This window comes from Phenylobacterium sp., assembly GCF_035539035.1.
GTDB lineage: Bacteria > Pseudomonadota > Alphaproteobacteria > Caulobacterales > Caulobacteraceae > Phenylobacterium.
This window is the reverse complement of the sequence record NZ_DATLJI010000016.1, coordinates 841,082-897,692: the sequence shown is the minus strand read 5'-3', so window position 1 is coordinate 897,692 and position 56,611 is coordinate 841,082. Positions and strand designations below refer to the sequence as shown.

47 protein-coding genes (2 of these 47 cut by a window edge) are annotated in these 56,611 nt (G+C 72.2%); 21 read left to right on the top strand and 26 right to left on the bottom strand.

Annotated features, from left to right (window positions below):
* From VM685_RS18255 to VM685_RS18235, 5 genes are all read right to left on the bottom strand, one after another.
* A protein-coding gene (locus VM685_RS18255; RefSeq protein ID WP_325462043.1) for a coniferyl aldehyde dehydrogenase crosses the window boundary here: on the bottom strand, positions 1-932 show its 5' portion. The gene continues 481 nt to the left of window position 1, outside the view; only the first 932 of its 1,413 coding nucleotides appear in the window; the start codon lies at positions 930-932; its stop codon lies off the left edge, out of view.
* A gap of 40 nt (positions 933-972) precedes the next feature.
* Entirely contained in the window at positions 973-1,317 is a 345-nt protein-coding gene (locus VM685_RS18250) for an MmcQ/YjbR family DNA-binding protein (RefSeq protein WP_325461602.1), read from the bottom strand.
* Positions 1,318-1,327: 10 nt separating this feature from the next.
* Positions 1,328-3,301 (bottom strand): PAS domain-containing sensor histidine kinase, encoded by a 1,974-nt coding sequence (locus tag VM685_RS18245; RefSeq protein ID WP_325461601.1) that lies wholly within the window; start codon positions 3,299-3,301, stop codon positions 1,328-1,330.
* 69 nt (positions 3,302-3,370) lie between these two features.
* A complete protein-coding gene (gene purB, locus VM685_RS18240; protein ID WP_325461600.1) occupies positions 3,371-4,675 on the bottom strand; it encodes an adenylosuccinate lyase in 1,305 nt (434 codons plus the stop codon).
* Positions 4,676-4,774: 99 nt separating this feature from the next.
* Complete coding sequence (locus VM685_RS18235) at positions 4,775-7,615, bottom strand: TonB-dependent receptor domain-containing protein (protein WP_325461599.1); 2,841 nt, start codon at positions 7,613-7,615, stop codon at positions 4,775-4,777.
* Between the two features lie 517 nt (positions 7,616-8,132).
* Here VM685_RS18235 and VM685_RS18230 point away from each other — a divergent pair.
* Positions 8,133-10,082 (top strand): TonB-dependent receptor plug domain-containing protein, encoded by a 1,950-nt coding sequence (locus VM685_RS18230; RefSeq protein WP_325461598.1) that lies wholly within the window; start codon positions 8,133-8,135, stop codon positions 10,080-10,082.
* 36 nt (positions 10,083-10,118) lie between these two features.
* Here the strand turns inward: VM685_RS18230 and VM685_RS18225 are convergent, their stop codons facing one another.
* On the bottom strand, positions 10,119-11,684 hold the full coding sequence (locus VM685_RS18225; RefSeq protein WP_325461597.1) for an MFS transporter: 1,566 nt from the start codon (positions 11,682-11,684) through the stop codon (positions 10,119-10,121).
* Positions 11,685-12,057: 373 nt separating this feature from the next.
* Here VM685_RS18225 and VM685_RS18220 point away from each other — a divergent pair, with 373 nt between their 5' ends.
* Positions 12,058-12,240, top strand: a complete 183-nt coding sequence (locus tag VM685_RS18220) for a hypothetical protein (RefSeq protein WP_325461596.1) — start codon at positions 12,058-12,060, stop codon at positions 12,238-12,240.
* Between the two features lie 41 nt (positions 12,241-12,281).
* On the opposite strand, the gene VM685_RS18215 is transcribed toward VM685_RS18220, so the two are convergent.
* Positions 12,282-13,751 carry an MFS transporter gene (locus VM685_RS18215; RefSeq protein WP_325461595.1) on the bottom strand — a complete coding sequence of 490 codons (1,470 nt, stop codon included), beginning with the start codon at positions 13,749-13,751 and terminating at the stop codon, positions 12,282-12,284.
* Positions 13,752-14,209: 458 nt separating this feature from the next.
* Here VM685_RS18215 and VM685_RS18210 point away from each other — a divergent pair, with 458 nt between their 5' ends.
* From VM685_RS18210 to VM685_RS18200, 3 genes are all read left to right on the top strand, one after another.
* Positions 14,210-14,836 carry a glutathione S-transferase family protein gene (locus VM685_RS18210; protein WP_325461594.1) on the top strand — a complete coding sequence of 209 codons (627 nt, stop codon included), beginning with the start codon at positions 14,210-14,212 and terminating at the stop codon, positions 14,834-14,836.
* Positions 14,833-15,357: a DUF1697 domain-containing protein gene (locus tag VM685_RS18205; protein WP_325461593.1), complete on the top strand. Its 525-nt coding sequence runs from the start codon at positions 14,833-14,835 to the stop codon at positions 15,355-15,357. Before VM685_RS18210 ends, VM685_RS18205 begins: the two co-directional genes overlap by 4 nt.
* 68 nt (positions 15,358-15,425) lie before the next feature.
* On the top strand, positions 15,426-15,716 hold the full coding sequence (locus VM685_RS18200) for a hypothetical protein (RefSeq protein ID WP_325461592.1): 291 nt from the start codon (positions 15,426-15,428) through the stop codon (positions 15,714-15,716).
* A gap of 1 nt (position 15,717) precedes the next feature.
* Here the strand turns inward: VM685_RS18200 and VM685_RS18195 are convergent, their stop codons facing one another.
* From VM685_RS18195 to VM685_RS18185, 3 genes are read right to left on the bottom strand one after another with little or no spacing between them, the layout of a single operon-like run.
* On the bottom strand, positions 15,718-15,996 hold the full coding sequence (locus VM685_RS18195; protein WP_325461591.1) for a hypothetical protein: 279 nt from the start codon (positions 15,994-15,996) through the stop codon (positions 15,718-15,720).
* Positions 15,997-15,999: 3 nt separating this feature from the next.
* Complete coding sequence (locus VM685_RS18190) at positions 16,000-16,224, bottom strand: hypothetical protein (RefSeq protein ID WP_325461590.1); 225 nt, start codon at positions 16,222-16,224, stop codon at positions 16,000-16,002.
* 25 nt (positions 16,225-16,249) lie between these two features.
* Complete coding sequence (locus tag VM685_RS18185; protein ID WP_325461589.1) at positions 16,250-17,491, bottom strand: hypothetical protein; 1,242 nt, start codon at positions 17,489-17,491, stop codon at positions 16,250-16,252.
* Between the two features lie 178 nt (positions 17,492-17,669).
* Between VM685_RS18185 and VM685_RS18180 the strand changes: the two genes are divergently transcribed.
* The 3 genes from VM685_RS18180 to VM685_RS18170 are packed head-to-tail and all read left to right on the top strand — an operon-like array spanning position 17,670 to position 21,583.
* Positions 17,670-19,256 (top strand): toll/interleukin-1 receptor domain-containing protein, encoded by a 1,587-nt coding sequence (locus VM685_RS18180; RefSeq protein WP_325461588.1) that lies wholly within the window; start codon positions 17,670-17,672, stop codon positions 19,254-19,256.
* A 1-nt stretch (position 19,257) separates the two neighbouring features.
* Complete coding sequence (locus tag VM685_RS18175) at positions 19,258-19,962, top strand: nucleotide synthetase (RefSeq protein WP_325461587.1); 705 nt, start codon at positions 19,258-19,260, stop codon at positions 19,960-19,962.
* A 49-nt stretch (positions 19,963-20,011) separates the two neighbouring features.
* Positions 20,012-21,583 (top strand): tetratricopeptide repeat-containing protein, encoded by a 1,572-nt coding sequence (locus VM685_RS18170; RefSeq protein WP_325461586.1) that lies wholly within the window; start codon positions 20,012-20,014, stop codon positions 21,581-21,583.
* Positions 21,584-22,217: 634 nt separating this feature from the next.
* Here the strand turns inward: VM685_RS18170 and VM685_RS18165 are convergent.
* The 3 genes from VM685_RS18165 to VM685_RS18155 all read right to left on the bottom strand — a co-directional run bounded on the left by VM685_RS18165 (position 22,218) and on the right by VM685_RS18155 (position 25,058).
* The gene (locus tag VM685_RS18165; protein ID WP_325461585.1) at positions 22,218-22,883 is read right to left on the bottom strand and encodes a Crp/Fnr family transcriptional regulator; all 666 of its coding nucleotides are present in this window, start codon (positions 22,881-22,883) and stop codon (positions 22,218-22,220) included.
* An 89-nt stretch (positions 22,884-22,972) separates the two neighbouring features.
* Positions 22,973-23,512, bottom strand: coding sequence for a hypothetical protein (locus VM685_RS18160; RefSeq protein WP_325461584.1), 540 nt, complete (start codon positions 23,510-23,512; stop codon positions 22,973-22,975).
* A 97-nt stretch (positions 23,513-23,609) separates the two neighbouring features.
* Positions 23,610-25,058, bottom strand: coding sequence for a ShlB/FhaC/HecB family hemolysin secretion/activation protein (locus VM685_RS18155; protein ID WP_325461583.1), 1,449 nt, complete (start codon positions 25,056-25,058; stop codon positions 23,610-23,612).
* A 376-nt stretch (positions 25,059-25,434) separates the two neighbouring features.
* Here VM685_RS18155 and VM685_RS18150 point away from each other — a divergent pair, with 376 nt between their 5' ends.
* The 4 genes from VM685_RS18150 to VM685_RS18135 all read left to right on the top strand — a co-directional run bounded on the left by VM685_RS18150 (position 25,435) and on the right by VM685_RS18135 (position 31,042).
* A complete protein-coding gene (locus VM685_RS18150) occupies positions 25,435-26,994 on the top strand; it encodes a FecR domain-containing protein (RefSeq protein ID WP_325461582.1) in 1,560 nt (519 codons plus the stop codon).
* A gap of 92 nt (positions 26,995-27,086) precedes the next feature.
* Positions 27,087-29,402, top strand: a complete 2,316-nt coding sequence (locus tag VM685_RS18145; protein WP_325461581.1) for a putative bifunctional diguanylate cyclase/phosphodiesterase — start codon at positions 27,087-27,089, stop codon at positions 29,400-29,402.
* A gap of 42 nt (positions 29,403-29,444) precedes the next feature.
* Entirely contained in the window at positions 29,445-30,635 is a 1,191-nt protein-coding gene (locus VM685_RS18140) for a tetratricopeptide repeat-containing glycosyltransferase family protein (RefSeq protein WP_325461580.1), read from the top strand.
* A 65-nt stretch (positions 30,636-30,700) separates the two neighbouring features.
* Positions 30,701-31,042, top strand: coding sequence for a hypothetical protein (locus VM685_RS18135; RefSeq protein ID WP_325461579.1), 342 nt, complete (start codon positions 30,701-30,703; stop codon positions 31,040-31,042).
* A gap of 61 nt (positions 31,043-31,103) precedes the next feature.
* Here the strand turns inward: VM685_RS18135 and VM685_RS18130 are convergent, their stop codons facing one another.
* Positions 31,104-31,733 (bottom strand): DUF4142 domain-containing protein, encoded by a 630-nt coding sequence (locus VM685_RS18130; RefSeq protein ID WP_325461578.1) that lies wholly within the window; start codon positions 31,731-31,733, stop codon positions 31,104-31,106.
* 319 nt (positions 31,734-32,052) lie between these two features.
* Here VM685_RS18130 and cphA point away from each other — a divergent pair, with 319 nt between their 5' ends.
* Entirely contained in the window at positions 32,053-34,836 is a 2,784-nt protein-coding gene (gene cphA, locus VM685_RS18125; protein WP_325461577.1) for a cyanophycin synthetase, read from the top strand.
* A 36-nt stretch (positions 34,837-34,872) separates the two neighbouring features.
* A complete protein-coding gene (locus tag VM685_RS18120; protein ID WP_325461576.1) occupies positions 34,873-35,700 on the top strand; it encodes a cyanophycinase in 828 nt (275 codons plus the stop codon).
* Here VM685_RS18120 and VM685_RS18115 read toward each other — a convergent pair.
* The gene (locus tag VM685_RS18115; RefSeq protein WP_325461575.1) at positions 35,697-35,822 is read right to left on the bottom strand and encodes a hypothetical protein; all 126 of its coding nucleotides are present in this window, start codon (positions 35,820-35,822) and stop codon (positions 35,697-35,699) included. The two genes, VM685_RS18120 and VM685_RS18115, sit on opposite strands and share 4 nt — an antisense overlap.
* 265 nt (positions 35,823-36,087) lie before the next feature.
* On the opposite strand from VM685_RS18115, the gene VM685_RS18110 reads away from it, so the two are divergent.
* Positions 36,088-36,273, top strand: coding sequence for a hypothetical protein (locus VM685_RS18110; RefSeq protein WP_325461574.1), 186 nt, complete (start codon positions 36,088-36,090; stop codon positions 36,271-36,273).
* A gap of 42 nt (positions 36,274-36,315) precedes the next feature.
* Here the strand turns inward: VM685_RS18110 and VM685_RS18105 are convergent, their stop codons facing one another.
* Together VM685_RS18105 and VM685_RS18100 are read right to left on the bottom strand one after the other, a co-directional pair.
* The gene (locus tag VM685_RS18105) at positions 36,316-38,400 is read right to left on the bottom strand and encodes a hypothetical protein (protein ID WP_325461573.1); all 2,085 of its coding nucleotides are present in this window, start codon (positions 38,398-38,400) and stop codon (positions 36,316-36,318) included.
* Positions 38,401-38,487: 87 nt separating this feature from the next.
* A complete protein-coding gene (locus tag VM685_RS18100) occupies positions 38,488-39,552 on the bottom strand; it encodes a beta-N-acetylglucosaminidase domain-containing protein (protein WP_325461572.1) in 1,065 nt (354 codons plus the stop codon).
* A 47-nt stretch (positions 39,553-39,599) separates the two neighbouring features.
* Here VM685_RS18100 and VM685_RS18095 point away from each other — a divergent pair, with 47 nt between their 5' ends.
* Complete coding sequence (locus tag VM685_RS18095) at positions 39,600-40,511, top strand: sugar kinase (protein WP_325461571.1); 912 nt, start codon at positions 39,600-39,602, stop codon at positions 40,509-40,511.
* Positions 40,512-40,647: 136 nt separating this feature from the next.
* Here VM685_RS18095 and VM685_RS18090 read toward each other — a convergent pair whose 3' ends face one another.
* From VM685_RS18090 to radC, 3 genes are all read right to left on the bottom strand, one after another.
* Positions 40,648-42,513, bottom strand: a complete 1,866-nt coding sequence (locus tag VM685_RS18090) for a DUF885 domain-containing protein (RefSeq protein WP_325461570.1) — start codon at positions 42,511-42,513, stop codon at positions 40,648-40,650.
* A gap of 55 nt (positions 42,514-42,568) precedes the next feature.
* Positions 42,569-43,081, bottom strand: coding sequence for a DUF4402 domain-containing protein (locus VM685_RS18085; RefSeq protein WP_325461569.1), 513 nt, complete (start codon positions 43,079-43,081; stop codon positions 42,569-42,571).
* Positions 43,082-43,345: 264 nt separating this feature from the next.
* The gene (gene radC, locus VM685_RS18080) at positions 43,346-44,107 is read right to left on the bottom strand and encodes a RadC family protein (RefSeq protein ID WP_325461568.1); all 762 of its coding nucleotides are present in this window, start codon (positions 44,105-44,107) and stop codon (positions 43,346-43,348) included.
* A gap of 110 nt (positions 44,108-44,217) precedes the next feature.
* Here radC and VM685_RS18075 point away from each other — a divergent pair, with 110 nt between their 5' ends.
* Complete coding sequence (locus VM685_RS18075) at positions 44,218-45,612, top strand: acetylxylan esterase (RefSeq protein WP_325461567.1); 1,395 nt, start codon at positions 44,218-44,220, stop codon at positions 45,610-45,612.
* A gap of 108 nt (positions 45,613-45,720) precedes the next feature.
* On the opposite strand, the gene VM685_RS18070 is transcribed toward VM685_RS18075, so the two are convergent.
* The 3 genes from VM685_RS18070 to map form a co-directional block, all read right to left on the bottom strand.
* Positions 45,721-49,311: an ABC transporter permease/M1 family aminopeptidase gene (locus tag VM685_RS18070; RefSeq protein ID WP_325461566.1), complete on the bottom strand. Its 3,591-nt coding sequence runs from the start codon at positions 49,309-49,311 to the stop codon at positions 45,721-45,723.
* A gap of 18 nt (positions 49,312-49,329) precedes the next feature.
* Positions 49,330-50,208, bottom strand: coding sequence for an ABC transporter ATP-binding protein (locus VM685_RS18065; protein ID WP_325461565.1), 879 nt, complete (start codon positions 50,206-50,208; stop codon positions 49,330-49,332).
* 88 nt (positions 50,209-50,296) lie between these two features.
* The gene (gene map / locus VM685_RS18060) at positions 50,297-51,115 is read right to left on the bottom strand and encodes a type I methionyl aminopeptidase (RefSeq protein ID WP_325461564.1); all 819 of its coding nucleotides are present in this window, start codon (positions 51,113-51,115) and stop codon (positions 50,297-50,299) included.
* 157 nt (positions 51,116-51,272) lie between these two features.
* Here map and VM685_RS18055 point away from each other — a divergent pair, with 157 nt between their 5' ends.
* Complete coding sequence (locus VM685_RS18055; RefSeq protein ID WP_325461563.1) at positions 51,273-51,914, top strand: class I SAM-dependent methyltransferase; 642 nt, start codon at positions 51,273-51,275, stop codon at positions 51,912-51,914.
* Here VM685_RS18055 and VM685_RS18050 read toward each other — a convergent pair.
* Positions 51,911-52,303 (bottom strand): hypothetical protein, encoded by a 393-nt coding sequence (locus tag VM685_RS18050; protein WP_325461562.1) that lies wholly within the window; start codon positions 52,301-52,303, stop codon positions 51,911-51,913. The genes VM685_RS18055 and VM685_RS18050 overlap by 4 nt on opposite strands.
* A gap of 56 nt (positions 52,304-52,359) precedes the next feature.
* Positions 52,360-53,058 carry a DNA/RNA nuclease SfsA gene (gene sfsA, locus VM685_RS18045; protein ID WP_325461561.1) on the bottom strand — a complete coding sequence of 233 codons (699 nt, stop codon included), beginning with the start codon at positions 53,056-53,058 and terminating at the stop codon, positions 52,360-52,362.
* 226 nt (positions 53,059-53,284) lie between these two features.
* Here sfsA and VM685_RS18040 point away from each other — a divergent pair, with 226 nt between their 5' ends.
* The 3 genes from VM685_RS18040 (at position 53,285) to VM685_RS18030 (ending at position 55,263) form a co-directional block, all read left to right on the top strand.
* Positions 53,285-54,052, top strand: a complete 768-nt coding sequence (locus tag VM685_RS18040; RefSeq protein ID WP_325461560.1) for a competence/damage-inducible protein A — start codon at positions 53,285-53,287, stop codon at positions 54,050-54,052.
* Between the two features lie 93 nt (positions 54,053-54,145).
* Entirely contained in the window at positions 54,146-54,406 is a 261-nt protein-coding gene (locus VM685_RS18035) for a hypothetical protein (RefSeq protein WP_325461559.1), read from the top strand.
* Positions 54,407-54,531: 125 nt separating this feature from the next.
* Entirely contained in the window at positions 54,532-55,263 is a 732-nt protein-coding gene (locus VM685_RS18030; RefSeq protein WP_325461558.1) for an AAA family ATPase, read from the top strand.
* A 13-nt stretch (positions 55,264-55,276) separates the two neighbouring features.
* Here VM685_RS18030 and VM685_RS18025 read toward each other — a convergent pair whose 3' ends face one another.
* Positions 55,277-56,611, bottom strand: partial view of a GMC family oxidoreductase gene (locus VM685_RS18025; RefSeq protein ID WP_325461557.1) — the 3' portion only. It continues 291 nt past the right edge of the window; only the last 1,335 of its 1,626 coding nucleotides appear in the window; the start codon falls outside the window, past its right edge — the gene reads right to left on this strand; it ends in the stop codon at positions 55,277-55,279.

The window sequence follows — 56,611 nt, the reverse complement described above, 5'->3', positions numbered from 1 at the left end:
AGCTCGACGACCGTCGCGCCCTTGGTCCGGGCGTCGTCGACGTAGCCCATGATCCGGTCGTAGTGCCGCTGGGCGACGATGGCGGTGTAGTCGGGGTTGTCCCTGATGGTCGGGAACATCTTGGAGACGGAGGCGCGGGCGGCCTCGACGAAACCGTCGACCTTGTCGTGCGGGGCGAGGACGTAGTCGGGGGCCAGGCAGATCTGGCCGGCGTTCAGCGTCTTGCCGTTCATGATCCGGGCGGCGGCCACCGAGAGGTCGGCGGAGCGGCCGAGGATCACCGGGCTCTTGCCGCCCAGCTCCAGCGTGACCGGCACCAGGTTCTCGGCGGCGGCGCGCATCACGTGGCGGGCGATCCCCGTCGCGCCGGTGAAGATCAGGTGGTCGAAGGGCAGGTGGGCGAAGGCCTCGCCGACCTCGGGGCCGCCGGTGACCACGGCGATCTCCTCCTCGGAGAAGGCCCTGGCGAACATCGCCTTCATCAGGTCCGAGGTGGCGGGCGTGTATTCCGAGGGCTTGATCATCGCCCGGTTGCCCGCCGCCAGGATGCCGGCGAGCGGGGCGAAGGTGAGGTTCACCGGGAAGTTCCAGGGGCTGATCACGCCGACCACGCCCTTGGGCTGGAAGCGGACCTCGGCCTTGGCGCCGAACAGGCCGAGGATGGCCGGGGTGGGCTTGCGCTTCTCGGGCTTCATCCAGCGGCGCAGGTGCTCCTTGGCGTGCTTCAGGGGGCCGATAGAGCCGGCCACGTCGGTGAAGGCGGTGGCGTCCTTGGAGCGCGCGCCGAAGTCGGCGTCGAGCGCGTCCTCGATGGCCCGGCGGTTCTCCACCAGGAGCCGGATGCAGCGGTCGAGGCGGTCGATGCGCTGCTCGGCGCTCGGCGCGCCGTCGCGCAGGTGAGCCGCTTTCTGAGCGGCCAGGATCGCTTGCATGTCCACGTGACGTCCTCCCTTTCGGGAAGAGAGACCCGGGTTACGCGGGGGCCGTCAAGCTGGCCAGGTAGGGCCGGCTGACCTTCTTGGGCACGACCTGCGACCAGGCTTCCACGACCAGCCGCGCCAGTTCGTCGGTGTCGAGGTCCTCGAGCCGGACATAGCTCCACTTCACGGTGGCCACCGGGCAAGGCTGGAAGGTCTCCGGGCGGATCTCGAACAGCAACTCCTGGTGGCCGCGATCGAGCTTCAGGATGGCGCGCGGGCCGGACATCAGGGCGAAGGTCTTCTTGCCCACGTTGAACCAGGGCTCGCCGCGGTAGCTGATCTCCTCGGCCTGCGGCAGGCCCAGCGCGACCGCGCGGAGGTCGTCGAACGTCGCCATGGCGGCGAGCCTAGCCTGGGCGGGCGGCGTCGTCATCCGGCAGGGGCGCGGTGATCTCGCAGGCGACGCCGGCCGGCTCGAAGGCCAGCCGCACCTCGCCGCCCAGTTCGCGCGCCAGGCCGCGCTCGATCAGGCGGCTGCCGAAGCCCTGGCGGGTGGGTGGGGCGACCGGCGGGCCGCCCCGCTCGCGCCAGGTGAGGAGGAGCCCGCCGTCCCGGGCGACCCAGCGCACCTCGACGCGGCCCTCGGGGACCGAGAGGGCGCCGTACTTGGCGGCGTTGGTGCCGAGCTCGTGCAGGGCCATGGCGATGGAGAGCGCGGTCTGCGGCGGCAGGTGCAGGTTCGGCCCGTCCGCGTCCCAGAGGTCCTGGCCGTAAGGCTCGGCCGCCGCCGCGACGATCTCCGCCGCCGTCGCGCCCTCCCAGGTGCGGCGGGTGAGGATGTCGTGGGTCCGGGAGAGCGCGAGCAGCCGGTCCTCGAAGTCCCGCCGCGCCTGCTCCACCGACGCCGCGGACCGCAGGGTCTGGGAGGCGATCGACTGGATGGTGGCGAGCGTGTTCTTCACCCGGTGGTTCAGCTCGTTGATCAGCAGGCGCTGGCGGGCCTCGTCGCGCTTGCGCTGGGTGATGTCGGTCTGCACCGACAGGAGCCGCACCGGCCGGCCCGCGGCGTCGGCGTCGATCCGGCCGCGGTTGTGGATCCAGCGGGTCTCGCCGGTGTCGGGCCGCACGATCCGGTACTCGCGGTCGAACGGGCCGGTGCGGGCGCGGTCCTCCTCGAACGCCGCCAGCACCCGCGCCCGGTCCTCGGGATGGACGCGCGCCAGCCAGTCGTCGGTGTAGGTCCCGACCTCGGTGGCGTCGCCGGGCAGGCCCTGCAGGGCCAGGTACTCCGGCGAGCGGTGGATGCGGCCCGTGACCATGTCCCAGTCGAAGGAGCCGATGCCGCCGGCGGCCTGGACCAGCCGCAGCCGCTCCTCGTTCTCGCGCAGGTTGGCCTCGGTCCGGGCCCGCTGCACGGCGCTCCAGGTCCGCTCCCCCAGCTCCAGGAGCATCGCCTGCTCCTCGTCGGTCCAGACCCGCGGCTCGGCCACATGGCCGGTCAAGAGGGCCATGAGGCGGCCCTGCTTCACGACCGGCGCGGCGATCATCGCCCCGACCCCGATGCCGGCGTAGGCCTCGGCGAAGGCGGCGGTGGCGGGATGGGTGCGCACGTCGTCGATCCGCGAGACCCGGCCGACGCGCAGGTCGGCGGCCATCTCGGAGCCGAAGTCGTCCAGGCGGTAGCGGCCGGGGAAGGCGCCGAGGTCGCCGTGCGACCAGTCGTCCTCCACGGTGACCCAGCCGCCGGAGGGATCCACCTCCGCGAAGCCCGCGCGGCCGAGGCCCAGGCTCTCGCTGAGCAGGGCGGCGGCGGCGGCCTTGATCTGGCCCGCGTCGTGGAGGGGGCGCAGGCGCTCGGCGATGGCCAGCTGGAACTTCAGGCGCCGCTCGCCCAGGACCTTGGACGTGGTCTCGGTGCAGGCGCAGAACATGCCGCCCACGGCTCCGCTCTCCTCGCGCACCGGGCTGTAGGAGAAGGTCCACCAGGTGTCCTCCCAGAACCCGTGGCGGAACATCCTGAGCCGCAGGTCCTCGCTCCAGGTGGCCTCGCCGGAGAGCGCCGTCTCGATCAGCGGCCAGATGTCGGACCAGATGTCGCTCCAGACGTCCTCGAACCGGCGGCCGAGCGCGGCCGGGTGCTTGTCGCCGAGGATGAGGCTGTAGGCGTCGTTGTAGAGGAAGCCGAGCTCGGGGCCCCAGGCCACGAACATGGGGTGGCCCGAGTTGAGCATGATCGAGACAGCGGTGCGCAGCGACTGCGGCCAGCCCTCGGGCGGGCCAAGCGGCGAGGCGCTCCAGTCGTGGGCGCGCAGACGCTCGCCCATCTCGCCGCCGCCGAGCAGGAAATCATGGCGGGAGGTCCGCCGACCCGACCTGTCCAAAACGCTCCCCGCGCCGTCCTTCCAACGACGCCCACCCCGCGCCAGCTAAGCGGAATGCGTGACCGAAGGCTAGGGTTGCTCGCCGAACACCCGGGCGAAGACGCGGTCGACGTTCTTGAAATGGTAGCCCAGGTCGAAGAGCTCGGAGAGCTCGTCGCGGGTGAGGGTGATCTCCGGGTCGGCGTCCAGGAAGTCGAGGAAATTGCCCTCGCCACGCCACACCTTCATGGCGTTGCGCTGGACCGCGGCGTAGCTCGCCTCGCGGCTCATGCCCTTCTGGGTGAGCGCCAGGAGCACGCGCTGGGAGTGCACCAGGCCGCCCAGGCGGTCGAGGTTCTTGGCCATGTTCTCGGGGTAGACCACCAGCCGCTCGACGACGCCGGCCAGGCGGCGGAGCGCGAAGTCCAGGTGGACGGTGGCGTCGGGGCAGATGCCGCGCTCGACCGAGGAGTGGCTGATGTCGCGCTCGTGCCACAGCGCGACGTTCTCCATGGCCGGGACCACGGCCGAGCGGACCAGGCGGGCGAGGCCCGTCAGGTTCTCCGTGAGGATCGGATTGCGCTTGTGCGGCATGGCGCTCGAGCCCTTCTGGCCCGGATCGAACGGCTCCTCGGCCTCCAGCACCTCGGTGCGCTGCAGGTGGCGGATCTCGATGGCCAGGCGCTCGATGGACGAGGCGACTACGGCCAGCGCCGCGAAGTAGGCCGCGTGGCGGTCGCGCGGGATCACTTGGGTGGAGACCGGCTCCACCGCCAGGCCGAGCTTCTCGGCGACGTACTCCTCCACCTCGGGCGCGACGTTGGCGAAGGTGCCGACGGCGCCGGAGACCGCGCAGGTGGCGATCTCGAACTTCGCCATGGCCAGGCGTTCCTTGGCGCGCTGGAACTCGGCGTAGTGGCCGGCGAGCTTGAGGCCGAAGGTGGTGGGCTCGGCGTGGATGCCGTGGCTGCGGCCGACGGTGGGCGTCAGCCTGTGCTCGAAGGCCCGCTTCTTCAGGGCGGCCAGCACCATGTCCACGTCCTCGATCAGGAGGTCGGTGGCCCGCGAGAGCTGGACGGCGAGGGTGGTGTCGTTGACGTCGGAGGACGTCATCCCCTGGTGCAGGAAGCGGGCCTCGGGGCCGACGATCTCGGTGACGTGGGTGAGGAAGGCGATGACGTCGTGCTTCACCTCGCGCTCGATCTCGTCGATGCGCTCGGGGTTCCAGACCGCGTCGCGGCCCTTCTCCCAGATGACCCGGGCGGCCTCCTTCGGGATCACGCCCAGCTCGGCCATCTTGTCGGCGGCGTGGGCCTCGATCTCGAACATGATCTTGAAGCGGGTCTGGGGGTCCCAGATGCGGGCGGCCTCGGGGCGGGCGTAGCGGGGGATCATGGCGCCGGGTATCCCGGCGAGGCTTCCGAATGTCAAATTCCGCAGCGCAAAAAGTGAGGGCGGCGGCCGTGCCAACCGCCGCCCTCGGCCTCAGGTCGACTACTGGCGATACGTCAACCGAAGGTAGAAGAAACGGCCCGGCGCGTCATAGGCGTTCGGGTCGTAGTTGTTGAGTCCGCAGGTGACGCAGCCCGGCGGGTCCTTGTCGAACAGGTTGTTCACGCCGACGGCGACGCGGATGTCGTCCATGAACGCAGGCGACCAGCGGACCTGGGCGTCGACATAGGTGCGGGCCTCCAGCTTGTTGGGATCGCCCGCCTCGTCCACCGCGGAGATGTGGCGGAAGGTGGCGGTGGCGCCGAAGTCCTCGCGGTCCCAGTCGACCATCAGGGTGGACTTCAGCTCCGGATACGCCTGGTCCGGGCTGCCGCGCTCGGTGCCCTCGCGCTCGATCGGCGCAAGGCCGCCGGAGGTGGGCACGAACTCGGTGAAGTCGAGCAGCCAGCTGGTGTACCAGCGCAGGCCGAAGCGGCCGGCGTCCCAGTCCGGCGAGCGCCAGATCAGGTTGAGGTCGACGGAGCTGGTCTCGATGCCGCCGATGTTGATCAGCGGGTTGGCGATGCCGGCCACCTGGCCCGAGGCCGTGCGGGTGATGGTGGCGCAGGAGAGCGCGTCGCCGGTCTCGGCGCAGCGGTCCAGCAGGGTCTGGCCGTTCTGCGCCTGGATGGCGTTGTCGAGGGTGATGTCGGAGTAGGCGATCTCCACCGAACCGCCGCTGGCCCAGGACGCGGTCCGCAGCCAGGCGGGCTCCCACACCGCCGAGAGATGCCAGCTCTCGCTGGTCTCCGGCTGCAGGTCGCGGTTGCCGGAGGTGATGACGGAGATCTGCGGGTTGAGCTGGACGTAGCTGTTGTTGGCCGGCACGCCCGCGGCGATGCAGTTGGCGCGGATGTTGGCCGGGGTGGCGGCGGTCATGCCCGAGCAGGGGTCGTCCACCTCCTGGTCGAAGCGCGAGGCGGTGCCGAACAGCTCGCCGATCGACGGGGCCCGGAAGCCCTCGCCCCAGGAGCCGCGGATCAGCACGTCCTGCACCGGCCGCCAGGTGAGCCCGGCCTTGAAGGTCGAGTCGCTGCCGGAGGTGGAGTAGTCGAACCAGCGGCCGGCGAGCGAGGCGTCCAGCCGGTGGAAGAACGGCATGTCGGCCAGCAGCGGGACCTGCAGCTCGCCGTAGGCTTCCTTGACGGTGATCGAGCCGCGCGCCGGCTGGGCCGGGATGTCGGAGGACAGGCCCGCGGCGACGATGGCGTCGGGCTGGAAGTAGCCCTCGGTCTCGCGGTGCTCGACGCCGACGGCGAAGGCCAGCGGCCCGGCCGGCAGGTCGAACACGTCGCCGGTCAGGTTGGCCGAGACGTCGCGCAGCTCCTGCTGGGAGACGTCCTGCTGGGTGAAGCCGATGAAGGCCAGCATCTCCGGCGTGATCGTGCCGGCGCCGCCGAAGATATTGAGCGGCACGCAGGAGCCGGTGCAGGCGGCGGCGGGGCCGAGGGCCTGCTGCACCCGCTGGGCGTTGACGTTGCCGGTGAAGGTCTGTTCGGCGTGGTTGCGCGACCAGACGCCGTTGACGTCCCAGTGCCAGTTGCGCCCGCCCACGTCGAGGTCGCCCTCCAGCGTGCCGGTGACGTTCCAGGTGTCGACCCGCTGCTCGTAGTGGCGGGGGCCGGCCTCCACCAGGCGACGCCCGATGAAGGCGTAGGTGCCCTGGGTGAGGGTGAAGCCGAACGGGTTGTAGGGGTTGGTGGCGTCGACGCTGACGGTGTCCAAGAGGTTGCCGTTGCCGGCGTCGGGGCCGACGAACAGCGGCAGCGGCGCGGCCTGGTTGGCGGAGGACCGCTCGACGTAGCTGGCCCGCGCCCGGAAGCGGATCGAGCTGGTCAGGTCCTGGGTGAGCGAGCCGAACAGGCTGACCCGCTCAAGCGGCGTCAGGATGTAGTTGAACGGCTGGAAGTTGAACCGGTCGGCGGTGGTGAAGGGCTTGTAGCTGCCGGCGGCGCTGGTCGGGTCGCCGGGGATGTAGGTCGGCCGCTGGCCGGCGGCGAGCGCCTGGCGGAGCGTCACGTCGAAGTCCGTGCCGGTGTTCGGGTCGGAGATGATGAACCGGCCGAGCGGCGTGCCGGAGCTGCAGCCGCCGGCGGTGCAGGAGGTGGCGAAGGGCGAGGGGAAGAGGGAGATGTCGCGGTCGGCGGCGTAGACCGGATCCTGCTTGAAGTAGCCGCCGCCGACCACGACGCGGGTGGTCTCGTTGGAGACGCCCCAGGAGAGGTTGTAGTCCTGGCTGAAGCCGTCGCCTTCCTCGAGGTAGCCGCCGACCTGGGCGGAGGCCTGGAAGCCGTCCTGGCTCTGCTTGGTGATGATGTTGACGACGCCGGCGATGGCGTCGGAGCCGTAGATCGGCGAGGCGCCTTCCTGCAGCACCTCCATGCGGCCGATCATCGAGACCGGGATGGTGTTAAGGTCCACCGACCCCGGCACGCCGGAGGCGGCGGCGCCCGGCACCCAGCGCAGGCCGTCGACCAGCACCAGCACGCGCCGCGAGGAGAGGTAGCGCAGGTCGATCTCGGCCGAGCCCGCGCCGACGCCGCCGCCGTCCGGCGGATTGCCGAAGTTGCCGGAGTTGTTGAACTTGGCGTTGAGTCCCCCGCCGGCCGAGGGGATGCGCTGCAGGACGTCGACGGTGGACGTCAGGCCCTGTTTCTCCACGAACTCCTGGTCGATCTGGACGACCGGCTGGTCGCGCTCCAGCGGGCTGGTGCGGATGCGTGAGCCGGTGACCACCACCTCGGAGACCGAGGCGTCCTCCTGGGCGTGGGCCACACCGAACGAGCCGCCGGCGGCGAGCGCGCTGGCGGCGAGAAGGGCTGCGCCCCTCAGGTGACGATGCATGGGTTCCCCCTTGGGCGGCCCGCCGTCCCGGCCCCACGCCGGCGCGGACTCGCCGCTTTCGTGGAACGAGGATACGGCGGAGCTGCACTCGCGGGTCAAGCGAGCGTCATGGAACTGTCAATCGGGGGTTGATCTGTGTGGCGCCGGCGCCGCAGGGGGGCTGCTGCCCGGCCTTGCCGCGAGGTCGGCTTCCGACCCATTGCGGACACTCGCGACGTCCGCTTCCGGTCGCGGCCCGGCATTCCTTCGGGAATGCTGGAGGTCCTTGGGTCCACGGTCGGATGCGAGCCTGCCGGTCCAGCCTGGTCGGGCCGGAGACTGGCTGCCGTGATCCCAAGGGCCGGAGTGCGCGGGGCGGGCGAAGCGGGGGTTCCCGCGGCGCGTGGGCGCCTCGGCGGCGGCGGCGTTCTTAGCGCTTGATCCGGGCGCCGCCAGAGGGTGGAAACGGGCGCCGCCTTCCGGCCTGTCCTGGAGCTCTCCTTTCGTGCGCCGCCGTTGCCAAGTCCTCCGCTCGTCCGTGACCCCGCTGGTCGCCCTGCTGGCCCTGTCCGCCAGCGCCGGCGGCGCCCACGCCCAGCCGGCCGGGGAGGGGGAGGAAGCGGAGGAGGTCGAGGAGGTCATCGTCCAGGCGACGCGCTCCGGCCGGCGGGTGCAGGACGAGCCGATCCGCGTGGACGTCATCGGCCGCGAGGAGATCGAGGAAAAGATCGCCATGCGGCCCGGCAACGTCGCCATGCTGCTCAGCGAGACCGGCGGGCTGCGGGTGCAGGTCACCTCGCCCGGCCTCGGCGCCTCGAACGTCCGGGTGCAGGGGATGCGCGGCCGCTACACCCAGTTCCTGACCGACGGCCTGCCGCTGTACGGCGGCCAGGCCTCGTCGCTGGGGCTGCTGCAGATCCCGCCCACCGACCTCGGCCAGGTGGAGGTGATCAAGGGGGCGGCCTCGGCGCTGTACGGCCCGTCCGCCCTGGGCGGCGTCATCAACCTCGTGGCCCGTAGGCCGGGGCCTGAGCCGCTGGGCGAACTGCTGGCGAACGCCACGAGCCGCGGCGGGCAGGACCTGACGGCCTACGGCTCCTCGCCGCTGTCGGGGGGCTGGAGCCAGTCCGTCGTCGGGGGCCTGCACCACCAGGCGCGCAAGGACCTGGACGGCGACGGCTGGGCGGACATCCCGGGCTACGATCGCTGGACGGTTCGCCCGCGGCTCTTCTGGGAAGGCGAGGGCGGGGCGACGGCGTTCCTGACGGCAGGGGCGATGGGGGAGACCCGCGAGGGCGGCACGCTGGCCGGTCGCACGGTGGCGGACGGCGCCCCGTTCCCCCAGCGCCAGGACAGCCGCCGGTACGACCTGGGGCTGGTCGCCGACCGGTCCGTCGAAGGCGTCGGCAAGCTGCACCTGCGCGCCTCGGCGGTGACCCAGGACCACGAGCACCGGTTCGGCGAGGTGGTCGAGGACGACCGCCACGACACCTATTTCGCGGAGCTGTCGGTCTCGGGGGTCCAGGGGGGCACCGCCTGGCTGGGCGGGCTGGCCGTGCAGCGCGACGCCTACCGCTCCAAGACCTTCCCGGCCTTCGACTACACCCACACGACGCCGGCGGTGTTCGGGCAGGTGGAGCACGAGGTCAGCGAGGACCTCACCCTGGCGGGCAGCGCGCGCCTGGACGACCACAGCGAATACGGCCTGCGGTTCAGCCCGCGGCTGTCGGTGCTCTACCGGCCGGGACCCTGGACGATCCGGTCCTCCGTCGGCCGCGGGTTCTATGCGCCGACGCCCTTCGTCGAGGAGATCGAGGCGGCCGGCCTCTCGCGCCTCGAGCCCCTGAGCGGCCTGAAGGCGGAGGTCGCGGAGAGCGCCTCGCTGGAGGGCGGCTACGCGTCCGGTCCGCTGGAGGCGAACCTCACCCTCTTCGCCTCCAACATCCACGACGCCGTCCAGCTGGTGGAGGTCAGATCCGGCGGGCGGGTGCGGCTGGCGAACGCCGACGGGCTCACCCGCACGCGGGGGGCCGAGCTCCTGCTGCGCTACCGCTGGGAGGGCTTCACCGTCACCGGCAGCTACGTCCATGTCGACGCCACCGAGCCCGATCCGGACGCGCCCGGCCGCCGGACCGTGCCCCTGACGCCCCGGCATTCCGGCAGCGTCGTGGCCATGTGGGAGCGCGAGGACTGGGGCCGGGTGGGCCTCGAGGCCTACTACACCGGCCGGCAGGACCTGGAGGACAATCCCTACCGCACGCGGTCGCGCCCCTACGTGGAGCTCGGCTTCATGGCCGAGCGGCGGTTCGGGAACCTCAGCGTCTTCCTCAACCTCGAGAACCTGCTCGACGTGCGCCAGACGAAACACGACCCGCTGGTGCTGCCGCGCCGCGCGGCGGACGGGCGCTGGACCGTCGACGCCTGGGGCCCCACGGAGGGCTTCGTCGCCAACGGCGGCGTGCGGATCCGGTTCGGCGGCGGCGCCTGACCGGCCGGGCGGGGGCCCGGCCAGCGATCGCCGGCCTCAGGGGCGGGCGGCGGCGGCCGCGGCGTCGCCGGCGTCGGCGGCGGCGCGGGCGCGGGCCATGTCCCTGGGCAGGGTGATCGCCGCCAGCAGGTAGTGGACGCCGGCCCAGGCGTAGATCAGCAGGTTGGAGACGATGCCCGAGCGGGTGCCGTCCGCCATCGCCGTCTTGCAGGCCGCGTCCAGGGCCGCCGAGCCGCCCTCGGGCCCGATGCCGCCCGGGCAGGCGGCGTTGAAGTCGCCCACCCCGCCGGCGTTGGTCCAGGCCTGCTGGGCGAACAGGTCGATGCACCAGCCGGTGAACGGCGGGCCGAAGCCCAGGGCGATCAGGTTCAGCACGAAGAACAGCACGGCCACCGCGGTGGCGCGCATGCGCACGTCCATGGCGTTCTGCACCACGCCGAAGGTCGGGCCGAGGTAGGTGTAGTGCAGGATGCCGGGGATCAGCAGGATCGCCCAGGCGAGCTGATAGCTGTCCCGCGTATAGGCGTAGATGTAGATCGGGGTCGCCGCGATCAGGCCGATGGCCGGGACCAGCGCGTACCAGCGGGGGCTGCGCTTCGAGGCCCAGTCGGTCAGGAAGCCGCCGAGCAGGGTGCCGATGCCGTTGGAGATCCCGCCGATCAGGCCGATGGCGAGGCCGACGGTGGCCAGGCCCAGGCCGAACTCGCGGATGAAGTAGGGCGGGGCGTACTGGCCGGTGCCGTAACCCGCGAAGCTGGCCACGGTGATGCCGGCGGCCATGTGGAACATGCCCCAGGAGCCGAACAGGCGCTTGGCGACGACCAGCAGGCCGGGCGGCTTTTCCATGGTCGGACCGGGGGCGGCGGCGACGGCCGCCGGCGCGGCGTCGGGCGCGCCGGCCTCCGAGGCCTCGCGGCCCAGGGCGCCCGGCGTCTCCTCGACCGCCACGCCGGTCTCGGCGGCGGCGAGCTCGCTGTCGCTCCAGCCGCGCGGCGGCTCCTTGACGATCAGCTTGATGGCGATGGCGACCGCGATGCCGGGCAGGCCGACCAGCATGAAGGCCGCCTGCCACGAGACGTTCTCGGCGATCCAGCCGCCGGCGATGGCGCCGAACATCGCGCCCAGCGGGATCCCCAGCGAGTAGATGGACAGCGCCGAGGCCCGCTTCTTGGGCTCGAAGTAGTCGCTGATCAGGCTGTGGGCCGGCGGCGACAGGCCCGCCTCGCCGACGCCCACGCCCACCCGGCAGAGCAGCAGCATGACGTAGCTGTTGGCCAAGCCGCACAGCGCGGTGAAGGCCGACCAGACGACGATGGCGATGGAGATGATGTTGACCCGGCTCTTCCGCTCGGCGAGCCGGGCGATGGGGATGCCCAGCGCCGTGTAGAGCAGGGCGAAGGACAGGCCGCCCAGCCAGCCGAGCTGGGCGTCGGTGAGCTTGAGGTCCTCTTTGATCGCCTGGCCGATCGTCGAGATGATCGTCCGGTCGATGAAGTTGAAGGTGTAGGCGACCACCAGGAGCCCCAACACCGTGGTCTTGTAGCCGGGCGAGAACATCGGCGTGCGCGCGGGCGCGGACGCCCGTAGAGGCGTGTCGGTCATCGGCGTGTCCTCCCCCATGTGTCCCGGCGCCTCGTGGGCGACGGGCTGGTGTTGTTGGGGCGGAGCGTGGGGGAAAACCGCGGGCGGGGGAAGGGGGGGCTCGCGTCGGGTCAGGTCATGTACCGCCGAAGCCCTCCTCCTCGATGGAGGAGGGTTGGGTGGTGGTGTGGGCGATGAGCTGAAGCGGATGGCTCCAGTGGGCGCCAGCGCCCGGCGGCGCTCCTGCCTGCAACACCCTGCACTCACCACCATCCCTACCCTTCCTCCATCGAGGAGTAAGGGGCGCAAGGTCCGCCAAGCCCCGAACTGCGCCGCCGGATTTTGGGCGGAATCGTGCGGCAGGGACGGTGGAGCTTTGAGCGGAGGGTTTGCGATGGGTCGGATGGTGACGGGGCTGGCGCTGGGCGCGGCGGTGCTGGCGCTCGCGGGATGCGGGCACAATGTGGAGCAGCGCGCGGCGACCGGGGCGGCCGCGGGGCTGATCGTCGGCGGGCCGGTGGGCGCGGCGGTGGGGGCCGGCGTCGGCGTGGTGGTGGACAAGGCCTCGACGCGCTGAGGCGCGCGCGCCGTTTCCGGGCGCGCGCGGCCAACTCAGCCTCAGCTCACCGTGTCCTCGCGGATGGTGCGGCGCGCCAGCCAGAAGCAGACGAAGGCGGCGAGGCCGAAGGCGGTGGAGAGGATCAGGGCCCAGCGGACGCCTTCGCCGACGCCCACCGCGCAGGTGGCCTTGGCGGCGCCCACGGCGGTCTTGCAGGCGCCCACCGACAGGCCGTCGGCGCCGAGGAAGACGTTGGCCATGACGTCCGACATGATGCCGACCGCCAGCGGGCCGAGACCCAGGCCGACCAGGTTGATGATGAACAGCAGGAGCGCCGCGGCGGTGGCCCGCATGTGCGGCGGCACCACGGACTGGCCGGTGCCGTAGACCGGGCCGTACCAGAGCGTGCCCAGGAAGGCGTTGATGGCGAGCATCGGGAGCGCGATCGAGGCCGAGTCGATGGTCACGGCGATGATGTAGATCGGAATGGTGATCAGGCTGGCGATGGCCGGGGTGACCATGTAGGCGCGCAGGTCGTGCTTGCCGTACCTGTCGGCGATGACGCCGCCCATCCAGGCCCCGAAGGCGCCGGCGGTGCCGCTGATGACGCCCAGCGCCAGGCCGATGAAGCCGATGGGGCCGAGGTTGATGCCCAGGATGTTCCCCCAGAAGTCGGCGAGCTGGGCGATCTCGGCGGTGTGGTTGCGCAGGAAGAAGGAGGCGGTGAACGGCGCGTGACCGTAGCCGATGAAGGCCTTGATGGCCGCGGCGAAGGCGATGAACCAGAAGGTGTTGCGCTTGGCGAGGTAGCGGACGGTCTCGCTGAAACTGGCCATCTCGGCCGTCACCTGGGCCGCGTGCTGGCGCATGATCCGGCGCGGCTCCTTCAGGGTGAAGACGGCGAGCGCGGCGAACAGCAGGCCGGGCACGCCGGCGATCAGGAAGGCGGCGCGCCAGCCGTAGGCGTCGGCGACCATGCCGCCCATGACCAGGCCGATGAGACCGCCGATCGGCGTGCCCATGGAGTAGAAGGCCAGCGCCGAGGCGCGCTTCTCCTTGGGCACGTAGTCGACGATCAGGGAGTGGGCGGGCGGGGTGCAGCCGGCCTCGCCGACGCCGACGCCGATGCGGAAGAGGACGAGCTGCCAGAAGTTGCCGGCGGTGGCGCAAAGCGCGGTGAAGCCGCTCCAGACGGCCACCGAGGTTCCGATGATGACCGGCCGGTTCTTGCGCTCGGCGAGGCGGGCGATGGGGATGCCGAGGACCGTGTAGAAGACCGCGAAGGCCAGGCCGCTCATCAGGCCGAGCTGCCAGTCGGCGAGCTTCAGGTCCTGCTTGATGGGCTCGGCCAGGATGTTGATCACCTGGCGGTCCAGGAAGTTGATCACATAGATGCCGAGCAGCAGCCACATGGCGTAGCGGGTGTAGCCGCGGCTGAACGGCACGGCCGGCGCGGCGGCGCCGGGGGCGGCGGCCTTGGGCGGGCCGGGGGCGACCTGGGGCTTGGCGTCAGGCGTGGTCGAGGTCATGGCCTAATGGGCTCCGGGGCGATTGAAATGGGGGCGGGGAAAAGGCGGGAGGCTCGGCTGCGTCGCGCGGACGGAGGGGCCCTTAAGTCCATGGCGGCAATTCTGCTTCGGGCTTCGTCCGGCTCAAGGACGGCCCGCAGGGCCGCCGCCGCGCGGCCGCGCCGCAGGCGCGGTCCTTGACCCGGCCGAACCCCGAAGCTGCAGTCTGGCCATGGGTCTGAAGGGCTTCCAGCATTCTGAAGAATGCCGGGCGGCCAGCGGGCCGAACGACCTATCCCTAGTCCAGGCGCAGTCGTCGGCAGCCGCCGGGCCACGCCGCCTCGCCGGGGACCAGAGTCCTCGTCCGCCATACCCAAGCTTCCAACCCGTGAACGTTCTTCTCGTTGTCCGCCACTAGACGGGAGGCTCGCCGGTTCGGCAATAGGGGCGTTCCGAACGCTGGTCTCGAGGAGAACGCCGTGGAGCTGATCATCGGCACGAAGAAGTGGTCCACCTGGTCGCTGCGGCCGTGGCTGGCGGCGAAGCGGGCGAAGGCGCCGTTCACCGAGACCTTGATCGAGCTGCGCCAGGAGAACAACATGACCGGCGCGGCCATCCGGCCGCATTCGCCGAGCGGGCTGGTGCCGGCGCTGAAGACCGACGGGGTGGTGATCGTCGACTCCCTGGCGATCTGCGAGTTCCTGGCCGAGCGGTTCCCGCAGGCGAAGCTGTGGCCGCAGGATCCGATCGCCCGGGCGCTGGCCCGCTCGGCGGCCTGCGAGATGCACGCCGGCTTCTCCTCGCTGCGCGGGGAGTGCCCGATGGACCTGACGGCCGAGCCGCGGGCGGTCGAGCTGTCGGAGGCGACGCACAAGGACGTGCGCCGGATCGTGGCGCTGTGGAGCGACATGCTGGGCCGGTTCGGCGGGCCGTTCCTGGCCGGCGACTGGTCGATCGCCGACGCCTTCTACACCCCGGTGGCGACCCGCTTCCGGACCTATGGCGTGAAGCTGTCGGACTTCGGCGACGACGGGGCGGCGGGGGAATACGCCGCGCGGCTGCTGGAGACGCCGGAGTTCCTGGCCTGGGAGGCCGACGCCCGGTGAGGCGGGTGGCGGCCATGCTGCGGGCGGTGAACGTCGGCGGGACCGGAAAGCTGCCCATGGCCGACCTCAAGGCCCTGCTCGCGGGCCTGGGCTACGAGGCGCCGCAGACCCTGCTGGCCAGCGGCAATGCGGTGTTCGGGACCGACTCTGCGGGCGAGGCGGTGGAGCGGCGGCTGGAGGACGCGCTCAAGGCGCAGTTCGGGTTCGCCACCGACGTCTTCGTGCGCGACCGGGCCGAGCTCCTGGCCGTGATGGCGGCCAACCCCTTCACCGACTTCGCCCGCGAGCAGCCCAGCCGGATGATGGCGGTGTTCCTGAAGGGCGAGCCGCCGCAGGACCTGTCGCCCCTGGAGCGGTGGGCCACCGCCGGCGAGATGATCGCCCGCGGGCCGCGCTGCCTCTACATCGCCTATCCGGACGGCTCGGGCCGCTCGAAGCTCGCCAATGCGCGGACGCCGGCGGCGGCGGGCACCTCGCGCAACTGGAACACGGTGGGCAAGCTCGCCGAGCTGCTGGCCTGAAGGCCGGCGGGCACTTCGGTGGCGGTTCGGGCGTTGAGGGTCGCGAACACCAGGGAGAGACCCGACCCATGAAGATCATGCTCGCCGCCGCCGGCCTGGCCGCGCTTTCGCTCGCCGCCTGCGACCGGCCCACCGGCACCGCCCCGCAGGACTCCGCCGTGGGCGCGGCCATGCCCGACACCTCGGCGGCCAAGACCGACAACATGGCCCTGACCACGCCCGACGCCGGCGCCACCGGGACCGTGCCGGCCGACGGCTCGGCCCCGGCCGTGGCCCCGACGCCGCCCGTGGGCACCGCCGGCGCCTCGCCCGGCGTGGTCGGCGCGCCCTCGACCGAGAACCCGAGCCTGAAGCAGTAGGTCAGGACCGCGGCAGGCCCACCAGCCGGTCCACCAGCGACAGCACGGTGGAGACGCTGAGGGCGCCGAAGGCGATCAGACCGCCCCAGCCCTTCATCGTCGCCGCGTCGAGCAGGCCCTGGATGGACAGGGCCCAGACCAGGAAGGCGATGAAGGCGGCCACGGGCGGCCACCAGTGCGGCCGGAACGGCGCCGGCGGCCTGCCGGAGCCCGCCTCGTCCTCGCGCTGCTTGAGATAGGCGAGCGCGAGGAAGAGCAGGGGCGTGAGCCCGGCGAACACCCACTAGAAGGTCCAGCCGTTCAGCCAGTCCGGTGCGCCGTCCGGGCGCGTGGCCAGCGCCGCCATAGCGGCGACGAAGAGCGTGATGGTCTCCGTCGGCAGGTAGCGGACGAGCTGGTCGAACGGATCGGTCGATGGGGCCGGCGCCGGGGCGGCGGCCGCCGCCGCAGGACTGGCGCGCCGGCCGGCGCGGGCGGCCGATTCCTGGGCCAGGCGAACGAGGCTCATGGCAGGGGCTCCTAAAGCGCGGCGGCTATTCGTCCTTCGCGGCGCAGTCGAAGCCGCCCGCGGCGATGACGGCTTCGCAGGCCTTCAGCTCGTTGAGCGTCTTCTGGGTCTGCAGCGCGTCGATCTCGCTCTTCTGCGCCGCGACCTCGTCAGGGCCACGGACGGCGCCGTGCAGGGCGACGAGGTCCGGGGCCGCGCCGGCCAGGGCGCCGGCCACGGTCTCGGCGGTGGCCTCGGAGTTCCAGTCGAAGCTGGTCGTGCGGCCGAACTTGTCGAAGGTGAGCCCCACCGAACGGGTCTCCCCGAAGCCGGCGTCGAGGCAGACCTCGGCGGGCTCGGCCCATTGGGCGGCCGGGACGACGAGTTCCGCCTGCAGGCCGTTGGTGGCCGTACCGGGGACACCCAGGGCGCTGACCTTCACCGGCACGGGGGCGGGCGTCTTGATGCGCAGCCCACAGGGACGGAGCCGGCGGGCCGGCGCCGCGACGACCTGGGGCGAGGGCGGCGTCGCGACGGCGGTCCAGCCCAGGGGGAACAGGCCGTCCGCAGAGCTGGCGGTGTCGAACCACTTCTCGAAGGGCTTGGTCTTGAACGCCGCCACCGGGGTGACGCCGGGCTGGAGCTGCACCGGCGCGCTCGTCTGCGCGGTGAGATAGCCGGTGCGCAGACCCGCGAGCTCCCGCGTGAGGCGGCCGAGCGTGCGCACCGCCTCGGCCTCGGCGGCGGTCGGTTGGCCGCCGCCGGTCGCCAGCTTCTGGCGCAGGGTGAGGATCTGACGTTCGAGGGTCTTGCGCCGCGCCACCGCCGCCACGGCTTCGGCGCTGCAGGGCGTGCCGTCGGCGCGGGGCGTGATGCTGAGCGCGCCGAAGGCGGCCGGAGCCACGGTGGCCACGGTCTTCACCACCGAGGCGAGGATCTGGGCGCTGCGGTCGCTGGCGGCGCTGTTCACGCCCGCGATCACCCCGTTGTCGTCAACGGTGACCTTCAGGCCGCGCTTCACGCGGTTCGAGGCGAGCGCCTCGCCCGGGATGCGCCAGTGGCGGGTCTCGTCGGCGCCGGGGGCGGACGTCAGGTCCAGGCGGGACTCGATGGTGAGCGGCGCGCATTCGCGGAGCTCGGCGGTCAGGGTGGCGGCGGCGTCGGTGCGCGGCAGGTGGTAGGCGATGCCGGCCCCGCCCAGGGGCTCGGTCGTGGCGCAGCCGCCGAGCAGGCCGGCGGCGGCGACGGGCGCCAGGGCCCAGCGGGCCGGTGCGGTGACGGTAAGCATGTGCAGGCTCCTCAGCGCGAGCGGTGATCGTCACCGCCACGGTTATCGCGATCGCCTGTCCGCCACGCGTGACGGCCATCACGCCCGCGGGCCGCGAAGATTGTCCGTGCACACGAGCTCGTTGTGAGTCCCGGCGGCCTCTGGCACGGTGTTCGCCGACCTTTGGTCGGGGGATCGGATGGGGGGCGAGGGGGAGGCTGCGGGCGCGGGCTACCGCGCCTTCATCAGCTACAGCCACAGGGATGCGGCGATCGGCCGGCGGCTGCATCGCCGGCTGGAGACCTACCGGCTGCCCCGGCGGCTGGTGGGCCGGACGACGCCGCGCGGGACCGTGCCGGCGCGGCTGACGCCCGTGTTCCGCGACCGCGAGGAGCTGACCGCCGCCCACGACCTGACGGCGGAGGTGCGCGCCGCGCTCGCCCGGTCGGAGGCGCTGATCGTCGTCTGCTCGCCCCACGCGGCGGGCTCCCCCTGGGTGGCGCGCGAGGTGGCGCTGTTCCGTGAGCTGCACGGCGACCGGCGGCCGATCCTGGCGGCGCTGGTGGCGGGCGAGCCGGCCGAGGCCTTCCCCGCCCCGCTGCGGGAGGGCGCCGAGCCGCTGGCGGCGGACTTCCGGCGCGGGCGCGACGGGCCCAGGCTGGCGCTCCTGAAGCTGGTGGCCGGCGTGGCCGGCGTCGGCCTCGACGAGCTCGTGCAGCGCGACGCCCAGCGCCAGCTGCGACGCGTGATGGCCGTCACGGGGGCGGCGTTCGCCGCGGTGCTAGCCATGGGTCTCCTGACGATCTTCGCGCTGGACGCCCGGGCCGAAGCCCTGCGCCAGCGCGCCGAAGCCGAGGCGCTCGTGGAATTCATGCTGACCGACCTGCGCGACCGGCTGGAGGGGGTGGGCCGCCTTGACGTGCTCACCGCCGTCAACCGGCGGGCGCTGGACTACTACGAGGGCCAGGACCTGGCGCGGCTGCCGGCGGACTCGCTGGAGCGGCGCGCCCGCGTGCTCCACGCCATGGGCGAGGACGACGAGAAGCGCGGCGACCTCGACCGGGCGCTGGCCCAGTTCCAGGAGGCGCGGCGGACCACCGCGGCCCTGCTGGCGGCCAAGCCGGACGACCCGGAGCGGATCTACAACCACGCACAGAGCGAATACTGGGTGGGCTACATCGACTACCGCCGCGGCCGGCGCGAGCCGGCCAGGGCCGGGTGGGAGAGCTACCGGCGGCTCGCCGAACAGCTCACCCGGATCGACCCGCAGAACCCGAAGTGGCGGCGCGAGCTGGGCTACGCGGAGGGGAACCTGTGCACTCTTGACCTCGCTCCGCCGCAGGATGCTCGGATGGCAGTGCATCGCTGCAAGGCCGCGCTGTCGGCGATGCAGCAGGCCGCGGAGCGCCTGCCGAAAGATCGGAAGCTGACGGTCGATCTGGCCAACCGTCATGCCTGGCTGGCTGACGCGCACTACGCCATGGGCGATTTCTCAAGCGCGGCGGGCGAGCGCGCCCGGCAGGAGCAACTCCTGCGTCCGCTCGTGGAGGCGGATGAGAAGGACGTCGAGGTGAAGGAGAAATGGGCGACGCTGCAGTTCGGCCAGGCCGGACTGGCGCTCAAGAGGGGCGACCACACCGAAGCGGCGCACCGCCTCGATCTCGCGAGGACCACGGTGGTGGCGATGATCAACCTCGATCCCGAGAACAAGAGCTGGATTTCCATGCGCGAGGCGCTCGATGCGGCGATCGCGCACGTGAATAAGACTTCCAACAAGAGAGGCTGAGATGGACGACCGCAGCGAAGCGTTCCCCGGCAACGCGTTCAAGACACTGCCCACCGCACTGCCCACCGACTTCAGTCCCAAGAGCATCGTCCACCTGATCCTCACGACCAAGGAACGGGACGACGATGGGCCGGAGCCGGAGGAGCAGAAGACCCTGCGGGGTGACGAGTCGGAGCAACTCAAGCCCAAGTGGCTTCGATTCTATGTCGCCGAACCGCGTAGAGCCCCCCCGAGCGATCCCTCGAAGATCCACGACTACGCCCTGGAGGTCGCGGGCGAGTCGCTGGACCGCGGAAGGAAGGAGCCGCAGTCTCCATACGACGTCTTCGTCAAGGAGCAGTGCTGGGTGCTCCTGGAACTGGCACGTGACCTCAAGAACTGGCAATTCACTCGAGGTGAGCGGGCGATCACCACCAAGGAAGATTACTTGGACTCGAACTGCGCCCTGACGCACGTCTCAGGATCAGGCGCGGGCGCGCCGGGCGCGGTGAATGAGGATGACGGTTGCCGGGTCGCATATTTCGCGGTCGTGAGACGCGGCACGGTCGTGCCCGGGAGCGATCCACCGGCCGAAGTCCCCTTCCACCAGTATTTCAATCTCCACGTGGAGTTCATCCAGAAGCACAAGGACGAGGACGCTGTGCGGCGTCTGAAGGTGATCTTCGACCCGGATGTCGGCAACACGGGTCAGTTTCCCATCCCGTAGTGGCTGTGCGCCTTCGCCCCCAATTCCGAGCAAAAGAGTAAGTCCCCCCTTGCCGTCGTCCCTCGAACTCGCCCCGATCATCCATGCCGCGCGGGCCGGCGCCCTGCAGAGGGCGTGGCGGCTGTTCCGGGAGGCGGGGCTGGAGGGGGCGGACCAGCCGGCGGCGCTGGCGGTGCAGGGGCGGCTCCTGAAGGACGAGGCGCGGGCGGCGCCGGAGGACGACACGCGGCGGGCGCTCTATGTGCGCTCGGCGGCGGCCTACCTGCGCGCGCACGTGCTAAGCGGGGCGCTCTATCCGCTGATCAACGCCGCCAGCCTGTCGCTGCTGGCGGGGCAGGCCGACGCGGCGCGCGAGCTGGCCGAGAAGGCGCTGGCCGCGCCGCCCGACCCCGACGAGACCGCCTATTTCCAGGCCGCGACCCCGGCCGAGGCGCTGCTGGTGCTTGGCCGGACGGAGGACGCGCGCCGGGCGCTGGCCGAAGCGATCGCCCGGGCGCCAGAGGCCTGGCCGGACCACGCCTCGACCCTCCGGCAGTTCGAGCTGCTGCTGGCCGCCCTGGGCGAGGACGCGGGCTGGCTGGACGCGCTCCGGCCGCCAAGGCCGCTGTGCTTCGCCGGCCACATGGCCGTGGCCCCCGACGACCGGCGCCTCGCCGGGCAGGTGGCCGAGGCGCTGGCGCAGATGCGGATCGGCTTCGGCTACGGGGCGCTGGCGGCCGGGGCCGACATCGTCATCGCCGAGGCGCTGCTGGCCCGCGGCGCGGAGCTGCACCTCGTGCTGCCGGGATCGGCGGCCGCGTTCCGGGCGGCCTCGGTGGCGCAGTTCGGCGCGGCGTGGGCGGCGCGGTTCGATACGGTGATGGATGCGGCGGCGAGCGTGCGGGCGCTGGCCGGCGCGGCGGCCCCGGACCACCGGCTGGCCCTGCAGCTTGGCGGCGAGGTCGCCATGGGGCTGGCGGTGATGCAGGCCGAGACCCTGGCCTCGCGGGCGGCGCAGCTGGTGGTGCTGGAGGATGCGGCCGCCGCGGCCGGGGAGCCGGGAAGCAGCGCCTGGAGCCGGGCCGCCTGGATCGCGGCGGGGCGCGAGGCGCCGGTGGTCATCGAGGCGCCGCGGGATCCCGCCGCCGCCGCGCCGCCGGCCGCGGCCGAGCGAGAGGATGTCCGCCTGGCGGCCATGCTCACCGCCATCGTCGCGCCGATGGCGGCCGACACCCTGGCCGGCGAGGTGCTGCCGCGGCTGCGGGCGCTCGCCAGCGAGGGTGGGGACCCGGCGCTGGCCCAGTGGAGCGAGGACCGGCTGTTCCTGGCCTACGGGGCGCCAAGCGAGGCGGCGGCAGCGGCGCGGCGGCTGACCGCGGCGCTTGGCGAGACGGTGCGGGTGGGCGGCCACTATGGCGTGGCGCTGGAGGCCGGCGATCCGTTCGGCGGCGGACGGCTGCTGCTCGGCGAGGCCGCCGCGCTGTCCGGGCGGCTCGCCGGCGCGGCCCTGCCGGGCGGGGCGCAGGTCAGCGAGGCCTTCGCCGCGGCCCTGCACACCCACGGCCCGGCGCGGACGGAGCCGGTGGGCGAGCTGGAAGGCCAGCCCGCGGACCGGCCGCTGCCGGTGTTCGCGCTGCGGTAGGGCGGACGCGGGCGGACTCTAGCGCGTTGGCGCAGACCTCGCCCTGAAGGCCATGGCCAGCATTCTGCCTGCCGGGCCAGGCGTCTCAAGGACGAGCGCGCAGCGCTCGCCGCGGGGCGGCGCGCCGGGGGCGCGTCCTTGACACGCCTGACCCGGCAGGCTCGCGATCTACCATGGACTTAAGGGCGGGAGGGGCGAGGTCGCCGCCATGCCGGCGAGCGGATGTTCCACACGTCAGCTAAGGGTGGTTAGCGGACATTGGCACAGCTAGCGTGGCCGTCGATGCGTAGACCATGGATCTTAGTTGCAGCGCTCGCCGGGGCCGGGCTCCTGGCTCTGGTGACCTACATCCGGCTCTCGCCGGTAATGGCTCAAGATGCTTGCCTCGATGGAGGCGGAGCTTGGCGGGAAGGTCAGTGCGCCGGGAGGCGTCCCGGCGGCTAGCGCTAACGTCCGCAACGGGTCGGGAGCGGTCTTTGGGCTGGCCCCGCCAAGCGGACAGGGGATGCGCGCGCTTGGATCGCTGGGCGCGCCGGGACAATCCTGTGGAGCTCGCAGCGAACGGCGCGGAGATCATGGATGGCCGGGACAAGCCCGGCCATGACGGCCTGAGGGGAGAGGACCGCCCGCGCGCCTAAACCACCAGTTCCTCCAGGCGGCGGGGGCTGAGGATGACGAGGGCGGCGGGATCGCGGCGGATGACGCCGCGGCGCTCCAGGTCGCTGATGGCGCGCGAGGCGGTCTCGCGGGTGGTGTTCACCAGCTGGGCGATCTCGGTGATCACCGGCGGAGGGCTGATCCGGCGGCCATCGGCGGCCTGGCGCAGGAGCTCGGCGTAGACGCGGCCCACGGAGGTGAGGGTGGTGCGCTCCACCATCCGGGCGGTGGTCGCCTGCAGCTGGCGCAGCAGCATCCGCGAGACGGCCAGGCCGACCGAGCTGTGCAGCTCGACCAGGGCGAGGAAATCCAGGGCGAGGAAGACGGCGGCGCGCACCTCGTCGACGGCGCGGACCTCGGTGGGGCTGGGCGGGCTCTCGCGCTCGACCACGGCGCCGAAGACGTCGCCGGGGCGATAGGCCTGCAGCAGGACCCCCTGGCCCTCGGCCCCGTAGGCGTAGGCGTAGGCGAGACCCAGGACCAGCAGGAAGGTCTCGGCGCGCACGTCGCCCTGGCGGATGATCGGGGCCTGCGGCGGGTAGCTGCGCTCGGCGCAGCGGCGCACGATGCTCTGCGCCACCTCGGGCGAGCAGCCGAAGACGTCCTGGACGAAGGCCGGCAGGGCCGGCGTCTCTGACTGCAAGCGGTGGAGCCCCTCTCCCGCGACCGGCCGATGGTGCGGCGCCGCAGGCGCGGCGTCCACGGGGGATCGCGGGAGAGGGTCGAGGCGCGTCACCAGCCGAAGATGTCGCCGATGCTTTCGCCGAGATCCTCCAGCACCTGGCCGGGGTCGGTGAGGATCTGAACGCCCAGGCCGTTCGGCCCGAAGCAGCCCCCCGGAACGCCGATGCCGTTCTGGCACCGCTCCAGCTCGATGGGCGCCCAGGCGGCGGCCCAGCAGGCGGGGTCGGGCCCGCACTGGGAGCCGATCTGGCCCATCAGCACGCCGTCCTGGGGCACGCCGGCAGCGCGGGCGGCGTCCTGCCAGGTGGTCGGAATACCCGGCGGCGGGCCGCCCGCACCCGGGAAGCCGCCGGGCATGGGCGCGCCGACCCCAGGCGGCATCGGCATCGGCGGCATCGGCATGGGCATCGGCGGCGGCGGCGGGATGAAGACCGGCGCGCCGCACGGGACCGGGCCGAAGGGGCCGGGACACAGCATCGCCGGCGGCGGCGGCGGCGGGTAGGGGAAGAACTGGGCGGCGGCCGGGCCGGAGCCCGCCGAGCCGATGACGAGAGCGGCCGCAGCCGCCAGGCGGGTGGGGACATTCATCTCGCGTCCTCCGAGAGGCGCGCCGGATCGGCGCAAGCGCGAGGCTAGGTCCGCCGGGGGCCGCGACCGCGTGACGGCGATCACGGGGCCGAAGAGGTTAGAAGGCGGCGGTCAGGCTGGTGAAGAGGCGCCAGTCCTTGTCGTCGGTGACGTAAGGGGTTCGCGTCAGCGGGCGGGCGGCCTCGAGGCGCAGGGTGGCGCGGCGCTGGAAGGTGACGCGGACCCCGCCGCCCGCCGAGGCCAGGGCGGCGCTCTTGAAGCCGGGGAAGGCGTCCTTGCGCCAGACCTTGGCGGTGTCGGCGAACCCGTAGAGCTGCAGGAAGCTGACCGCCTGGGGCTTGGGATCCCAGCCGTAGCGGAGCTCCACCAGGGCGCCGGCGCCCTTCTCGCCGGCGATCTCGGCGTAGTTGTACGCGCGGCCGTAGGGCAGGGCGCCGGCGGCGAACTCCTCGGCGGCCAGCAGGGTGTCGGGGGACCACTGGGCGTCGGCCTGGACGTAGAGGCCGGCCCGGCGGCCGAGGTCGCGATAGTGCGAGCCGTGCAGGTTCACCTTCCAGAACTGGCCGTCGGCGTCCCAGCGGGAGCGGGTGCGGCCCGGCGCGTCGCTGGCGCCCAGGATATCGAGCCCGCGCGACAGCTGGGCGAAGCCGGTGAGCGAGCGGCCGTCGTCCTGGCGCGTGGCGAAGACCGAGGCGCGCAGGACGCGCAGGTTGTCCTCGTAGCCGCCGGCGGCGCCCCAGTCCTGCTGGATGCGCGAGGCGTCGAAGGCGAGCGCGCCCCAGACGGCGTGCTTGCGGCCGCGGGCCAGGGGGTGGGACCAGCGCAGGCTGGCGAACTGGTTCTCGTTGCCGACCACCTGGCCGAGGTTGGCGGAGGCGTCGCGGGCCCGGGCGGCCGAGGCGCGCACGCCCAGCGAGCCGCCGGTGGCCAGCGGATAGAGGTAGGCGACCTCGCCTTGGGTGAACTCCTCCGGATCCTCCGGGATGGTGAGCACCGAGACGGCCAGCTGGTCGCCGGCGACGAGGGCCGAGTTGGCGGCGAGGCGGCCGTAGAGCTGCCAGGGGCCGGCGGATTCCGTGCCGCGGTTGTCGGCGTAGAGGCTGGGGGCGAGGCGCTGGCGGTCGGCATAGACCACGAGGCGGTGCTGGGCCGGGTCGTCGATCACCGGCTCCAGGTGGGTCTTCAGCCTCAGGCCCGGCCGGTCGGTGGCCAGCGTCAGCCGGCGGTCGAGGTCGGCGAGCTTGAGCGGGCGGGCGTCCATGACGCCGGTGAGCAGGGCGTCCACGGCGCCGGCCGCGGGACCGTCCACCTGCACCTCGCCGATATAGCCTTCGTAGACGGAGAGGCGGACGACGCCGCGCGGGCCGGACTGCGGCGGCACCACGGCGCGGGCCAGGAAGTAGCCGTCGGCGCGATACTTGTCGGTGATCGCCTGGGCGATCCGCACGAGGTCGGCCATGGAGACCTCGCGCGTCAAGTAATCGGCGTAGAAAGGCGCGATCTCCTTCATCGGATAGGCGGTGACGCCGTCCACGGTCAGCGCCATGAGGACGAAGCAGTCGTCGCTGGCGGGAACGCAGTCGGCGGGGTCGCCGGGCGCCGGCTCCGCCGGGGCCGGATCGGGCGGCGCGGGCTCAAGCGCCTGCGCAGGCGGAGGCGCAAGGGCCAGACACAGGGCGATCGCCAGGCCCGTGCGCGTTGAAGCGCCCGTCCGATCGTCCGTCTGCAGCCCCCTCGGCGACACCAGCCTACGCACCATAGTGAATCTAATTTTAAGTAGGATTGTCGGACGTCCAAGCTTAATTTGCCGCTAACGAAGAATAAAAACCTTCTGCATTAGCGGCCTGTTATCCCTGAGCGTGCAAAAAGTGCCCGTGTATTCGTGAAAGACCGCGTAACTGGTCTCAGGAAGCAGGTCTACTATGAGCACTCTTCGCCTGGCTGTTTCGGCCGTCTTCACCTCCGCGCTCGTCTTCGGGGCCAACGCCGCGTGGGCCGCCGACTGGAAGCTCGTGGAGGTCAGCGGGACCGTGCGCGTCGCCGCGCCGGGGCGCACGGCGCAGCCCGCGGCGGTGAACCAGCTCGTGCCCGTGGGCGCGAACATCACCACGGCGGCCGGCGGGCGAGCCTCGCTCTCGAACGGCGCGCAGAAGATCGTGCTGGGCGCCAACAGCCGGATGACGGTGGCGCCCGAGCCCGGTGCAGGCATGACCCGCATCGTCCAGGACCTGGGCTCGATCCTGTTCCAGGTGGACAAGCAGCCGGCCAAGCACTTCCGTGTCGACACTCCCCTGCTCGCGGCCATCGTGAAGGGCACGACCTTCACCGTGAACGTCGGCCCGATGGCCGACACCGTGCACGTGGCGGAGGGCCTCGTCGAGGTGCGTCCGTCGAACGGCGGGGCGGGCTCCGACGTGGCGGCGGGGGCGACGGCGACCGTGTCGCGCGAGGCGCCCGGCCAGGTGAGCAAGACCACGCCCACGGCCCAGGCGGCCCCGGAGGCCGCCGGCAAGGTGGAGCCCCTGAACTACGCGGCGGTGTCCGACGGCCTGGTGCAGGCCGCGCCCACGGCCCAGATGGCGTCCGCGCCGCCGCAGGCCTCGGGGCCCGGCGGCGCGCCGGCCGAAACCGGCGCCGCCCCGGCGACGTCGGGCGGCGCCAGCACCCTGACCCGCCTGGCCGAGATCGAGCCGCCCGTCTCCGTGGCGCCGGCGATGACCGCGCCCGCCCCTGGGCCGATCGGCGCCGAGGCCCCGGCGCCCGCGCCGGCTCCCGCCCCGTCGGCCGAGCCGCCCGCCGCCGGTCCGCCGGCCAACAGCAATGCGGGCGGCAACGGCAACGGCAACGCCGATCCTGGCCCGCCGGCCAACAGCAACGCCGGCGGCAACGGCAACGCCGATCCCGGTCCCCCGCCCAACAGCAATGCGGGCGGCAACGGCAACGCCGATCCCGGTCCCCCGGCCAACAGCAACGCCGGCGGCAACGGCAACGGCAACGCCGATCCGGGCCCGCCGGCCAACAGCAACGCCGGCGGCAACGGCAACGGCAACGCCGATCCCGGTCCCCCGGCCAACAGCAATGCGGGCGGCAACGGCAACGGCAACGGCAACGCGGATCCGGGCCCGCCGGCCAGCAGCAATGCGGGCGGCAACGGCAACGGCGCTGCCGAGCCCGCTCCTCCTGCGAATGCTGGCGGCAACGGCAACGGCAACGCCGATCCCGCTCCGCCAACCAACGCGGGCGGCAACGGCAACGGCAATGCCGATCCGGGCCCGCCGGCCAACGCCGGCGGCAACGGCAACGGCAACGCCGAGCCCACGCCCCCCACCGGCAACGGCAACGGCAATGGCGGCGGCAACGGCGGCGGCCAGACCGCGCCGCCCGCGGGCAACGGCAACGCCGAGCCCACGCCCCCCGCGAACAACGGCGGCGGCAACGGCAACGGCAACGGCAACGGCAACGGCAACGGCAAGAACGGATAGTGTTGCGCTGGCCCTGGACAAGACGACCGGCTGAGCCCTCAGCCGGAGCCAGACAGGCGGCCGGCCCCGCAGCCCGCGGGGCCGGCTTCGTCGTGATCGCCGCCCTGGTCCTCGGCGCGCAGTTCAGCGGACTGCTGCGGCCGCTGGACGACGGGCTGGCGGACCTGCGCTTCCGGCTGCTCGAGCGGCCGGCGAGCGGGACGCTCACCACCGTCGAGATCGACAGCGCCAGCCTGCAGGCGGCGGGTCGCTGGCCGTGGGCGCGCGAACGCTACGCCACCGCCATCGAGAACCTGCAGAAGGCCGGCGCCAGGGTGGTGGCCTTCGACGTCGACTTCAGCGCGCCATCCTCTCCGGAGTCCGACGCCGCGCTGCAGGCGGCGGTGGAGGCCCATCCGGGCGCGGTGATCCTGCCGGTCTTCGTGCAGCGCAGCGCCCGGGGTCCGGACGGGACCCTGGTGGAGAACGCGCCGCTGCCGGCGCTCGCCGCCCAGGCGGTGCTGGCCAGCGTCAATGTGCCGGTGGACCCGGACGGCCGGGTGCGGCGCTACCCCTTCGCCCTGGAGACGCGCGGCGGACCGCGCCCGTCGATCGGCGCGCTGCTGGCGGACGCCCCGCCGGGACGGGCGGGGACCTTCCTGCTCGACTACGGGATCCGCGTGGAGGACACCCCGCACCTGAGCTTCGAGGCGGTCTACCAGGGCCGGTTCGACCCGGCGCTGGTGCGCGGCCGCTCGGTGCTGATCGGGGCCACCGCGCTCGAACTGGGCGACGAGTTCGCCACGCCCCGGGTCGGCACCATGGCCGGCGTCCACGTCCACGCGCTCGCCTACGAGAGCGTGCTGGCCGGCCGCACGCTGACCCGACTCAATCCCTACGTCACCCTGCTGATCGCCGGCCTGGTCGCCCTCCTGCTCAGGCCCCGGCGCGCGGCCATGTCGCTGAAGACCCTGCTGGCGCGCCATTTCGCGGCGGCGGCGGGGGCGCTCGTCCTGCCGCTGTGGCTGCAGGCCCTGTTCCCCGTCACGCTGGAGGTCGCCCCGATCCTCATGGCCCAGGCGCTGGTGCTGGTGTGGTCGGTGCGGAGCGAGCTGGAACGGCGCGCCGAGGCGATCGTCCGCGAGCGCGAGGCGGGCCTGCTGCACCTTGCGATGCACGAGCCGGAGACCGAGCTGCCCAACCGCCGCGCCCTGACCGCCGATGTCGCCGGGCGGATGGCGGAGGAGGGCGCGCTGGCGGTGGTGGCCGTGGGCATCGACCGCTATCCGGTGATGCGCGGGGCCGTGGGCTACGGCATGGCCAACCTGGTGGTGAAGGCGCTGGCCGAACGGCTGGCCGAGGCCACCGGGCAGGCGCAGGTCGCTCACCTCTCCACCTCGGTGCTGGGCCTGGCGCTGACCGCGCCGACGCGCGCGGAGCTGATGGAGCAGGTGCAGAAGCTGGAGCGGCTGTCGCCGGCCTTCCAGATCGGCGAGCACGCGGTGGACGCCTTCGTGCGCCTGGGCGTCGCCTATCGCGGCAAGGGCGGGGAGGGCGCCGAGCAGCTCCTGGAGAACGCCTCTCTGGCGCTCGACCGGGCCCGGCGGATCGACCGCCGGACGGTGGTCTATGACGCGGCGGCCTTCGTGGACCCGCAGACCAATCTCGCCCTGATGAGCGACATGCGCAAAGGGCTGAAGGCCGGCGAGATCTCTCTGCGGTACCAGCCGAAGGTCTGTCCCGCGACGGGCCGGGTGGCCGGGGTCGAGGCCCTGGTGCGCTGGGAGCATCCCACCCGCGGCCCGATTGCGCCGGACGACTTCATCGGCGCGGCCGAGGAGACCGGGGCGATCCGCGGCCTGACCGAATGGGCGCTGGAGCGGGTGCTGGCCGACCGCACGCGCCTGCGCGACGCGGGCCACCCGGTCAGCCTGGCGCTCAACGTCTCGCCGCGCCTGCTCACCGACGGCGGCTTCCTGGAGCGGGCCCTGAAGGCGGTGCGCAAGGATGCGCGCGAGCTCACCTTCGAGATCACCGAGACGGCGGTGGTGCGCAGCCCCGAGGCGGCGATGTCGGCGCTCGCGGCCTATCGCGCGGCCGGGGTGAAGATCGCCATCGACGACTATGGCGCGGGCCTGTCGTCGCTGGCCTATCTGAAGATGATCCACGCCGACGAGCTGAAGCTGGACAAGTCGCTGGTCAGCGGCGCGGCGGCCAGTGAGCGCGAGCGGCTGATCCTGAAGTCGACCATCGAGCTGGCGCACGGCCTGGGCATGAAGGTGGTGGCCGAGGGCGTGGAGACCGAGGCGGTGCGCGAGGCCCTGGCCGGCCTGGGCTGCGACGCCATCCAGGGCTACCTGATCGCCAGGGCCATGCCCCTGGAGGAGCTCATCGCCTTCCTGGCCGGGGAGAGGCAGCACGCCGCCTGAGCGTTGGGCGGCGCGGCCGCCTTGCGCTAGAGAACGCGCGCCATGGCCGATTCCGAGCCCGTACCGCCGTCCTACGAGGACGGCCTCGCCCTGCAGCGCGAGGGTCGCATCCCCGAGGCGATCGCCGTGTACCGCGCGGCGGCGCGGCGGGGGCTGACGGTTCGGCTGGCCGCCAACCTGGGCTTCTGCCTGGGCGAGGTCGGCGAATACGCCGAGGCCGAGCACTGGATGGGTCTGGCCGCCCGCCACCAGCCGGCCAACCCCCACCTGCGCCAGCGGCTGGGCGCGATCTATTCGGCGCAGGACAAGGTGGAACTGGCGGAGCTCGAGTACCGCACCGCGCTCGCCTTCAACCCCGACTTCGCCGCGGCCGAGCTGTCGCTGGCCTCGCTGCTGCTCTCGGTGGGCCGGTTCGCCGAGGCCTGGCCGCTGATGGAGGCGCGGACCCGCATGCACGAGCGCGTGGTGCCGGCCGTCAACCTGCCCTATCCGGAGTGGACCGGCGAGCCGCTGCAGGGCCGCTCGGTGATGGTGCAGGTGGAGCAGGGCCTGGGCGACCAGATCCAGATGGCCCGCTTCGCCGCCCTGCTGAAGGCGCGCGGCGCGGGCCAGGTGACGCTGACCTGCCGCAGCCCGCTCGCGCCGCTGTTCCTCGCCACCCCGGGCGTGGACGAGACGGTGGCCCTGGACGCCGGGACGACGGCGAAGCTCAGGCCGCACGACTTCTGGACCCGCTACTTCACCCTGCCGTGGCGGCTGGGGGTGACGGAGCAGACGCTGTGGCCGGGGCCCTACTGCTTCGCCACCGAGGACCGGAAAGCGCGGTGGAAGCCGGACGCCCGGATCGGCCTGGCCTGGCAGGCGAGCCCCACCGGCTTCAACGGCGCCAACAAGGGCCTGCCGGAGGCGCTGGCCCGGCGGCTGCTGGACCGCGGCGCGATCAGCCTGCAGCCGGAGGACACCGGCGTCGCGGACATGGCCGACACCGCCGCGATCATCGACGGCCTGGACCTGGTGATCTCCATCGACACCTCGATCGCCCACCTGGCCGGGGCCATGGGCAAGCCGGTGTGGATCCTGCTGCCGTTCGTGAAGGTCGACTGGCGCTGGATGCGCGGGCGCACGGACTCGCCCTGGTATCCGACGGCCCGGCTCTACCGGCAGGCGCGGGTGAACGGCTGGGGCGACATGGTGGACAAGGTGATCTCCGACCTGGAGGCGCAGGGGCTCTAGCCCGCCGCGGAACCGGCGTCTTGCGGGAGCGGTTGGGCCCAGACATGGCTCAACAGGAGACGGCGATGACGCAGCAGAACCAGGCCGGCGGCGGCCAGCAGGGCGAACGGGTCGAAGGCAGCCTGACCGACGGCGGCTCCCTGCCCGGCAAGGGGCGCGAGGACCGCAGCTTCGGCGCCGGCCGCGAGGACGAGACCGGCTACGGCCAGGAGACGGGGCCGCTGGCCACCGGCGACACGGGCGGGGCTTCGGGCTCCTCCGGCTCCACGGGCGCCTCCAAGGCCGGCGACACCGGCGGGGACGCGCACCTGGGCTCCGCGGGGACGGGCGGCACGGCGGCGGGCGACCAGCAGACCGGCGCCGACAACAACCAGGGCATGGGCTCCGGCCGCAGCGAGCCGCGATAGGCGCACAGCAAAACGGCCGCCCGGATGGGCGGCCGTCCTGCGTTCGCGAAGGCGGGTCGGCCTAGTTGGCCGCGCCCGTCTTCTGGGCGAGTTCGCGGGCCCGGGTCAGGTGGGCCTCGATCTTCGGCGCGACCTTGGCGGCGTGCGCCTTCAGGCCGGCGTTCTCGCCGTTGTCGGCATAGCCGCGGTGCAGGGTCAGCGCCTCTTCGTGGGCGGCGACCTGCTGGGTCAGGAACACCTTGTCGAACTGGTCGGCCGGGGCGGCGTTCAGGTTGTCCAGCATGCCCTGGCGGCGCTCGTCGAGCTTGGCCGGCGGGGTCTGACCGGCGGCGGTGACGAGCGGCTTCATCTCGTTCATCGCCGTGGTGTGGTCGGTCTGGATCATCTTGGCGAAGGCCTTGACGTCGGCCGACTTGGCCTTGTTCGACGCGATCTTCGCCGCCTCGATCTCGTACATGTCGCCCTCGGCGGCGTTCGAGACGTAGCCTTCGAGGGTGTTGGCGCCGAGCGTCGAGGCCGAGACGGAGCCCACGGCGGCGCCGACGGCGTCCTGGGCGGCGTTCACGGCCGGAGTCTGGCCGCCGGCCTCGGCGGACGCGTTCTCGGCGCTCTTCTCGGCCTGGCCGTTGCCGCACGCGGCGAGCGACAGGGCCGCGACGGCGGCCGCGGCCATATAGAATCCACGGTTCATGGTTGGCGTCTCCCGTTGCCTTAGGTGCGGAAAACCCCCAGCGGCGGAGCTTGGTTCCGCACCACGCGAAAGTCGCGGCCCGCGCGCGCCGGGTGGCGCGGGAGCCGGATGCCTCCAGGGGTCGGCCGCGCGGGGGCGGCCTTGGCCAGAACAACAGGCGAGCCGGGCGGCGGTTCCGGCCGCGCTGGCCGGTTGCTCAAATTATCCTTTGATTACAAGAGGAACGCCGGGGAAGCCCGCCCGTTGGTGAAGCGACGCAATTTCGGGGCGACAATTGGACAATCGAAAAACCGACCTCCCGCCCGCAGGACCGATGCGGGTGCTGGAGCGAGCCGTCTATCGCGGCCCGCATCTCTTCGGCGACATGCCGATGATCCGCTTCCAGCTCGACCTGGGCGCCCTGGAGGCTTTCCCCACGAGCCGGCTGGACGGCTTCACCGAGGCGCTGCTGGCGCAGCTGCCGACGCTGCACAACCACGCCTGCAGCCGCGGCCACGCGGGCGGCTTCGTGGAGCGGCTGCACGAGGGCACCTGGCTGGGCCACGTGGTCGAGCACGTGGCCATCGAGCTGCAGTCGCTGGCGTCCATCCCGGTGACGCGCGGCAAGACCCGGTCGGTGAAGGGCCGGCCCGGCGTCTACAACGTGCTCTTCGAATACCAGGAGGAGGCGCCGGGGCTGTTCGCCGGGCGCCTCGCCCTGGAGCTGGTGAACGCCCTCCTGCCGCCGGACCTGCAGGGGGTGCGGGGCCTCGACATCCTGCACCGCGGGGAGACGCCGGAGCCCTTCGCCCTGGAGCCGGCCCTGGAGCAGCTGCGCAAGCTGGAGCGGCGCACCGGCCTGGGCCCGACGACCGGCTCCATCGTGGCCGAGGCGCGGCGGCGGGGAATCCCGGTCATGCGGCTGGACGACCAGAGCCTCGTGCAGCTCGGCTGGGGCCGCAAGCAGGAGCGCATCCGGGCCAGCATCACCGGCCGGACCTCGTTCATCGGCGTGGAGACCGCGTCCGACAAGGCGCTGACCAAGGCGCTGCTCTCCAAGGCAGGCGTGCCGGTGCCGGAAGGCGCGGTGGTGCGATCGGCCGACGAGGCGGTGCGCGAGGCCGCGCGGCTGCGCGGGCCGGTGGTGGTCAAGCCGCTGGACGGCAACCACGGCCGCGGGGTGACGACGGGACTGACCGAGGAGGCCGACATCCGCCGCGCCTTCCAGGTGGCCGCCCAGCACAGCCGTCGCGTCGTGGTGGAGCAGCACTTCCAGGGCAACGACCACCGCCTGCTGGTGGTCGGCGGCGAACTGGTGGCCGTCGCCGAGCGGATCCCGGCCCACGTGGTGGGCGACGGCCAGAGCACGGTGGCCGAGCTGATCGAGGCGGTGAACCGCGACCCCCGCCGGGGCGAGGGCCACGAGCAGGTCCTGACCCGCATCAAGGTGGACGAACAGGTCCGCCAGCTGCTGGCGGCCGGCGGCATGACGCTGGAGAGCAGGCCGGCGGCGGGCCAGGTGGTCTATCTGCGCGGCACGGCGAACCTCTCCACCGGCGGGACGGCGGTGGACCGCACCGACGAGATCCACCCCGACAACGTCTGCATCGCGGTGCGCGCCGCGATGAGCCTGGGCCTCGACATCGCCGGTATCGACTTCATCAGCCCCGACATCTCGAAGTCGGCGCGGGAGGCCGGCGGCGGGATCGTGGAGGTGAACGCCGCGCCTGGCTTCCGCATGCACCTGCAGCCGACCGTCGGGCGGCCGCGGCCCGTGGCGCCGGCGGTGGTGCGCATGCTGTTCCCGAAGGGGGAGACCGGCCGCATCCCGATCTTCGCGATCACCGGCACCAACGGGAAGTCCACGACGGGGCGGATGCTGTCGCACATCCTGCGGCAGACCGGCCTGACGGTGGGGCTGACCAACACCTCGGGCGTCTATGTGAACTCCGAGCAGGTGCTGAAGGCGGACGCCTCGGGCCCGCGCAGCGCGCGCATGGTGCTGCACGACCCGATGGTGGAGGCGGCGGTGTTCGAGGTGGCGCGCGGCGGGCTGCTGCGCGAGGGCCTGGCCTTCGACCGCTGCGACGTGGGCGCGGTGACCAACGTCCAGCCCGACCACCTGGGCCTGAAGGGCATCGACACGGTGCAGGACCTGGCCTGGGTGAAGTCGGTGGTGGTGGAGAACGTTTCCCGGCGCGGCGTCAGCATCCTCAACGCCGACGACGTGCTGACGGCGCGGATGCGCCGGCGGGCCGGGGGCCGGATCGGCTTCTTCTCGCTGCGCGGCGGGACCGAGACGCCCCGCTTCCTGCGCGAGCACATCCTGGACGGCGGCCTGGCGGTGGTGCGCGAGGCCGACAGCGGCGGCGGCGAGCTGGTGGTCCACCAGGGCGGCCGCCGCAGGCTGCTGATGCGGGCGGCCGAGATCCCGGCGACGCTCGGCGGGCTGGCGGAGTTCAACGTCCAGAACGCCATGACCGCGGCGGCCATGGCCATCGGCCACGGGGTGGACATCCACGCCGTGCGCCTGGCGCTGTCGACCTTCGGCACGGCGTTCGAGCAGAACCCGGGACGGCTCAACGTCTTCGACGGCCACGGCTTCCGGGTGATCGCCGATTACGCCCACAACGCCGCGGGCCTGATCGCCCTGCGCGACCTGCTGACCAGGCTGCGACCCATGTACCCGCGCCAGATCGGCATGATCAGCATCCCCGGCGACCGGCGCGACGACGACATCCGCGAGATGGGCGAGGTGGCGGCCCTGACCTTCGACGAGCTGGTGTTCCGCGAGGACCCGAGCCGGCGCGGGCGCACGCCGGGCGAGATCATCGAGCTCCTCGTTGAGGGCGCGCGCAAGGCGGGCGCCCAGGAGCACCGCATCCACCGGATCTCGGACGAGATCCACGCCGCCGAGACCGCCATGTCCCTGGCCCGGCCGGGCGATCTCGTGGTGCTGACCCTCACCGAGGTGGAGGACGTCTGGCGCAGCGTGCTGTCGTTCCGCCCGGCGGTGCGGCCGAACTTCGTCAGCGAGACCCTGCCGCAGCTGACGGCGGACCTGCCCGAGCCGATCCGCCGGCGGGCGACCGGGGCCGACGGCGCGGCGCGGCCGCACGCGTGAGGGCGCGCGGTGACTTCGAGGGAGACGTGAGCGGACATGCCTGAGCGCGGAGTGCTGATCGCCATCGGCGGGCACGAGGACAAGGACGGCGACCGGCTGATCCTGAAGTACGTGGCCGACCGGCTGCAGGGCGGGGTGCTGGTGCTGGCCACGGTCGCCAGCCACCAGCCCGAGGGCTACCTCCAGATGTACGAGGAGGCGTTCGGCGACTTCGGGGTCGAGCTGCGCGAGCTCTACGTCAACGAGCGGCACGAGACGAGCGACCCCGAGAAGCTGGCGCTGTTCGAGGGCGCGGCGGGCGTGTTCTTCACCGGGGGAGACCAGCTTCGCATCTCGAGCCAGATCGGCGACACGCCCATCGAGGCCCGCGTCCGGGAGATCCTGGACCGCGGGGGCGTGGTCGCCGGGACGTCAGCAGGCGCCTCGATGATGACGGAGACCATGCTGGTGCGTGGGCCGTCGGCCGAATCCTACCGGATCGGCGACCTGCACATGGCCCCGGGCCTTGGGCTGGTGCGGGACATGATCATCGACCAGCACTTCGCCGAGCGCGGCCGGATCGGCCGGCTGCTCGGCGCGGTGGCGCACAATCCGCGGGTGCTGGGCGTCGGGATTGACGAGGACACCGCCGCGGTGATGGAGAAGGGCCGGCTGACGGTGCTGGGCCGCGCGGCGGTCTACATCGTGGACGGCGCCGAGGTCGGCCACTCCAACGTGGCCGAGGCGGAGGCGGACTATGCGCTCTCGATGCACGACGTGCGCCTGCACGTGCTCACCGAGGGCGACGAGTTCGACCTGAAGGCGCGGCGGCCGAAGGGCGGGCTGCCGCACGAGGACTGGGCCTGGCGTCCGCCGAAGACCTAGAACAGCAGGCTGACGAGGCCGAGCGCGGACGCCGTGAGCGCGGCGAGTTCCATGGCCCGCTTCCAGCGGATCTCGTAGCGGACGGCGGCGCGGAGCGGGCGGTGGGCGGCGGTGTCGGTCATGCGCTACTCGGAAGGGAAGTCCTCGCCGCCCAGGCTGACGCGCACTTGGGGGAGTGGGGGAGACCGCGAGGCTGGGGCTAGATTGCCCGCGGCCGCGCGCCGGACGGCGAGGACTGTCTGCAAACTAACTAGTTGCATAAAAACTGTATGTCGAACGGGCGGTGTTGGCAAGCGCCCTCTCACGCGTGTTTGAAGGCGGCGTGGGTGCGCCGCGAAAAGCTTGGCGTTAACCTCTCGTCCACCCTGTCCCACGGGAGACGAGGCCATGAGTGAGTACTGGCTGAAGGCCCTGCAGGCGGCCGAGGCCGCGGAGGCCGAGGCGCGCCGGCTGCGGGCCCGCTACGGCCGCGACGCCGAACGGCGGCTGGAGGAACTGACCCAGCACCGCGCGCCGCGACCGAGCCGCAGAGAGAGCATCGACGACGTCCGCCGCGCGCTGCGCTGGACCTGAGGCCTGCGCCTCCCCCCGGGAACGGGGGGAGGCGCGGCTTCGTCAGCCGACGAACACCGAGCCGTCGGCGTTGTAGTAGGTGTGGTTGAGCAGCCGGCCGTCGGCGTAGTTGTCGATGTAGTAGGCCCACGGCTGGGTGTCGTAGGTGTCGATGTGCCGCTCCCAGGCGCCGCCGTCGTCGAGGGCCGCGGCCTGGACGGAGAGGCGTCCCAGCGGATCGTAGCCCTCGATCACCCGCGACCACGGCTGGACGCCGGCGGTGTCGAACAGCCACAGGGTGCGCGAGCCGTCGTCGCCGTAGACGCTGTAGGCGAAGAGCCGGCCCGCGGTGTCGTACTCGGCGACCACGGTCGACCAGGCGGTGGTGACATTGCCCACGTCGTTGGCGCGGAAGGACCAGGCGCCGTCGTCGTTGTGGACCTCGTAGCGCTTGAGCTGGCCCGAGGCGGTGAAGGTCGCCGCCGAGGTGTCCCAGGGCTGAGCGCCCCAGTCGAACACCATGTCCGTGCGCGTGCCGTCGGGGTTGAGGGTGCGCAGGCCGCTGGGCTGGAAGCCGGCGGCGAAGTCGCCGCGGCCGAGGCCGGCGACGCCCGGCAGGACGCCGATCGCCTGGGGCAGGCCGGCGCCGGCGTCGCTGTCGGCGTCCCATGAGAGCGCGCCCGTCGTCCGGTCGAGGATCAGGAGGCCGTTCGCGCCGGCGGCGATGTTCCCCTGCTGATCGAACAGCAGGAGGCTGTCGCGGCCGTGGGTGAAGTCGACGATCCGGTCGGCGCCCCCGCCCACGGTCAGGATGAACTTGTCCGCGCCCATGCCGCCGGAGAGGGTGTCCTCGCCGCCGAGGCCCAGCAGCCAGTCGTCGCCCGCGCCGCCGACCAGCAGGTCGCCGGCGGCCGTGCCGACCATGCCGTCAGGCCCGGCCGCGCCCAGCTGGGCGCCGGAGTCCGGCCAGATCACCTGCAGGGTGACGCCCGTCCCGCTGGCGTCGGCCTCGCGCCACACCGCCACGAGGGCGCCGTCGGCGCGGACGTCCACGGCCAGCAGGTCCTGCACGCCAGCCGGCGTGTCGCCGAGCACGAAGGCCGGGCCCGCCGCGGCGCCCTCGGCCGTGAACAGCCGGCCCATCACGTCGCCGGCGGCGCCGGTCCAGGCGACCAGCACCCGCCCGTCCGGCAGCACGGCCACCTGCGGCTCCCCGGCCCCGTCGCCCGTGGCGGCGTCGCCGGCCCGCACCGGCTGGGTGCGGTTGGTGGCGTTGCCGAGGCCCAGGCGGTCGTCGGGATAGAAGGAGACCCAGACCGCGCCGCCCTGGCTCCAGGCGAAGACGACGTCCCCACCGTCGGTGTGGCCAAGGCCGAGGCCCTGGGCCGGATCGACGGTCGGCCCGCCATCGGACGGGAAGGCGGCGTCGAGCCGGACCGGGGAGCCGATGGCCTGGCCGGAGAGGTCGTAGACCTGCGCCCACTGGGCGCCGGCGTCGCTCACGCCCGGGCCGAAGGTGGGCGCATCGCGCCAGGTGGCGAGGAACTGGCCGTCGCCCAGGTCCACGAAGCTGATGTCCGGGTCGTACTGGACGAGCTGCTTGTTCGAGGGCTCCACGAAGACCGGGATGTCCCGCTCCACCTGGCCCTGGGCGTCGGCGACGACGATGCGCGAGGCGAGGCCCTGGAAGCCCATGCTGTCGGCCCGCTGGATGCTCCAGCCGGCCACGAAGCCGCCGTCGGAGAGGCCGGTCACCTCGAGGCCGAGCAGGCGCAAGCCCAGCGTCGGCGTGCCGGCGATGGCGTAGCTGGCCAGTTCGCGCGTGGCGCCCACCGCCTGGCCCGAGGCGTCGAAGACCTGGGCCTGGACGGTGGCCGGGGCGTCGGGACCGGTGGTCCAGACGACCACGAAGCCGCCGCCGCTGAGGGCCGCGACGTCGGCCTGGGCGGCGGGACCCACGGTGATCTCGACCGAGGCGGCGTCGCCGCCGGGGGTGGCGAGCCGCAGCCGGAGCAGATCGGTTTCCGGCCCCTGGTCGATCCAGGTGACGACCGTGCGGCCGCCGGCCAGGGCGGCCACGCCGGCGGGGACCTGGTCGCCCGTGCTGGTGGTGTTGACGTGGATCTCGGGGGTGAGGGAGGTGGGCATGACGCGGCTCTGCACTAGGGGGACGCAGACAACCGTAAGATGCGGCGCCGGCGGCCCGCCTTGATATGCGACAAGCTGCTTAGCGAGCTACTGAGTCTGCAGGTCCTCGCCGGTGACGGCGTAGGCGCCGTCGAGCCAGGCCATGACCTCGCGCGCCGCCGGGTGGTCGAAGGCGGCGTAGCGCTCGCGGATCGCGGCCTTGCGCTCGGACAGGCGGTCGAGGCCGGTGTCCTGCAGGGTCATGACGTCGGCGAGGACGCGCGCGGCCAGCGCCTCGCCCAGCACCTCGCCCGCGGCGCGGCGGAAGGCGGCCAGGTACTGGTAGCCGTCGCCGCGGGCGTAGCTCTCCACAAGGGTCAGCATGGGGATGCGCGAGAGCACGGGCTGGGAGGCGGGGTTCACCGCGTGCGCCGAGAGATGCTCGCCGATCGCCGCCGGGCGGCCGGTGAAGGCGCGCAGGTGCAGGTGCTGGCTCATCCGCGGACCGTCGTTGACGGGATAGTTGTCCCACAGGAACGGCCGACGGCGGAGCGCCTGGCCGACCCGCTCCAGATGGCCGGGCGAGTACTCGAGCGAGCAGACCTCCTCGCCGGTCCACATGATGTGGACCACGGGGTCGATGGCGAGGCCCAGCTCCTCCAGATAGGTCTTCGGGCGCGCGCCGAAGACGCGGTCGAGGACCGGGTCGTCGGAGTAGTAGCTGGGGCACATGATCAGCCGCGAGGCCTTGGTCCGCGGGCCGATCCAGTGGACGATTTCGGCCTGGCGGGCGGCGAGGTCCGGCAGGTCGCCCCGCATGTCGTCGAACAGGATGGCGAGATCCTCGACGCCGGCGTCGTCGAGCTGGGCGAGCTTGGCCGAGAGCGCCACCTTGGCGTTGGTGTCGAAGGCGAAGTGCAGCTCGAACGGCGTCAGGCCGACGCCGAAGCGGACATCCACGTCGCGGCAGGCGGCGCCGAAGTCGCGCAGGGCCTTGAGCTCGGCCTCGGGATAGGGCTCGCGCCAGCGCCGGCGCAGCCAGGGGTCCGCCTTGGGGGCGTAGAGCCAGAAGCCGTAGCCGCGCGGCCCCAGGAAGCGGACGTTGTCCGTCCGCTCGCCCCAGGACCAGGGGCGGCCGAAGAAGCCTTCGATGACACCGATTTCCACCGACATGGGCGAGAGGCTAGCGGGGTTCGGCGGATTGTGGGAAGCGGGGCTTCATGAGCCGGATCATCGCACTGGGCGAATGCATGGTGGAACTGAGCCTGGGCGCGGAAGGCGCCGGCCGGATCGCCTATGCGGGGGACACCTTCAACACCGCCGTCTACCTGAGCCGCCTGGGGCGGCGGGTGGCCTACGCCACGGCGCTGGGCGGCGACGATCCGTTCAGCCGGGCGATCCTGGGGCTGGCCGAGGCGGAGGCGATCCAGACCGACCTGGTGCTGCGGCTGGAGGGCAAGCTGCCGGGCCTCTACGCCATCGAGCGGGACGCGCGGGGCGAGCGGCGGTTCTTCTACTGGCGCGGCGAGGCGGCGGTGCGGGACTATTTCCAGCGCGCGGACCTGGAGGCGCTCGGCCGGGCGATGCGCGAGGCCGAGATGGTCTTCCTGTCGGGCATTACGCTCGCGGTGATCGGGGAGGCCGGGCGCGCGGCGCTCTGCGGCTTGCTGCTGGGCGCGCGGGAGGCCGGCGTGCCGGTGGCCTTCGATCCCAACTACCGGCCGAGGCTGTGGCCGAACGCGGCGGCGGCGCGGGCGGCGGCCGAGGCGGTGATCCCGCTCTGCGCCCATGTCTCGGTGAGCGGTCCGGACGCCGTCGACCTGTGCGGGGAGAGCGCCGAGCAGGTGGCGAACGCCTGGGCGGCCATGGGGCCGGAGGTGGTGCGCCGCGAGGAGGACCGCACGGTGGCGATCCACGCGGACGGCGACGTGCAGGTGATCCCGCCGGGGCCCGCGGTGGCGGGGGTGGTGGACACCACGGGCGCGGGCGACAGCTTCAACGGCGCCTACCTGGCCGCGCGGCTTGCCGGACGGTCGCCGGCCGAGGCCGTGGCCGCGGGCCGCAGGCTCGCCGAGGCGGTGATCCGCCATGCCGGGGCGATCATCCCGAAGGACGCGACGCCGGCGCTCTGAGGGGAAGAAGGGACCGGCCCGAAGACTGGAGAGGGGCTCGTGTGGTCGGGCCGGTCCGGTTCGGACACGGGTGGGGCGACCCGCAGACGAACAGGCCTACAACCCGGCGTCGCTCTGTCGAGTTCCAGACAAAGATCTACAGGCGCATCTGGCCGCCGCTGGCGATCCAGCCGTCGACGGTGGCGGAGAGCACGTCCATCGGCACCGAGCCGGTCTGCACCAGGAGGTCGTTGAACCGGCGGACGTCGAAACGCGGACCGAAGGCGGCGCGGGCCTTGTCGCGCATGCGGTTGATCTCGGTGTGGCCGATCTTGTAGCCGCAGGCCTGGCCGGGGGTGGCGCAGTAGCGGTCGATCTCGCTGGTCATGGCGTCGCGGGCGCGGCCGGTGTTGTCCACCGCCCACTGGATCGCCTGGTCGCGGGTCCAGCGCTTGGCGTGCAGGCCGGTGTCGACCACGAGACGCACGGCGCGGAAGCGCTGCGCCTGCAGGTAGCCCAGGCGGCCGGCCCAGTCGGCGTCGTACATGCCGATCTCGTCGGCCAGCTGCTCGGCGTAGAGGGCGTAGCCCTCGATGTAGGCGTTGAAGCCGGACAGGATGATGCGGATCAGCGGCATCTTCCCGGTCTCGGTGAGGTAGGCGCCGGTCCAGGCGTGGCCCGGCACGCCCTCGTGGAAGGTCAGGGTCGGCAGGCTGAACTTCGGCCAGTTCTGGGTGGTCTTCAGGTTGATGTAGTAGGTCGAGGGCCGCGAGCCGTCGAGCGAGCCGAAGTTCATGTAGCCCTGGCCGGCGCCGTCCTCGATCTCCACGGGCACGCGCTTCACCTCGATCGGCGCCTTGAGCCGCAGGGTGAAGGCCTGGGAGAGCTTCGGGCGCATCGCGGCGATGACGCCGTTCAGGTAGTCGATCAGCTGGGCGCGGCCGGCGTCGGTGTCGGGGAACAGGTGCTTCGGGTCGCGGCCGAGCGCGGTCATCCGCTCGCCCACCGTGCCCTGGGCGAGGCCCCGGGCCCTGAGCAGGCCGTCCATGCGCGCCTCGATGGCGCGGTTCTGCTCCAGGCCGATGCGGTGGATCTCGTCGGCGGTGAGCGAGGTGGAGGTGCCCTCGCGCAGCAGCCAGCGATAGTAGGCCTCGCCCTGCGGCAGGCGCCAGACGCCGGCGTCGCGGCCGGCGCGCGGCGCGAGGCCCTTAAGCGTCTCGTACTGCTGGGCGAGCGCCGGATAGACCTCGGTCTCCACGAGCCGCGTCGCGCGCGCCTCGAGATCGCCGGAGAGCTGTTTCTCGCGGGCGCGGCGGGCCAGCGAGGTCACCAGCCGGGACTGGCCGGGGCGGATGGCGAGCAGGCCCTGCTGCTGGCCCAGGATGTTGGCGAGGATGAAGTCCGGCGGGACCACGCCCAGGCGGTCGTCCTTGCGGATCCGGTCGGTCTCCTCGGCCAGCACCTGGGAGAGCTCGTGCAGCCGTGAGAGGTAGTCGTCGGCGTCGTCCTCGGTCTCGATGGCGTGCTGGCTGTCGAGGAACTCCGGGACGGCGGCGTAGGCCCCGTCCTGCTGGCTGACCACATAGGGCGTCGAGCTCTCGCTCATGGCCGAGGCGAGCGTGTTGTCGCCGTAGTCGAAGGGCGCGGCGTCGGCGCCGAGCTTCAGGGCGTAGGCCACCACGCCCTTGTGGATGCGGGCCTGGGGCGACAGCGCGCTGTCGGGGAAGGCCTCGAGCGCGCGCAGGCCGTCGCGGCAGAAGCCCCGGTCGTCGAGGACATTGGCCCAGGCCGCGTCCGAGAGCTGGCCCTTCAGGCCGGCCCGGGCGTCCTTGTCGAGGCCGAGGCTGGTGGCGGTCTCCGGGGTCTTGATGAGGAGCCGCTCGGCGAGGTCGTCCAGGTGACGGCCGAGCGCCTGGTCGGCGGTGTCGGGGGCGGCGGGCGTCTGGGCGAGGGCGCCCGGCGCGGCGGCGAGCAGGCCCGCGGCCCCGGCGGAGAGGAGGAGGTCGCGTCGGTCGAGGCGCATGGCGGTCCCGTTCTGGGTGAGCAAGCGGGACCTTAGGGGGCGCCCCGGCGGCGGTCTAGTTGTAGGCCACCGTCACGGTGAAGGTGTTGGTGTAGGCCCCGGCGACGGTCGCGCTGGAGAGCGTGACCTGGCCGCCCATGTTGAAGTTCACCGTGCCGCCCGAGCCGATCTGGCCGCCGCCCATGGTGGAGGTCAGGTAGACCGTCAGGGTCTCGGACCCGCCCGACCGCGTCAGGTTGACGGAATTGGGGTAGGTGACGGTGATGTTGGCGTTGGCCGTGCCTTCCACGAGGAAGCTGGCGCGGCTGGTGGTGTTGCCGCTGGCCTGGGCCAGGTTCGAGGTGGTGACGTTGCCGCTGTTGGCGTCGATCTGGATGGTGCCGGAACCGGCGGTGGGCCGGATCACCGAGCCGAAGGAGAGGTCGGCGGTCTTGGTGACGTTGAGCACCGGCTGCAGGACGGTGATGCTGCCGCTGGCCGACTGGCTGGTCTGGGCCGCGGCCGAGCCGGCGGCCGCAAGGGCTGCGGCGGCGATCACGGTCGCGAACAGGGGCCTGCGGATGCTCATCGGTCCTTCGAATCCCGCCTTCCGAACAGGGAGCGCCTACAGTCCGGCTTTGGGACGCGCGTACCCTACGTAACCCCCACAAGCAACTTAAAGGCCACGCTTTGCAACTCGCGCGAGCGCGCCTTGTTGCGCTGCACAACCTGAGAGCATCAGACTCGCCGAACGTTGCTATACGACCCGGATGGGCGGCTCAAGAGCGGCGTCGGTCGGCCATCGGTGCGGCGGCCGCGCCCCCGCCCCCGTCAACGCGGGGATCTCGCGGCGCTACATGAGGCCAAGCGCGCGGCAGCTGGCGACGCCGTCGCGGGCGACGACGAGGTGGTCGTGGACGGCGACGCGCAGGGGCCGGGCCGCGTCGACCACCTGGCGGGTCATGTCCACGTCGGCGGACGAGGGGCTGGGATCGCCCGAGGGGTGGTTGTGCACCAGGATCACCGCGCTGGCGGAGAGTTCGAGCGCGCGGCGCACCACCTCGCGCGGATAGACGGGCGCGTGGTCCACGGTGCCACGGTTCATCACCTCGTCGGCGATCAGCTGGTTCTTCTTGTCCAGAAAAAGGACGCGGAACTGCTCCCGGGCCTCGTGGGCCAGGGCGGTCTTCACATAGGCCAGCAGGGCGGACCAGGAGGAGATCACCGGACGGCGCGCCACCTGCTCGCGGCCCATCCGCAGCGCCGCCTCGTGCAGGAGCTTGAGGTCCAGCGCCACCGCCTCGCCGACGCCCTTCACCGTGCGCAACTCCTCGGGCGTGGCGCCCAGCACGCCGCCCAGGGAGCCGAAGCGGGCGAGGAGCTGCTTGGCGAGCGGCTTCACGTCGCCGCGCGGGATGGCGCGGAACAGGACGAGCTCCAGCACCTCGTAGTCGGGCAGGGCGGCGAGCCCGCCGGCCGTGGCGCGCTCACGGAGCCGGTCGCGGTGGCCGACGTAATGCGGCGGGGGCCCGGACGTGTCGCGGGCCGGCGCCGGACGGGCGGTCCAGAGCTCGGGCTGGGCGGAAATATCCTCGACGGCGGCGGGGCGCGGCATGGCCGCAGTGTTCCTCAAACGTTCCGCAAGTCAAGCTGGATATCGCCGGTGCTGGACAGGCCGATTTCAGGGTGCTGGCCTGCCGGAGAGAGGCTGACGGGGAGACGGCGATGCTCTGGACGAGGGGCGGGCGCGCGTTGGCGCTGGCGGCGGTGTGCGCCGGGCTGGCGGTCGGGCCCGCGGCGCAGGCCCAGGCGCCGGTGACCTGGACGACCGAACAGGACCACGCCGGCATGATGCGCCAGCTGGGGATCCGGACGCTGCGGCCGGCGCCCAGCGGCCGCCCCGATGCGCCGAACCCGGCCAACTATGACGAGGCCAGGGCCAATCCCTATCCGGACTGGCCGGAGCTGATGACGCTGAAGAGCGGCCGGCGGGTGACCACGGCCGCGATGTGGTGGACGCAGCGCCGGCCGGAGATCGTCGAGGACTTCGAGCGCGAGGTGCTGGGCCGCGTGCCGGAGAGCGCGCCGAAGGTGACCTGGAGCGTGGTGGCGCAGGAGCGCACGATGCTCGGCGGCGCGCCGGTGCTCGCCCGCCAGCTGGTCGGCCGGGCGGACAATTCGGCCTATCCGGCGATCGCGGTGGACATCCAGATGACCCTGGTGACGCCGTCGCAGGCGAAGGGCCCCGTGCCGGTGCTGGTGATGTTCGGCCGCGGCGGCCTCAATCTCACCCCGCCCGGCGATGCGGCCGGCGACCCGCCCTCGCAGCACCAGCTGGTGGCGGCGGGCTGGGGCTTCGCGACGCTGAACCCGGCCAGCATCCAGGCGGACAACGGGGCGGGGCTGACGCGCGGGATCATCGGCCTGACCAACAGGGGCCAGCCCCGGACGCCGGAGGACTGGGGGGCGCTTCGGGCCTGGGCCTGGGGCGCGAGCCGGGCGCTGGACTATCTGGAGACCGATCCGACGGTGGATGCGAAGCGCGTCGGCATCGAGGGGGTGTCGCGCTACGGCAAGGCCGCGCTCGTGACGGCGGCGTTCGACCAGAGGTTCGCCGTGGTGCTGGTGGGCTCGTCGGGCGAGGGCGGGGCCAAGCCGCACCGGCGCAACTTCGGCCAGGCGGTGGAGAACCTGACCGACCGGTCCGAGTACCACTGGATGGCCGGGAACTTCATGAAGTACGGCGCGGCCGAGGCGACGTTCGGACCCAAGGACGCCGACGACATCCCGGTGGACTCCCACCAGCTGATCGCGCTGGTGGCGCCCAGGCCCGCCTTCATCAGCTACGGCGTGCCGGAGCGGGGCGACGCGCTGTGGCTCGACCAGCAGGGGAGCTGGATGGCCGCCGTCGCCGCCCAGCCGGCGTTCCGGATCACCGGTGCGCGCGACCTGGGCGTGACCGAGGATTACCGGACCACGCGGATGCCGCCGGTGAACACCGGCGTGCTGGAAGGCCAGCTCGCCTGGCGCCAGCACGACGGCGGCCACACCGACTGGCCGAACATGAAGCATTTCATCGCCTGGGCGAACCGCATGCTGGGGTATTCGCAGCCGCGGTGAGCCACCTGAGGCGCCATCCCGGAAGCCGCTGCGCTTCGGCCGGGATGACACCGCGGTGGAGGCGTGGGGACAGGGATCCTCCCCCGCCGGAGCGGGGGAGGTCGACGGTCAGTCCGCGGCGGTCACCTTGATGGCGTTGTCGTCGGAGTTGCGGTCGATCTGCTTGTTGTAGGGGTCGACGCCGGCGAACTTCGGGGCCTTGTCGACGGTGACCGTGACCGTCTGCGACCCCGTGCGGAAGGGCTGCAGCCGGAAGTAGGCCACGTCCTTCGACGAGAAGCCGCTCTTGCCGGGCTCGGCGGTGAAGACGCCCACGTCGAAGAGCTCGCCCGCCATGGCCGCGGGCGTCTCCTTGCCCTGGCCGTCGGCGTACATCTTGCGGGCCTCGACCGTCAGGGTGACGTCGTAGCGGCCGTCGGGACGCTTCTTCGCCACCGCGGTCTTCGTCTTGAGATCGTAGAGGGTGATCTTCTCGACGAGGTCGGTGATCAGCTGCTGGGCCACCGGGTCGGCGCCCGCCTGGGCGCGGAGCGCATCCACCAGGTCCTGTGAGCGCGGATAGGGCGCGCCCTTGAAGGCGTACTGCTGCAGGACCGTGCGGAGCGCCGCGTTGACCTTGGCCTCACCCAGCCGGTCGGCCAGCAGGTACATGACGATGCCGCCCTTCTGGTAGTGGATGTAGTCCTGGTTCTCGACGCGGATCAGCGGCAGCTCCTCGACCACCTCGCCGCCGCGGCGGCGCAGGTAGTTGTCGAGCTCGCGCTTCAGGAAGCGGCGGATGCCGTCGGGCCCGTGGATCCTCTCCATGACCTTCAGCGCGGAGTAGGAGGCCAGGGTCTCGGAGAGCATGGTGCCGCCCTGCATGTCGGCGCCGATCACCTGGTGGGCCCACCACTGGTGGCCCAGCTCGTGGGCGGTGACGTAGGTGACGAAGTCGACCTTCTCCTTGTCGCGGTTGTCGGCGATGAAGCCGATGGCCTCGGAGTAGGGCATGGTGTTGGCGAAGGCCTGGGCGAAGGTCGCGTAGCCCGGGAACTCCAGGATGCGGGCCTGGCGGAACTGGTAGGGGCTGAACTCGGTCTGGTAGTAGTCGAGCCCGACCTGCAGCGCCTTGATCATCCGGTCGACGTTGTAGGGATGCTGGGCGTCGTAATAGATCGCCAGCTCGACGCCCTTGTAGTCCACCTTGCGGATCGCGTAGCGCGCCGACTGTACCGAGAAGAAGTTCAGGACGGGCGCGTCGGTCCTGTAGTGGATCGTGCGCCGGCCGTTCCGCGTGACGTCGGAAATCCGGTAGCCGGGCGCGACCGGCGTCTGGTCGGCGACGGTGGTGACGGTGATGTCGGCATTCACCCAGTCGGCGCCGCCCACGTAGTTGCGGACCTGGGCCGAGCGGTCCTCGAGCTTGGGCGGGCGCAGCTCGGGCGGCAGGCCGTACTTGCGCCGCTTGGCGCGGTCGCGGAGCACATTGTCCCGGCCCATGCCCACGACGGGCGCGAACTCGAAGTTGTCGACGAAGGTCCCGTTGTCCACCAGCCGCGTGGTGTTGCCGCGGTTCTTGAAGCCCCTCTGCTGCATCAGGGTGCGGAAGGTGAGCGTCGCGGTCTCGCCGGGCTGCAGCGGCCGGTCGAAGGTGAAGACCCGATAGTTGAACCGGTCGTAGGTCTTCAGCTTCGCCGGGACCGACAGGGTGAGCTTCTCGGCGCGGGTGTCGCGGTCGAGGCGCAGGTGCAGCTCGCGGATCGGCTGGGCGGTGTCGTTGACCAGCCGGTAGCTGCCCTCCGTCACGAGCCGCGACTCGTGGGGATAGAGATCGAGGTCGAGCCGCACGTCGGTGACCGACGGCTGGGGCAGGGTCTCGTACTTCAGGAACTGCTTCTCGTAGTCGGCCGTCCAGCGCTCCTCGTCGAGCGCCGTGCGGTACTCGTTCCAGACATTGGTGTTGAGGTAGATGAAGCCGCCGAGGCCCACGAAGGCCACCAGCGCGAGGCCGCCCAGCGCGCCGGCCGGGCCCATCAGGCGGCGGGGCAGGCGCTTGAGGCGCGGCGCCAGACGGGTCTCGGTCCCGCGCCGCCACAGGCCGTAGGCCAGCACCAGCAGGATCACGGCGAAGGCGGTCCAGTAGGCCCGGAACCAGGCGGCGAAGCCGGCGAAGTCGCCCTGGCCGTTCATGTCGGAGAGCGGCGTCTGGGGCGTGCCGCCGTACTGGTAGAGGTTGTGCTCGAAGCCGAGGTTGTTCAGCGTCAGCGAGCTGATCAGGTAGATCAGCATGAGGCCCCAGCCGACGAACTTGTGCGGCGAGATGGCCTGCAGGAAGACGGCCAGGACGGCGACCAGCGTCCAGTCCACGGCGTTGGGCAGCACGTACCACAGGAGGTACTTGCCGAGCTGGATGTCGGTGAAGCCCTTGGAGAGCTGCACCAGCACGCCGGCCAGGACGCTGATGAGGAGGGTGGCCAGCAGCACCAGGGCGATGGCCAGCGTCTTGGGGACCACGAAGGCCCAGTCGGGCACGGCGGTGGCGTCGACGATCTCGTGGGTCTTGCGGTCGCGCTCGCGCCAGACGAGCTCGCCGGCGTAGTAGATGGCGATGATCAGGACGATCAGGGTGAAGGCGCCGTTCAGCGTCGAGATCACCCAGCGGGTCACCGGATAGATGTCGGTCCCACCCTGCTCGGCCCCCAGGATCAGGGCGCCGCCTGAGTTGAACAGGCCAAGCAGCAGGAGGACGACGAAGGCGGGACTCTTGAACACCTGGCCCATCTCGAAGCGCGTGCGCTTGACGAGCTGGGCCCAGGCCGTGGCCGCGCCGAAGCGGGGCGCGGGGAGGGGACCGGCGTGCGCGGCGGGCGCCTCGGCGTCGGCGGCGGCGCGCAGCTTCTCCAGCCGGCGCGCCTTCTTGCCCTTGGTCTCGAAGCGGAATGCGAAGTGGGCGATGGCCAGGAAGCCCAGCGCGGCCCCCATCCAGATCAGGCGGTTCCAGACCAGGGCGCCCTCGATGGGCGGCAGGACGGCGTTGGCCTCGGCGGCGGTGAAGTAGCGGGTGGCGAGGCCGAAGGCGGCGAGGCCGAAGGGCTCCACGAGCGCGGCGATCTCGCGCCGCTCGGGATCGCGCAGGGCCGCGTTCATGACGATGTAGAGGACGAGGAAGGCCGCCACGCCCACGTAGGTGGCCATCATCGAGCGCGTGGCCGTGGCCAGGGAGAAGAAGATCGCCGAAACCAGGAACAGGCTGGGCAGCGCCATCCAGAAATAGGCGAAGGCGTAGTAGGCCGGGTTGTTGGGGCCGAGCGTCTCGGGATCGACCCAGGGCATCAGCGAGCCCAGGAGGATGCCCAGGGGCACGAACAGGAAGCTCAGCGCCACGGCCGCAAAGGCCCCGGTGAAGCGGCCGAACAGGTAGTCGAACTTGCGGATGCGCGTGGAGCGGATGATCGGGCCGTAGCCGGTCTCGTCGTCGCGCACGACGACGTTGGCCACGAAGGCGGTGGCCACGAACATGAAGAACAGCGTCATGATCCCGGTGGTCTGGGCGATCGCCGAGGGCGCGTTCTTGTGGATGTTGCCGCCGGACCCGATCTGGATCTGGTCGATCGTCACCGAGGCGAAGACCAGCAGGAAGAAGATCAGGCCAGCGATCCAGAAGATCGGCTGGCGGATCTGGTAGCGCAGCTCGAAGGCCGCGATCTTGCCGAACATGACGCGCGTCCTTCTGGCTTAGGCGGCGCGGCGCGAGGCGGCGAGGGTGGAGAAGTAGACGTCCTCCAGCCCGCCCTCGACCGGCGTGAAGCCGGCGTCCGGCGCCTTGTCGGCGAGCACGTGCACCACGGTGCGGCCGGCCGAGAGGCGCGTGGAGATCACCTCGTGGGCGGCCTTCACGTCGTCCAGCTCGTGGCGGTCGATGGTCTTGGTCCAGATGCGGCCCTTCAGGTCGCCCATCAGCTGGGAAGGCGCGCCCTCCCGCAGGATCTTGCCGCCGGCGAGGATCGCCATCTTCGGGCAGAGGTCCGCGACGTCCTCGACGATGTGGGTGGAGAGGATCACCACCACGTTCTCGCCGATCTCGGCCAGCAGGTTGAGGAAGCGGTTGCGCTCCTCGGGGTCGAGGCCCGCGGTGGGCTCGTCGACGATGATCAGGGAGGGCTGGCCGATCAGCGCCTGGGCGATGCCGAAGCGCTGGCGCATGCCGCCGGAGTAGCCGGCCACGGCCTTCTTGCGCACGTCCCAGAGGTTCACCTGCTGGAGCAGGGCCTCGACGGTGGCCTTGCGCTCGCCCTTGCCGGCGATCCCCTTGAGGACGGCCATGTGGTCGAGCATGTCGTAGGCGTTGACGCGCGGATAGACGCCGAAGTCCTGCGGCAGGTAGCCCAGGGTGCGGCGGAGCTTCTCGGGCTCCTTGATGACGTCGATGTCGCCGAAGCGGATCTCGCCGGAGCTCGGCGTCTGCAGGGTGGCGATCGAGCGCATCAGCGTCGACTTGCCCGCCCCGTTCGGGCCCAGCAGGCCGAACATGCCCTTGCCGACCTCCAGGTCGACCCCGTCCAGCGCGCGCGTGCCGTTGGCGTAGACGTGCGTCAGGTTCTTGATGGAAAGCATCGGTATCACCACCCCTCGTTGCGGCCGAAGCTGCATCGACCCGGGGGCGGCGGCAAGTTAGCGAAGCGTAACGTTTGGGGCGCGGGTGTTACGCGCTCTGGATGGGCGGCTTGAACTGGCCGGTGGGGGAGAGGGTGAAGATCTCCACGCCGGTCTCGGTGACGCCGACGGAGTGCTCGCACTGGGCCGAGAGCGACTTGTCGCGGGTGACCGCCGTCCAGCCGTCGGAGAGCAGCTTCACCGGGTGCTTGCCGAGGTTCACCATGGGCTCGATGGTGAAGAACATGCCGGGCCGCAGGAGCTCGCCCGTGCCCTTCTGGCCGAAGTGCAGGATGTTGGGCGCGTCGTGGAACACCTTGCCGAGGCCATGGCCGCAGAAGTCCCGGACCACCGAGCAGCGCATGCTCTCGACGTAGGACTGGATGGCGTGGCCAATGTCGCCGGTGCGGGCGCCGGGCTTCACGGCGGCGAGGCCCCGCTCCAGGGCCTCGTAGGTGACGTCGACCAGCCGCTTGGCGCGCGGCGCCACCGGGCCCACGCCGTACATCCGCGAGGTGTCGCCGTGCCAGCCGTCGACGATGACGGTGACGTCGATGTTGACGATGTCGCCCTCGCGCAGGATCCGCTCGCCGGGGATGCCGTGGCAGACGATGTGGTTGGGGCTGATGCAAGTGGTCTTGGAGTAGCCGCGGTAGCCCAGGCAGGCGGGGATCGCGCCATGGTCGAGGATGAACTCGCGGGCGAGGTCGTCGAGCTTCTCGGTCAGCACGCCCGGGACCACGTGCGGGGCCAGCATGTCCAGGCACTCGGCGGCGAGCCTGCCGGCCCGGCGCATGCCCTCGAAGTCGTCGGGCGAATGGATCTTGATCTGGCCGGTGCGGTGTTCGCCGTCGAGGATGTCGGTCATTGGGAGAGGCTCGGTGGGAGGCGGGGCGGCGCGCGGCCGTAGCGCCCTATGTCGCAATCGCAGCGCCGAAGTTCAACGCTTGCGACGGCGCGCCGCCGCTGGCGCGGCTCGAATCGTGTCAGCGTCCGCCGACTGAAGGCTCTGCAGAGGCGCGCCCATGGCCGACGACCTGTCCGTTTCCGATCCCGTCGCCGAGCGTTTCGTCGAGGCCTTCGACGCCAACATCTGGCAGGACGCCGAGAGCGTCAGCGGGCCGGGCTCGACCCTGCGCTACACCGAGAGCCTGCGGGCGACCCTGATGCCGATGGTCCGGGCGCTGGGCTGCAAGTCCATGCTGGACGCGCCCTGCGGCGACTTCAACTGGATGAAGGCCTGCGACCTCACGGGGATCGACTACACCGGCGCCGACATCGTGCCCGCGATGATCGACAAGCTGCAGGCCGAGCATCCGCAGCACACCTTCAAGGTGATCGACATCACCCGCGACCCGCTGCCCCGGGCCGACTTCGTGCTGGTGCGCGACGTGCTGTTCCACCTGTCGAACGTGGACATCGTCCGGGTGCTGGAGAACTTCCTGGCGTCCGGCAGCGACTGGCTGGCCACCTCGCACAGCTTCCAGGTGCAGGCGATGGCCGACGTGCCGACCGATCCCACCACGTTCCGGCCGGTGAACCTGATGACCCCGCCGTTCTTCTTCCCGCCGCCGGACCACGTGCTGAAGGACTATGCGCCGGGCTTCCAGCACCGCTGGCTGGGCATCTGGCCCCGGGCCAGCATCGCCTCGCGCTTCGCGCCCTAGGCGATCGTCTTCCTGGGCAGCGGGCGGGCGGTGATCGGCTCGTCGACCGTGGAGGCCAGGCTCCCGCAGTCCGGGGCCTCGGAGAGCGGCTCGGCGCCGCCGACGCCCACGCTCATGGCGCGCCAGCCGCCGGTGTCGCCGTCGGGCTTCGGGAAAGGCATGGTGCGCAGGGCTTCGGGGACCATGACGTCCACGCGCGGGTCGCCGGACGGCTTCACCAGCACCACCTCGGCCAGCTTCGTGGGATCGGCGCCCCAGCGGACGCAGACGCCGACTGCGCCCTTCGGCGGGGCGGCGTCGGGGGCGGCGGCCTCCGCGGCGGCGGCGACGCCGGCGGCCGGGACCAGGATCAGGGCGGAAAGGGCGGCTGCCCGAAGCATGCGCGTCATGTCGACCTCCGGCGGGGCAAACACGCTCATGCGGGGCCCGATCCGGCGAACGCCGATCACAGAAGCGCGATGGGGCTCCCGATCCGGACGCGGTGCGGGGTGATTTCGCAGCCGTAGACCAGGACCTCGACGCCGGCCTCGCGCACCTCGGAGAGGGCCTGGGCGAACTTCGGGTCGCAGTCGGCGGCGGGGGCGAAGCGGTCGCAGTCGGTGCGCTGGACGACGAACAGGACGATGGCGCGGTCGCCCTCGGTCACCACGTGGGCCAGCTCGCGCAGGTGCCTGGTCGAACGGGCGGCGACGCAGTCGGGGAACTCGGCGAGGCCGGGTTCGCGGCGCAGGTGGACATTCTTCACCTCCAGCCAGGCGCGGGGACGCTCCGGGTGCTCCAGCAGGAAGTCGACGCGCGAGTTGGTCCCGTAGCGGACCTCCCGGCGGTGGGTGGCGTAGCCGGTGAGCTCGGGAATCGCGTCGGCGGCCAGCGCCTCGGCGACCAGGCGGTTGGGATGCAGGGTGTTGATGCCGACGAGCCCGCCATCGGCCTCCACGAGCTCCAGCGTGTGGCGCAATTTCCGCTTCGGGTCGTCGGACGTGGAGAGGAAGCAGGGCAGGCCCGGCCTGTTCAGCCCCAGCATGGCGCCGGGGTTCGGGCAGTGGGCGGTGACCGGCGTGCCATCCTCCAGCACCACGTCGGCGAAGAAGCGCTTGTAGCGGGAGACCAGCGTGCCGCGGAGCAGGGGGGCGGGGAAGTCCATGGGCCTGCTACATAGGCCAAGGCGGTCTGCGCCTTAAGTCCATGGCCGCGAGTTTGCTATGGCCTGCGGCGAGCTCAAGGACGAGCCCGCAGGGCTCGCCGCCGCGCGGCCGGCCGCAGGCCGGTCCTTGACCTCGCCGGAGGCCATAGCTCCAATCTGTCCATGGGCTAAAGGCTCTCCAGCATTCCCGAGGAATGCGGGTCGAACGGGAGGGATTGGGGAGCGCATGTCTTCTGACCGCGAGCGCCGCGTCACCGCGGGCGTGCTGATCATCGGGGACGAGATCCTCTCCGGGCGGACGCAGGACACCAACCTGCGCGACATCGCGCGCTACCTGGGCGTCCATGGCGTGGACCTGGCCGAGGCGCGGACCGTGCCGGACGTGCTGGAGGAGATCGTGGCGGCTCTGGACGCGCTGCGCCACCGCTACACCTACGTGATCACCACCGGCGGGATCGGGCCGACCCACGACGACATCACCGCCGACGCGGTGGCCGCGGCGTTCGGCGTTCCGCTGGTGGAGCATCCCGAGATCATCGCCATGATGACCGCCCGCTGGGGGGACGAGCTGAACGCCGCGCGGCGGCGGATGGCGCGGGTGCCGGTGGGCGGGGCGCTGGTGAAGAACCCGGTGCAGGGGCCGCCCGGCTTCACCATCGGCAACGTCTTCGTCCTGGCCGGCGTGCCGCAGATCATGCGCGGCATGCTGGAGGACGTGGGGCCGAGGCTGGAGGGCGGGCGGCCGACGGTGTCGCGGACCGTGCGGGTGGAAGGCTCCGGCGAAGGCGCGATCGCCGCGCCCCTGGAGGCGGTGGCCAAGGCCCATCCGGACCTGTCGCTGGGCAGCTATCCGTTCTTCACCCCGGAGGGCTACGGCTCGAACCTGGTGCTGCGCGGCCGCGATCCGGCGGTCCTGGAGGCGGTGGCGGGGGAGCTGATCGCCGCCCTGCGCGAGGCCGGGATCGAGCGGGCGTTCGAGGTGGAGGCGGCCTGAGCGCCGCGGGCGGCGTGTCACCATCGGTTAATTTGTCCACTGAAGGGTGTTCGGCTAGGCTTCGGCCAAGATCGCCTCTGGGGAGCGTTTGGAATGATCTCGATGATGCTGGCGGCCGCCCTTCTGCTGGCCGACGCGGCCGCGCAACCGGCCGCTGCGGAGCCGGCGGGCGCCGAGCAGACGGGCAAGAAGGCCAAGGCCAACAAGGATGGCCTGGTCTGCAAGAACGAGCCGGTGCTCGGCTCGCGGATGAAGACCAAGGTCTGCATGACCGCCGAGCAGTGGGAGCAGCGCAAGGCCAGCGACCGCGAGAGCCTCGAGCGCCAGCAGCGGATCAATCCGCCCACCAACTGACGGCGCGGCCCGCGATTCGGGCGCCCTGTCAAACAGCCTTCACAGCTGTGGATAAGTCTGTGCATGATCGGCGGCGCTAGAGGGCGTCCGCCAGCAGGCGTCCGCGGCCGATGGGGGCGTTCCAGGTGAAGACCCTTGCCGTGATGTCCCGCAAGGGCGGGGCCGGGAAGACGACCGTCGCGGTCAATCTCACGCTCGCGGCGAGGGCCGTCGGCGTGAAGGCGGTGCTCGCCGACGCCGATCCCCTGCGCAGCGCCTGCGAGGTGCTGCGCGAGCGGGAGGAGGCGGCCTCCCTGCTGTTCGAGACCAGCGCCGCCAAGCTGTTCGCGCTGACCGAGGCCTGCCGGCGCTCGGGCGCGGAGCTTCTGATCATCGACACCCCCGCCGCCCCGGAGGCCGACGTGGCCGAGGCGGTGAAGGTGGCCGACCTGTGCCTGGCGGTGGCGCGGCCCACCTACCTCGACCTGGCCGCGGCGGTGCGTTCGGTGGCGATCATCCAGCGGCTCGGCCGCGAGGGCGTGGTCGCGCTCAACCAGTGCGCCCCGCAGCGCAACGGCGTCGAGCCGCCGCAGGTTCTGAAGGCCCTGGAGGCGCTGCGGTTCGCGGGCCTGCCGGTGGCCGCCACCGCGCTGCGGTCGCGGGTGGTCTACCAGACCGCCTTCGCCCAGCGCCGCTCGGTGCTGGAGACGGAGGGGGCGATACAGGCCTCGGACGAGGTGCGGGCCCTGTTCGCGGAGGTCTGGAAGCGGCTGGCGGGCGAGCGGCGGGCGCCGGTGAAGACCGCCAACGACGACCTGGGCCGCCCGTGGATGGCGACGCGCTCCGCCGGACTCACCTTCGTCCAGCCGCCGGCCTGACGAAGGCCGGGGCCTAGCGCCGGTCGGCGAGGACCATGGCGGCGCCCTTCTCGGCGATCATCAGGGTGGGCGAGTTGGTGTTGCCGCTGACGATCCGGGGCATGGCGGAGGCGTCGATCACCCGCAGGGCGTCGACCCCGCGCACCCGCAGCCGGGCGTCCAGCACGGCCATGGGGTCGGCGTCCGGACCCATGGCGGCCGTGCCGGCGGGGTGGAAGATGGTGGTGCCGATGTCGGCGGCGGCGGCGCGGAGCTGCTCGTTGGTGGTGAGGTGGGCGCCTGGCCGGAACTCCTCGGGCCGGTACTTCGAAAGCGGCGCCTGGGCGGCGATGCGGCGAGCGAGCCTGAGCGCGTCGCAGGCGACCTCGCGGTCCTCCTCGGTGGCCAGGTAGTTGGGCGCGATGCGCGGCGGGGCGGCCGGGTCGGGGCTGGCGGCGTGGATCGAGCCGCGGCTCGAGGGGCGCAGGTTGCAGACCGACGCCGTGAAGGCGCCGAACGGGTGCATGCCCTCGCCCCACCTGTCGAGCGACAGGGGCTGGAAGTGGAACTCCAGGTTGGCGGTGCCGTAGCGCGGCGAGCTCTTCGCGAAGAGGCCGACCTGGGACGGCGCCATGGTCAACGGGCCGGTGCGGCGGACCGCGTACTCCAGACCCATGAGCGCGCGCTTCGCGAGATTGGCGTACTCGGTGTTGAGCGTCTTCACGCCGCTGACCTTGAACACCGGGCGGAGCTGCAGGTGGTCCTGCAGGTTCTCGCCGACCCCCGGCGCGTGGCGCACGACCGGGACGCCGAGGTCTGCCAGCCGGGCGCCGTCGCCGACGCCGGAGAGTTCGAGGATCTTCGGGCTGCCGACCGCGCCGGAGGCCAGGATGACCTCGCCCGCGGCCCGGACCTCGAACCGCTCGGACCCCTTGCGGAAGACCACGCCGGTGGCGCGGGCGCCCTCGAAGGTCACGCGCTCCACCTCCACCCCCGTCTCCAGGCGCAGGTTCGGGCGCGACAGGGCAGGCTTCAGGAAGCCCCGCGCGGCGCTCCAGCGGCGGCCGGCCTTCTGGTTGACCTGGAAGTAGGAGGAGCCCTCGTTGTCGCCGGTATTGAAGTCGGGGATCTTCGGCAGGCCGAGTTCGGCGGCGGCGTCGCGGATCGCGTCGAGGATCTCCCAGCGCACGCGGGGATGCTCCACCCGCCACTCGCCGCCCCGGGCGTGGAAGGGGCCGGCCCCGTCGATGTGGTCCTCGTGGGCCAGGAAGTGCGGCAGGACGTCGTCCCAGCCCCAGCCCGGAAGGCCGAGCTGTCGCCAGCCGTCGTAGTCGGCGGCCTGGCCGCGCATGTAGATCATGGCGTTGAT

Excerpts from the sequence above, each read along its gene's own strand:
- VM685_RS18070 (WP_325461566.1), bottom strand. The coding sequence starts at position 49,311 with ATGTTCGGCAAGATCGCGGCCTTCGAGCTGCGCTACCAGATCCGCCAG.
- purB (WP_325461600.1), bottom strand. The coding sequence starts at position 4,675 with ATGATCCCCCGCTACGCCCGCCCCGAGGCCGCCCGCATCTGGGACCCC.
- VM685_RS18035 (WP_325461559.1), top strand. The coding sequence starts at position 54,146 with ATGATCTCGATGATGCTGGCGGCCGCCCTTCTGCTGGCCGACGCGGCC.
- VM685_RS18110 (WP_325461574.1), top strand. The coding sequence starts at position 36,088 with ATGAGTGAGTACTGGCTGAAGGCCCTGCAGGCGGCCGAGGCCGCGGAG.
- VM685_RS18185 (WP_325461589.1), bottom strand. The coding sequence starts at position 17,491 with ATGCTTACCGTCACCGCACCGGCCCGCTGGGCCCTGGCGCCCGTCGCC.
- VM685_RS18065 (WP_325461565.1), bottom strand. The coding sequence starts at position 50,208 with ATGCTTTCCATCAAGAACCTGACGCACGTCTACGCCAACGGCACGCGC.
- map (WP_325461564.1), bottom strand. The coding sequence starts at position 51,115 with ATGACCGACATCCTCGACGGCGAACACCGCACCGGCCAGATCAAGATC.
- sfsA (WP_325461561.1), bottom strand. The coding sequence starts at position 53,058 with ATGGACTTCCCCGCCCCCCTGCTCCGCGGCACGCTGGTCTCCCGCTAC.
- VM685_RS18190 (WP_325461590.1), bottom strand. The coding sequence starts at position 16,224 with ATGAGCCTCGTTCGCCTGGCCCAGGAATCGGCCGCCCGCGCCGGCCGG.
- VM685_RS18225 (WP_325461597.1), bottom strand. The coding sequence starts at position 11,684 with ATGACCGACACGCCTCTACGGGCGTCCGCGCCCGCGCGCACGCCGATG.
- VM685_RS18235 (WP_325461599.1), bottom strand. The coding sequence starts at position 7,615 with ATGCATCGTCACCTGAGGGGCGCAGCCCTTCTCGCCGCCAGCGCGCTC.
- VM685_RS18120 (WP_325461576.1), top strand. The coding sequence starts at position 34,873 with ATGCCTGAGCGCGGAGTGCTGATCGCCATCGGCGGGCACGAGGACAAG.
- VM685_RS18100 (WP_325461572.1), bottom strand. The coding sequence starts at position 39,552 with ATGTCGGTGGAAATCGGTGTCATCGAAGGCTTCTTCGGCCGCCCCTGG.
- VM685_RS18040 (WP_325461560.1), top strand. The coding sequence starts at position 53,285 with ATGTCTTCTGACCGCGAGCGCCGCGTCACCGCGGGCGTGCTGATCATC.
- VM685_RS18075 (WP_325461567.1), top strand. The coding sequence starts at position 44,218 with ATGCTCTGGACGAGGGGCGGGCGCGCGTTGGCGCTGGCGGCGGTGTGC.
- VM685_RS18160 (WP_325461584.1), bottom strand. The coding sequence starts at position 23,512 with ATGAATGTCCCCACCCGCCTGGCGGCTGCGGCCGCTCTCGTCATCGGC.
- radC (WP_325461568.1), bottom strand. The coding sequence starts at position 44,107 with ATGCCGCGCCCCGCCGCCGTCGAGGATATTTCCGCCCAGCCCGAGCTC.
- VM685_RS18250 (WP_325461602.1), bottom strand. The coding sequence starts at position 1,317 with ATGGCGACGTTCGACGACCTCCGCGCGGTCGCGCTGGGCCTGCCGCAG.
- VM685_RS18155 (WP_325461583.1), bottom strand. The coding sequence starts at position 25,058 with ATGGCGCTGACCGTGGACGGCGTCACCGCCTATCCGATGAAGGAGATC.
- VM685_RS18175 (WP_325461587.1), top strand. The coding sequence starts at position 19,258 with ATGGACGACCGCAGCGAAGCGTTCCCCGGCAACGCGTTCAAGACACTG.
- VM685_RS18150 (WP_325461582.1), top strand. The coding sequence starts at position 25,435 with ATGAGCACTCTTCGCCTGGCTGTTTCGGCCGTCTTCACCTCCGCGCTC.
- VM685_RS18180 (WP_325461588.1), top strand. The coding sequence starts at position 17,670 with ATGGGGGGCGAGGGGGAGGCTGCGGGCGCGGGCTACCGCGCCTTCATC.
- VM685_RS18055 (WP_325461563.1), top strand. The coding sequence starts at position 51,273 with ATGGCCGACGACCTGTCCGTTTCCGATCCCGTCGCCGAGCGTTTCGTC.
- VM685_RS18095 (WP_325461571.1), top strand. The coding sequence starts at position 39,600 with ATGAGCCGGATCATCGCACTGGGCGAATGCATGGTGGAACTGAGCCTG.
- VM685_RS18115 (WP_325461575.1), bottom strand. The coding sequence starts at position 35,822 with ATGACCGACACCGCCGCCCACCGCCCGCTCCGCGCCGCCGTCCGCTAC.
- VM685_RS18140 (WP_325461580.1), top strand. The coding sequence starts at position 29,445 with ATGGCCGATTCCGAGCCCGTACCGCCGTCCTACGAGGACGGCCTCGCC.
- VM685_RS18090 (WP_325461570.1), bottom strand. The coding sequence starts at position 42,513 with ATGCGCCTCGACCGACGCGACCTCCTCCTCTCCGCCGGGGCCGCGGGC.
- VM685_RS18135 (WP_325461579.1), top strand. The coding sequence starts at position 30,701 with ATGACGCAGCAGAACCAGGCCGGCGGCGGCCAGCAGGGCGAACGGGTC.
- VM685_RS18200 (WP_325461592.1), top strand. The coding sequence starts at position 15,426 with ATGAAGATCATGCTCGCCGCCGCCGGCCTGGCCGCGCTTTCGCTCGCC.
- VM685_RS18050 (WP_325461562.1), bottom strand. The coding sequence starts at position 52,303 with ATGACGCGCATGCTTCGGGCAGCCGCCCTTTCCGCCCTGATCCTGGTC.
- VM685_RS18105 (WP_325461573.1), bottom strand. The coding sequence starts at position 38,400 with ATGCCCACCTCCCTCACCCCCGAGATCCACGTCAACACCACCAGCACG.
- VM685_RS18130 (WP_325461578.1), bottom strand. The coding sequence starts at position 31,733 with ATGAACCGTGGATTCTATATGGCCGCGGCCGCCGTCGCGGCCCTGTCG.
- VM685_RS18220 (WP_325461596.1), top strand. The coding sequence starts at position 12,058 with ATGGGTCGGATGGTGACGGGGCTGGCGCTGGGCGCGGCGGTGCTGGCG.
- VM685_RS18085 (WP_325461569.1), bottom strand. The coding sequence starts at position 43,081 with ATGAGCATCCGCAGGCCCCTGTTCGCGACCGTGATCGCCGCCGCAGCC.
- VM685_RS18215 (WP_325461595.1), bottom strand. The coding sequence starts at position 13,751 with ATGACCTCGACCACGCCTGACGCCAAGCCCCAGGTCGCCCCCGGCCCG.